At 34.2% G+C, this 42,286-nt stretch carries 37 protein-coding genes, 6 tRNA genes and 2 pseudogenes (1 of these 45 running past the window's edge); 9 read left to right on the forward strand and 36 right to left on the reverse strand.

The window, feature by feature from the left end; translation table 11 throughout:
• The 5 genes from IEW44_RS10600 to thrS all read right to left on the reverse strand — a co-directional run.
• Positions 1-798, reverse strand: the 5' portion of a protein-coding gene (locus tag IEW44_RS10600; RefSeq protein ID WP_188615025.1) for a ketoacyl-ACP synthase III. It extends 189 nt beyond the left edge of the window; only the first 798 of its 987 coding nucleotides appear in the window; the start codon lies at positions 796-798; its stop codon lies off the left edge, out of view.
• Between the two features lie 127 nt (positions 799-925).
• Positions 926-1,708, reverse strand: coding sequence for an MBL fold metallo-hydrolase (locus IEW44_RS10605; RefSeq protein WP_188615026.1), 783 nt, complete (start codon positions 1,706-1,708; stop codon positions 926-928).
• A gap of 57 nt (positions 1,709-1,765) precedes the next feature.
• Complete coding sequence (locus tag IEW44_RS10610; RefSeq protein ID WP_188615027.1) at positions 1,766-2,410, reverse strand: methyltransferase family protein; 645 nt, start codon at positions 2,408-2,410, stop codon at positions 1,766-1,768.
• A 4-nt stretch (positions 2,411-2,414) separates the two neighbouring features.
• Positions 2,415-3,218, reverse strand: a complete 804-nt coding sequence (locus IEW44_RS10615; RefSeq protein WP_188615028.1) for a MerR family transcriptional regulator — start codon at positions 3,216-3,218, stop codon at positions 2,415-2,417.
• Positions 3,219-3,523: 305 nt separating this feature from the next.
• Positions 3,524-5,446, reverse strand: coding sequence for a threonine--tRNA ligase (gene thrS, locus IEW44_RS10620; protein WP_188615029.1), 1,923 nt, complete (start codon positions 5,444-5,446; stop codon positions 3,524-3,526).
• A gap of 715 nt (positions 5,447-6,161) precedes the next feature.
• Here thrS and IEW44_RS10625 point away from each other — a divergent pair.
• From IEW44_RS10625 to IEW44_RS10635, 3 genes are all read left to right on the forward strand, one after another.
• Positions 6,162-6,500, forward strand: a complete 339-nt coding sequence (locus IEW44_RS10625) for a PadR family transcriptional regulator (protein WP_188615030.1) — start codon at positions 6,162-6,164, stop codon at positions 6,498-6,500.
• 3 nt (positions 6,501-6,503) lie between these two features.
• On the forward strand, positions 6,504-6,935 hold the full coding sequence (locus tag IEW44_RS10630; protein WP_188615031.1) for an HAAS signaling domain-containing protein: 432 nt from the start codon (positions 6,504-6,506) through the stop codon (positions 6,933-6,935).
• A gap of 483 nt (positions 6,936-7,418) precedes the next feature.
• A complete protein-coding gene (locus tag IEW44_RS10635) occupies positions 7,419-8,057 on the forward strand; it encodes a hypothetical protein (RefSeq protein ID WP_188615032.1) in 639 nt (212 codons plus the stop codon).
• 46 nt (positions 8,058-8,103) lie between these two features.
• Here the strand turns inward: IEW44_RS10635 and IEW44_RS10640 are convergent, their stop codons facing one another.
• Both IEW44_RS10640 and IEW44_RS10645 read right to left on the reverse strand, forming a co-directional pair.
• A complete protein-coding gene (locus IEW44_RS10640) occupies positions 8,104-8,295 on the reverse strand; it encodes a hypothetical protein (protein WP_188615033.1) in 192 nt (63 codons plus the stop codon).
• A 722-nt stretch (positions 8,296-9,017) separates the two neighbouring features.
• The gene (locus tag IEW44_RS10645; RefSeq protein WP_188615034.1) at positions 9,018-9,344 is read right to left on the reverse strand and encodes a hypothetical protein; all 327 of its coding nucleotides are present in this window, start codon (positions 9,342-9,344) and stop codon (positions 9,018-9,020) included.
• Positions 9,345-10,373: 1,029 nt separating this feature from the next.
• On the opposite strand from IEW44_RS10645, the gene IEW44_RS10650 reads away from it, so the two are divergent.
• Positions 10,374-10,826, forward strand: a complete 453-nt coding sequence (locus IEW44_RS10650; protein WP_188615035.1) for a hypothetical protein — start codon at positions 10,374-10,376, stop codon at positions 10,824-10,826.
• A 685-nt stretch (positions 10,827-11,511) separates the two neighbouring features.
• Positions 11,512-12,158, forward strand: a pseudogene (locus IEW44_RS10655) (DUF4352 domain-containing protein).
• 123 nt (positions 12,159-12,281) lie between these two features.
• Here the strand turns inward: IEW44_RS10655 and IEW44_RS10660 are convergent.
• Both IEW44_RS10660 and IEW44_RS10665 read right to left on the reverse strand, forming a co-directional pair.
• Positions 12,282-12,893 carry an SdpI family protein gene (locus tag IEW44_RS10660; RefSeq protein ID WP_188615037.1) on the reverse strand — a complete coding sequence of 204 codons (612 nt, stop codon included), beginning with the start codon at positions 12,891-12,893 and terminating at the stop codon, positions 12,282-12,284.
• Positions 12,894-12,906: 13 nt separating this feature from the next.
• Entirely contained in the window at positions 12,907-13,164 is a 258-nt protein-coding gene (locus tag IEW44_RS10665; RefSeq protein WP_188615038.1) for an autorepressor SdpR family transcription factor, read from the reverse strand.
• Between the two features lie 345 nt (positions 13,165-13,509).
• On the opposite strand from IEW44_RS10665, the gene IEW44_RS10670 reads away from it, so the two are divergent.
• Positions 13,510-14,169 carry an RNPP family C-terminal domain-containing protein gene (locus IEW44_RS10670; protein WP_268236368.1) on the forward strand — a complete coding sequence of 220 codons (660 nt, stop codon included), beginning with the start codon at positions 13,510-13,512 and terminating at the stop codon, positions 14,167-14,169.
• Positions 14,170-14,475: 306 nt separating this feature from the next.
• Here the strand turns inward: IEW44_RS10670 and IEW44_RS10675 are convergent, their stop codons facing one another.
• The 5 genes from IEW44_RS10675 to IEW44_RS10695 form a co-directional block, all read right to left on the reverse strand.
• Positions 14,476-14,877 carry a DCC1-like thiol-disulfide oxidoreductase family protein gene (locus IEW44_RS10675; RefSeq protein WP_188615040.1) on the reverse strand — a complete coding sequence of 134 codons (402 nt, stop codon included), beginning with the start codon at positions 14,875-14,877 and terminating at the stop codon, positions 14,476-14,478.
• 415 nt (positions 14,878-15,292) lie between these two features.
• Entirely contained in the window at positions 15,293-16,168 is an 876-nt protein-coding gene (locus tag IEW44_RS10680; RefSeq protein ID WP_188615041.1) for a hypothetical protein, read from the reverse strand.
• Positions 16,165-17,268: a DUF3696 domain-containing protein gene (locus tag IEW44_RS10685; protein ID WP_188615042.1), complete on the reverse strand. Its 1,104-nt coding sequence runs from the start codon at positions 17,266-17,268 to the stop codon at positions 16,165-16,167. The genes IEW44_RS10680 and IEW44_RS10685 overlap by 4 nt, the downstream gene beginning before the upstream one ends.
• On the reverse strand, positions 17,255-18,421 hold the full coding sequence (locus IEW44_RS10690; RefSeq protein ID WP_188615043.1) for a DUF262 domain-containing protein: 1,167 nt from the start codon (positions 18,419-18,421) through the stop codon (positions 17,255-17,257). Before IEW44_RS10690 ends, IEW44_RS10685 begins: the two co-directional genes overlap by 14 nt.
• Before the next feature lie 357 nt (positions 18,422-18,778).
• Positions 18,779-19,771, reverse strand: a complete 993-nt coding sequence (locus IEW44_RS10695) for a DGQHR domain-containing protein (protein WP_188615044.1) — start codon at positions 19,769-19,771, stop codon at positions 18,779-18,781.
• A gap of 134 nt (positions 19,772-19,905) precedes the next feature.
• Between IEW44_RS10695 and IEW44_RS10700 the strand changes: the two genes are divergently transcribed.
• Positions 19,906-20,253, forward strand: a complete 348-nt coding sequence (locus tag IEW44_RS10700; RefSeq protein WP_188615045.1) for a helix-turn-helix domain-containing protein — start codon at positions 19,906-19,908, stop codon at positions 20,251-20,253.
• Positions 20,254-20,293: 40 nt separating this feature from the next.
• On the opposite strand, the gene IEW44_RS10705 is transcribed toward IEW44_RS10700, so the two are convergent.
• The 5 genes from IEW44_RS10705 to IEW44_RS10720 all read right to left on the reverse strand — a co-directional run bounded on the left by IEW44_RS10705 (position 20,294) and on the right by IEW44_RS10720 (position 25,717).
• On the reverse strand, positions 20,294-21,478 hold the full coding sequence (locus IEW44_RS10705; protein ID WP_188615046.1) for a spr1629 family repressor/antitoxin: 1,185 nt from the start codon (positions 21,476-21,478) through the stop codon (positions 20,294-20,296).
• Between the two features lie 27 nt (positions 21,479-21,505).
• Positions 21,506-22,276, reverse strand: a complete 771-nt coding sequence (locus IEW44_RS10710; protein ID WP_188615047.1) for a spr1630 family ClpXP-sensitive toxin — start codon at positions 22,274-22,276, stop codon at positions 21,506-21,508.
• Positions 22,277-22,429: 153 nt separating this feature from the next.
• Positions 22,430-23,902: a Tn7-like element transposition protein TnsE gene (locus IEW44_RS10715; RefSeq protein WP_188615048.1), complete on the reverse strand. Its 1,473-nt coding sequence runs from the start codon at positions 23,900-23,902 to the stop codon at positions 22,430-22,432.
• Positions 23,877-24,452, reverse strand: a complete 576-nt coding sequence (locus IEW44_RS16135; RefSeq protein WP_268236369.1) for a TnsD family Tn7-like transposition protein — start codon at positions 24,450-24,452, stop codon at positions 23,877-23,879. Before IEW44_RS16135 ends, IEW44_RS10715 begins: the two co-directional genes overlap by 26 nt.
• A 38-nt stretch (positions 24,453-24,490) precedes the next feature.
• On the reverse strand, positions 24,491-25,717 hold the full coding sequence (locus IEW44_RS10720; protein WP_268236370.1) for a TnsD family Tn7-like transposition protein: 1,227 nt from the start codon (positions 25,715-25,717) through the stop codon (positions 24,491-24,493).
• Between the two features lie 98 nt (positions 25,718-25,815).
• Between IEW44_RS10720 and IEW44_RS10725 the strand changes: the two genes are divergently transcribed.
• Positions 25,816-26,181: a hypothetical protein gene (locus IEW44_RS10725; protein ID WP_188615049.1), complete on the forward strand. Its 366-nt coding sequence runs from the start codon at positions 25,816-25,818 to the stop codon at positions 26,179-26,181.
• A 460-nt stretch (positions 26,182-26,641) separates the two neighbouring features.
• Here IEW44_RS10725 and IEW44_RS10730 read toward each other — a convergent pair whose 3' ends face one another.
• The 17 genes and pseudogenes from IEW44_RS10730 to IEW44_RS10815 form a co-directional block, all read right to left on the reverse strand.
• Positions 26,642-27,823, reverse strand: coding sequence for an AAA family ATPase (locus IEW44_RS10730; RefSeq protein WP_444543217.1), 1,182 nt, complete (start codon positions 27,821-27,823; stop codon positions 26,642-26,644).
• The gene (locus IEW44_RS10735) at positions 27,816-29,972 is read right to left on the reverse strand and encodes a TnsB C-terminal domain-containing protein (protein ID WP_188615050.1); all 2,157 of its coding nucleotides are present in this window, start codon (positions 29,970-29,972) and stop codon (positions 27,816-27,818) included. Before IEW44_RS10735 ends, IEW44_RS10730 begins: the two co-directional genes overlap by 8 nt.
• Positions 29,969-30,807: pseudogene (locus IEW44_RS10740) on the reverse strand (TnsA endonuclease N-terminal domain-containing protein). Before IEW44_RS10740 ends, IEW44_RS10735 begins: the two are co-directional and overlap by 4 nt.
• 151 nt (positions 30,808-30,958) lie before the next feature.
• Entirely contained in the window at positions 30,959-32,749 is a 1,791-nt protein-coding gene (gene glmS, locus IEW44_RS10750; RefSeq protein WP_188615051.1) for a glutamine--fructose-6-phosphate transaminase (isomerizing), read from the reverse strand.
• Positions 32,750-33,071: 322 nt separating this feature from the next.
• Positions 33,072-33,596 (reverse strand): type 1 glutamine amidotransferase domain-containing protein, encoded by a 525-nt coding sequence (locus tag IEW44_RS10755; RefSeq protein WP_308421646.1) that lies wholly within the window; start codon positions 33,594-33,596, stop codon positions 33,072-33,074.
• A gap of 181 nt (positions 33,597-33,777) precedes the next feature.
• Positions 33,778-35,130 carry a phosphoglucosamine mutase gene (gene glmM, locus IEW44_RS10760; RefSeq protein WP_188615052.1) on the reverse strand — a complete coding sequence of 451 codons (1,353 nt, stop codon included), beginning with the start codon at positions 35,128-35,130 and terminating at the stop codon, positions 33,778-33,780.
• A 38-nt stretch (positions 35,131-35,168) separates the two neighbouring features.
• A complete protein-coding gene (locus IEW44_RS10765; RefSeq protein ID WP_188615053.1) occupies positions 35,169-36,257 on the reverse strand; it encodes a CdaR family protein in 1,089 nt (362 codons plus the stop codon).
• Complete coding sequence (gene cdaA, locus IEW44_RS10770; RefSeq protein WP_188615054.1) at positions 36,250-37,086, reverse strand: diadenylate cyclase CdaA; 837 nt, start codon at positions 37,084-37,086, stop codon at positions 36,250-36,252. The genes IEW44_RS10765 and cdaA overlap by 8 nt, the downstream gene beginning before the upstream one ends.
• 170 nt (positions 37,087-37,256) lie before the next feature.
• The gene (locus IEW44_RS10775; RefSeq protein WP_188615055.1) at positions 37,257-37,886 is read right to left on the reverse strand and encodes an anti-sigma factor family protein; all 630 of its coding nucleotides are present in this window, start codon (positions 37,884-37,886) and stop codon (positions 37,257-37,259) included.
• Between the two features lie 14 nt (positions 37,887-37,900).
• The gene (gene sigW, locus IEW44_RS10780) at positions 37,901-38,464 is read right to left on the reverse strand and encodes an RNA polymerase sigma factor SigW (RefSeq protein ID WP_188615056.1); all 564 of its coding nucleotides are present in this window, start codon (positions 38,462-38,464) and stop codon (positions 37,901-37,903) included.
• A 196-nt stretch (positions 38,465-38,660) separates the two neighbouring features.
• Complete coding sequence (rocF, locus tag IEW44_RS10785; protein WP_188615057.1) at positions 38,661-39,566, reverse strand: arginase; 906 nt, start codon at positions 39,564-39,566, stop codon at positions 38,661-38,663.
• 141 nt (positions 39,567-39,707) lie between these two features.
• A tRNA-Lys gene (locus IEW44_RS10790) sits at positions 39,708-39,783 on the reverse strand.
• A gap of 16 nt (positions 39,784-39,799) precedes the next feature.
• Positions 39,800-39,875 (reverse strand) — tRNA-Gln (locus tag IEW44_RS10795).
• A 15-nt stretch (positions 39,876-39,890) separates the two neighbouring features.
• A tRNA-Tyr gene (locus IEW44_RS10800) sits at positions 39,891-39,974 on the reverse strand.
• 17 nt (positions 39,975-39,991) lie between these two features.
• Positions 39,992-40,067: transfer RNA gene (locus IEW44_RS10805), tRNA-Val, on the reverse strand.
• Between the two features lie 26 nt (positions 40,068-40,093).
• A tRNA-Glu gene (locus IEW44_RS10810) sits at positions 40,094-40,168 on the reverse strand.
• A gap of 87 nt (positions 40,169-40,255) precedes the next feature.
• Positions 40,256-40,330: transfer RNA gene (locus IEW44_RS10815), tRNA-Asn, on the reverse strand.
• A 257-nt stretch (positions 40,331-40,587) separates the two neighbouring features.
• Here IEW44_RS10815 and mbcS point away from each other — a divergent pair.
• Positions 40,588-42,159, forward strand: coding sequence for an acyl-CoA synthetase MbcS (mbcS, locus tag IEW44_RS10820; protein WP_188615058.1), 1,572 nt, complete (start codon positions 40,588-40,590; stop codon positions 42,157-42,159).
• Positions 42,160-42,286: the final 127 nt, after the last annotated feature.

Raw genomic sequence — 42,286 nt, forward strand, 5'->3', positions numbered from 1 at the left:
CTTAATTAAATTAATATTCCTTTTTGACAATTGCGAGAAGCAATATGCCCCTATATCATTTGTTGTTAACTGATGCTTTGCTAACATTTTAGGGATCGAATCAATCGCGAATTTAACACTATCAATGCCATCAAAATTACCCCAATACATATAACTTGCATCTTCTTTTTCACGTACCGTTTTTGCTAATCCCTTTGGTGGGTAAACAATTTCTTCTGTGAAATTTGTATTGGATTGGTAGACAACATCTATTAGCTCACTATCTGAATGATCCTTCTCTAAAATCAATGCTACTGCTGCCTCGCCAAATGTTGGATACGTAACAGGGTTTTCAGGATTCATAATTAAACTATAAAAATCAGAACCTATCACCAAAGCCCTTTTGTTATTTGAAGTTACTAATGTGCGTGTTATTTGCTCTACTCCAATAAACATACCTATACAATTGGCATTTAAATCATAGCACAATGTATCTTCCTTTCCTGCAAGTGCTTCATGAATCATCAGTGCATTGGTAGGTGATAAACGTTCAGGTGTCATGCTAATAAATACAATCATATCTATATCTTCTACTGCTACTTGAGCTTTAGTGAGCACTTCACGTGCTGCCTCTATTGCCATTGTTAAACTATTCTCTTCTGTACCTTTAATTTGATAACGTACTTTCGAACCGATTTTTTCTAATAAGCCTACGATATCCTTATCTTGTTTTTCAAAATGTTGAATAAAATGCTCATTATCTAGTTGATGCGTAGGATGATAAATCGCTAACTCTTTCATACTTACCCCTTTTAACATATCTCCATTACCTCCACAATTACGTTATACTTTATATTTTTATTAACAAATAATGTTAACTATATCAATTTAACATAAAGTACCTTTATAATACAAAATATAACACAAAAGGAATGTTTTTTAATTGTTAAAACTGGATGCTAAAGCCTTCAAATGTATGAATACCCGTTCCAAACCTTATTAAATCCTGCTGACGCAAATAACGAGTGGCTCGTTTGACTTCTTCAAAGATGGCAGGTGTAATCCCCAATGTATGATGTGACCCATAAATCATGGTCACACCTGAGATTTGTGTAATGCGCTCTAAAGAATTCACTAAATCCACTGGGCTTGTTGTAGGGTAAAAGGCATAAATAGGTGTAGTATCATATAATAAATCTCCTGTAAATAAATAGCCTGTTTGCCTATCAAAAATTACGATATGCCCAGGTGAATGACCAGGTGTGTGATAAACTTGCAATGTGCGATTTCCTAATGCAATCTCATCCCCATCATGCAAGACACCTGTTGGTACACCCATAAACGGCGTATACGTAGTTGGATTAAATGTAGCGGGTACAGGTATTGTAATATCTCTAGCTGTATTCGCTCTAATTTGTTCAAGAGATAAACCCACAATACCTGTCTTAAGCCACTCTTCCTCATAAGCATGCACAAATATACGAGTATAAGCTCCGTGACTGCCAATATGATCGGAATGTACATGTGTAGTAATCACATCAATGGGCAGTGACGTTAATTGATCCGTAATACGTTTTAGATTATCAATCCCCAAACCTGTATCAATTAATGCAGCTTTATTTTGTCCGATTAATAAAAAGGAATGCACCTTCTCCCAATGACCTAACTCGCTGATTGCATATGTGTTACGGTCAATTTGGCTTACTGTAAACCATTCATCTTTTAACATAATAACGCCCCCTCTACCATAAACATACACTATTATCGTAGGAGAAGTTAAAAAGGCTTACCAAAGATAAGGAATAAGTTTTTTTGTTTTTTTACGATAGGCAGTAAATTGTGCACCATATTTATGTTGCAGGTAGGCATCCGACTTCGGAATATAACCATAAATAAAGACGAAGCATAAACTAATCGGAATAATAAGGGCATACCAATTATTCGCGAGTAAGGCTAAACCAAACACCCATAAACAATCCCCTAAATAATTAATGTGAATGGCATATTTAAATAAACCACCTGTATATAATTTCCCCTTATTAGCAGGATTATCTTTAAATGGCTTACGCAATAACTCAGAAGCGGTATTTAATACACTCCCACCTATAAATAATACCCAGCCTATTATAATTACAGTGGCATTCGGTATTTGACTACTCATCACAAATAAAATAGGAAAACCTAAGTAATAAATCCCAAACGCCGCACTGTTCATAATAGCTTCTTGCCAACTAATCCCTCTAGGCAGCCAAATAAACATCATCGCTGTTAAGCGTATTGTTGTAATAATTAATGCGATAAATAAGCCTATTGCTACAGCCGTTGGTTCACGCATTATAAATAATACATAATAAGCAATGATTAAATAAATAAGCTCTGCACCAAAGATTAAACACTTTTCTTTTATGGTTGATTGTTGTATACCATACATTGTTCTACACTCCTTTAATAGGAAAATAAACTTCAATCACATGTTGATGTTGAGGTGTTGTATAAGGGTCGGTTTGATAAATCTCAAAAGGTTTACCATTTACTTGGTACGCATTGGTCGCTATCCAAACACGTAACGTAGTATGGATGGCAGGCAAGTCTTCATAATCACCAATTAATGTAGCCATAGCACATAAACCTACATCAAATAATGTCGTTTGTTCAGTTTGTTCTTTTACAGGAATCGCTAATTCAACATCGCTATGTTCAGGCTGATACACCTCACTATGCAAGATCGCCATAGGTTTGGCGATGGGGGTTACTTGTTGAAATACTACCTGGCTAAATAACGCATTAAAATGAGTGAGAAAATCAGCCATATCTATTGATTTACGCTGTGTTATCAAATGGATTGGCAAAGGTGTCACTAAAGTTATGGCGATATCTTGCAAATAATGCATCATATTATTTGTTAACTCAAGTTGTTGTAAGTCACTTGTTAACTTAGTTAACAAAGTCTCGTATGCAGCAATAGCTTCTGTCATTTTGTCATACTGCGCTCTCAGTTGATGCTGTAAAAAATCAGTATCGGTCTGATTGACTAAGATGGCTTTAATTTCCTCAAGTGAAAACATATAACCTTTTAGTCTTGTAATATACAATGCGGTTTCTAGTTGCGTGACATTGTAATAACGATAACCATTAGTAGCATCAATATATGCTGGTTTGAGTAAATCAATCTCATCGTAATAACGCAATGTTTTTAATGTGAGATGTGCTATTTTAGAAAACTCACCAATCGACAACATATTCATCATCTCCTGTGCTGTGATACTTTCACTTTATGGTCTCCTGTAAGGGGAAGGTCAAGCCCTATTGTTTAATTCTTCCCTTATTCATTATGTAGTAATACCTCTGCTTTCTTTATGCCTCATCTATGACGACGTATCATCACTGCAATAGGCACTTGTATACGAACAGGCGAGAATCATAACGCCCATTTTAAAGTAAGCGCTCACTATACAATGGCACTCCTTCACAGTAAAAAAGATGAAGCGATTTTAACATCACTTCATCCTCTGTTTCCTACCATGCCACTAGCGTTAAATGACATTCATTGTAATGGCTTTAACTTATGTCGAATCTCCTGCTCTAATTTTTGAATAAAGACATCTACAGATACGGTCTCTAACGCTTCTTGTTGATGAGCACGTACTGTCACTGTACCTTCTTGCTGCTCCTCATCACCTAACACAAGAATATAAGGTACTTTCTGCATCTTGGCATCTCGTATTTTACGTCCCAACTTCTCATTACGCTGGTCAATTTCCGCTCGGATATTGGCTTGGCATAATGCTTCCTTCACTTGTGTAACATAGGGTAGATGCACATCTGAAACCCCAATAATCTTCACTTGTTGTGGGGCTAACCATAACGGGAACACCCCACCAAAATGTTCAATTAAAATGCCTAAGAAGCGGTCAATTGAGCCAAAGACAGCACGGTGAAGTACAACAGGGCGCACCTTTTCATTTTCTTCATTAATATAAGTTAAATCAAACTTCTCTGGCAGTTGAAAATCTAATTGTATTGTGGCACATTGATGACTACGCTTAATCGCATCTCGTATATGAATGTCGATTTTAGGGCCATAAAAAGCACCATCCCCGTAGTTCACTTTATACGCATATCCTAATTGATTTAACACATGCTCAAGCGCTTCTTCCGCTTGATCCCACAAAGCTAACTCTCCCATATATTCCTCAGGCCTTGTTGATAGCTCAATCTCATATTCAAAGCCAAATACTTGATAGACATGGTCAATAATTTGTAGGGCTAATGCAATTTCATCTTCAATTTGTGCAGGTGTCACAAAAATATGGGCATCGTCTTGGCAAAATGTGCGCACGCGCAATAATCCATTTAAAGCACCACTAAATTCATGACGATGCACTTGACCAAACTCTGCCATCCGAATTGGCAAGTCACGATAAGAATGTAAGCTATTTTTATAAATCAACATATGCCCTGGGCAGTTCATCGGCTTTAAGGCAAAGTTTTGCTGATCCACCTGTGTAAAATACATATTGTCCTTATAATGTTCCCAGTGGCCAGACTGCTCCCACAAGCGTTGATTCATAATACTTGGTGTACGCACTTCTTGATAATCATACTTCGCTTGTAACTCTCTTAAAAAAGACTCTAAGTTGTTACGGATGATTTGCCCATTGGCTAAATAAAATGGCATACCAGGTGCCTCTTCAGAGAACATAAATAATTGCAGTTCTTTACCTAGCTTGCGATGATTGCGCTTTTCAGCTTCTTCAAGAAAAACAAAGTAATCATCCATCTCCTCTTTTGTAGCAAAAGCTACACCATAAATGCGCTGTAACATATCATTATTACTATCGCCACGCCAATACGCCCCTGAAATTGTTGTTAACGTAAAATGCTTTACTTTATTGGTAGAGGGAACATGTGGCCCTCGACATAAATCCACAAACTCGCCTTGGGTATAAATCGTAACACGCTCATCAATTGGAATAGATGCTAGTAATTCTAACTTCAACTTGTCATGGGCGAAAATTTGTTGCGCCTCTTGTCGAGTTACTTCCTTTCTGTTCACTGTGTGATTTTCATTTACAATTCGCTTCATTTCACGTTCGATTTTCTTTAAGTCCTCTGGTACAAGTGTATGACGCATTGCAACATCATAATAAAAGCCATTTTCAATAACAGGGCCAACACCTAACTGCACATCTGGATATAATCGTTTAATCGCCTGCGCTAAGAGATGCGCTGCTGAGTGGCGTAATACCTGTAAACCTTCATCGGATGAAGCATCATAAAGTGCGATTTGTGCATGCTCTTGAATAGGTTGTGTCAAATCGGTTGTTGTTGTATTTACACTTCCTACAATTGATTTTTTAGCTAAACTCGGACTGATTGACTGTGCAATTTCGCTTAGTGTAATACCTTTAGCAAAGCTCTTTTGCTCACCATTCGGAAATTGAATGATTACATTTTGATTTGACATATTACCTCTCCTTTTCTTTTTTGGCAAATAAAAAAAGCACACACGCATCCGCAAAGGGACGAATATATGCTTGAACACCCGTGGTACCACCCAAATTTCTACTGCATAGAGCAGTAGCTTATCAGTACAGATAACGTCTGTATACGTCACTAATTTCTTAGTGCAGCTCCAAGGGAGTAAATCGCATTGTCCAAACAGGAAACTTTCAGCCGGTGATTTCCCTCTCTTTTGTTCTTCACTAAAACGATTCATATCCTTTTCATTGCTTTTACCATTCAAATTATTTTATTTATTTAAATTATTACTCAATTTATCTTATTATTCATTTTATGTCAACATCATTTTTCAAAACTACAAATGCAAAGCCTAGTAATGTGTGATGTAATGTTTACCCCATTATCCTTTCATGTCTATTAATCATCAGCCATTTTACTTTCTATTGTTATATTTTTATTTCTATATCAATCAATTCTGCCTAGCTCTTACATACTTTGAACTTAGCATCATTAGTTGATTATTGTAAACATCTAGTTTGGTCTAGTAACAACTACAATATGCGGTTTGCTTAGAGCATTTAACCTAACTTATCTATTGTTCCAACTCTCTATTCATTTTAAGTCAGCGATATCATTATCAAACAATTTAATTAACTACTATGAATAGTTGATATCTATGTTTCATTGCAACATAGGTATCTCTCATGTATGATATGTTTATGGATAATAATAACGAAAAATGGTTGAATCAACTAAAAAAAGGAATGTTAGAACTCAGTGTATTACTCATCTTAAAGAAAGGAGATTCTTATGGTTATGAAATTGTAAAAACGATGAATCAATTAGAGGCGTTTACAATTTCTCAAGCAGCCATCTACCCTGTGTTAAAAAGATTACTCACTGCACAATACATCACCTCTTACTGGGTGGAAGTCGAAAATAATCCTGCACGCAAATACTATAAAATCACAGAAGAAGGAATCTCACTATTAACACAGAGGATGGTAGATTATGAAAGTCTTTATACTGCTATTCAATTTTTAGATAAGGAGTTGTAAGTTATGAATAAAATAGATAACTACTTTCAAGACTTCGAACATTACCTTACCCCGTTACCTAAAACAGAAAAACAGAATATCGTGAATGAATTAAAAGATCATTTCTTATCAATGATTAACGATGAAATGCAGCAAGGATTAGCAGAAAACGTAGCCATTGAAAAAGTAATCGATGAATTTCCTCCCCCTAAAGAACATGCTAAACAATACATATCAATGCATACTGAACCGCTATATGATGTACAAGTTGATTTTGGCTTTCGGTACATGCTCGCCTTAGCGATTATGGGGTTGGCCGAAATGGCTTTACTCTTTGTTAAAGATGAGTTGCACTTTATATTAGCAGCCATTGGTTTTATTATGTTTATCGCAGGCAATAACTTAGTATTTCGTAAGTCGCATTGGAATCGAGACAATATTAAACAGCTTTACTGAGGTATTGCTGCTTCATGGATTTTGTTAGCTATGACATTCTTTTTCTTCTTCCGTAGAAACATTGTTGATCTAACATCCCTATGCTATCTTATTTTTGTTACCTTACTTATCACCATTCAATTTTTCATTTTATATCGTTTACTTAAAACGAAAAATTATAATATATAAAAAGCAAGTTTTGACTGTCATCAAAACTCGCTTTCAAGAGTAATAATTCTTTTATGGCGATGAGCTAACGTTAAATCATGAGTCACTGTAAGAATCGTAGTATTATACACTTGATTCATCTCAAGAGGAAATGTAATAGAATGCTGTTAGACAAATATATTTTCTCATTACACATGTACTTCCAGTAAGTTAATTGTTATATTTTCATTACAATTATTTAACATTTGATTTTTTTGTAAAAAACACTTGCTTTTTACTGACAAAAAATAGATTATATAATAATAACACCCAAATACAATTTAAGGAGACTAAAATATGAAAAAAATTTTTTTAACCTCTTTCTTTACTTTATTTATTGCTTTAACTTTAGCCTCAAATACTTCAGCTCAAGAAATCCCAGAATGGTTTATTGATATTCATCAGGATTCAATAAACAAACAAAATGAAAGTTACACAACAAAAACAATCGAGTCAAAACAATTAAAAAATCAAGAAGACTCTAATACATATTTATTTTTGCATAACAATGGTGAATCATTAGATCAGTCTAAAATAAATGATTTCATAGATGGAAATGTAAGTCTTGAAGAAACAGAGGATTTTAATGTTTTAGGCGTTAGTAAATATACAGAAAATAATGTAATACATACAGATTTTGTATTATCTAATTTAGATTCTGAGAAGTATGAAGACATTGTTGATTCAGCTTTGGCACAAGCTTATGAAACTTATGATTCCAACACACGGGTTAGTGCACTGAGAGCAACACCAAGAGATCATGTTGATTCACATACTTTTAGAATACATGATCGTAACACTTTAGCTGGGATATATACAAGTAATGTTGATTATTTATATAAAGGTGAAAAAGTACTAAATGGTAGAAATGTTTCAATTTGGGATGTGAAATACTTCAATCAATCCCTAAAAATAGTTATCAAACTAGAGAAATAATCACAAGATTTTCTGTAAAAGATTGGGCAAACCAAACATTAAGATCCTATGGTCCATTTTCATCTAGTAGTAATGCATCAGTTACAGTTGGTCTAAGTGGGTTCACACCAAATGTTTCATGGACATTTAATTTATATTCCTCATCAGTTAAAGACGACAGTAGTTTAAGTGAAAAATATGCAAGATGGATTTTTAAACTCCCATTAGGTACAAGTACTGCTAAGAATACTTTTGTCATGAAACCAGGAGCTCGTATTACAAACGCTGTAGGACAAGTGGGCTTCAAATCCACTCACAATATTGACTATTATAAAAATTTAAATAGTCAAAAAGTCTATAATACTGGTTCCCTTACTAGATATTTAAATGACCGTTAAAGTAAACAAACTCTAAAATAGGTAACTTATAAGTCACCTATTTTAAAATTAATTGCGAATCAAACAATCCTTTTTCTAAAAGAATTTTTAAAGCCGAGGAGGAAATATCGTGTCATATAATGCAATTCTTTTCGCATGTGTCGCAGGTGTATTATCATTCATTCTAATGGTTGCAATTAATTCAATAAATCCAATCTTACTAACTAACATATTGTTAGGAGCTATTGTTGGAACATTAATAGACCAAAAAAAACGCTAAACTATCAGGCTCGTTTATTGAAGGATCTTCAGTGACTGGAAATATATTAACATAACATTGAAAATGGTTGGTTAAAAGGCAAGAGCATATTGTAAAGTTGGCAAATTTGATTTCTCGATGAGATACTCTAGAAAAATTTGAAGGTATTATATATATGGCTAATTTGGATAGTAGTATATAATTATATGAACTTACCACACTTCATTCAAATTTTTATAATTCGGCAGTAGACCCAAGTGAGCAAAGAATGTAATCCACTTACTTTTTCTGCTTTAGAAAGAAATACTGCTAATAACTTTTTTCTATATCATATTTATTATAGATTTAGTATCCACCATAAATTATTACCTCTACAAAACCTTCTACATGTAAGGCATAATCATAATTGGCATCTAGATACTCATATATTTCTCTTGAGTCTTCAAGCTCTATTTGGTTAAAGTCTGTTGTGCTGTTGGGATCTAAATTTGCCATAAAAATATCTTCTTGGTTTATCGCTTCTATTTGTTGATAACCTTGATAAGTTGAAATAATCGAACGAGTTGTGGTAAATGTAAGAAAGTGAGCTAACAGAAGTAAAATCATTATTCCTAAAACAAAAAGCCATTTCCTTAAAAAGACTTGCGTAATGAAAAATCGAAAAATCCTCATTCTTCTTTCACCTGCCCAACACTGCATATTATGTATATTATGAAAATACCAAATAAGTAGAGGTTGCTTGTTACTTGTAATTCTAAATAAGAACTTAATAAAAGAGATAATAAAAAACTACATATCAAAATAGTTAGATGATGTAACACGTATCTCACTTTAATGCGGAACATGCTATCTCCTACAAGGAATCTACAGGATACCTCTGTCTTTTTACGGACTAAAAATTGATAATGAAATAGAATTATCATAAAGGTGAGACCAATATTGATAAAAAGTTGAAAATCTAAAAGACTTGCGATAAACGAGGCTAACATAAAAGAATCTTTTAATGCTAAATGGCTTACATAGATTAATATTAGATTTACACTGAAACAAATAAAGTACATAATAGCTATTTCTAAGACATCTATCCTTCTGAACAACGAATATTTCATATGTGCCTCCTTATGCGAATCCTCACTATTTTCCATTATATGCTTTTAATGAATAGTAATTACATAGATAGACGCCAAAGAAATAAAAGAGTTCATTCATTTTTTACTAACTTTCAATTCAAAGAACGACGTTTATCTTAATACTATCTATATGAAGTGTGATAATAATTAGATCACTACATTATTTTTAAACAACTTTATTATTCAAACATAGTTATTACGTTTTTTTTCCTTTTTTATCTTAAGTTTTTAAATTTGTTTAAAACCTATTTTCAAGTTTATTTGGATTTTATGATAGAATAACACTCAAATAAAGAGGTAATTAGAGTACTGAGTTACATTGAATATAAGAAAGATAATAAATAATTAATGGACGTAATCTATACTCTAAAACATTAGTTAGTAATGTAATTCAGATTAATTCTTCATCAAATACTGGTGGTAATTGAGTGTCAGCGGATAAACATTTTAATACAGAAAAAAACGTATTCGCTTATCACTCAATAGAATTGGCAATGGCAAAATGATTTTACGAGAGAAGTCCATAGTATTTTTACATAATATAATCTATCTAAAGAATGAGGTTTTAAAATTGAGGAATTTTTATTTAAATAGAATAATTAATTTAAATACAGTGGAAGCATATTTTTTGAGAGAGGGATACTTAATTTCACCTGAATATTGTATGATACTGATTGATTATAAACGTCCTAGTACGATTGAGGATTTCCCTCATCTGAAAAATATTAATGGTATTCCAGAAGATGAATTCGGGGATGATAATTTTATAAAAGCGGTTGTTGTTTCCTCGAAGGAAGTTACTCAAGAAACTTATGATCAATTATGCACAGTAGCTGGCGGATTTTTAGAGGATAAAGAAGAATGTCGATGGAGTTTTGTTATTGAAATTGATGCCGATTTTAAACAAAAAAATAATTTGAATGATATTTTCTCATTACTTCAAAAAATATTAAAAAAACATCAATATCCTTTAAATATTGAAAATATTCCTGAAGAAAAATTCAATTTCTTGTCCCAAGAATAAATGATGTGTTTTGAGATAGTAGCCTTTTCTACACACTCTTATTTCCGTAAATTTTTTAGAAGAGTTAAATAGTAAGCTTTTTAGATTTGCCTTTGGAAAAAATGCGCGAGCTGCGGAAATGATTTTTTTTCGCAACTGGCGCTTTTTTCTCTCTTCTCTACAACACACCCCATTAAAGCCTATTCAAAATGAAAATAGAAACATGACTGTACATAATAAAGTTTTATTAGCTGAATTGGATCAGATTGAAAGTAGAATATGCAAAAGATCTATAAAAACAGATCTAATTATAATGGTAAAAAATACCTTTTCGTTATTTTCCAATTAAATCAAAGTTAATTTTTGATATACAACAAAATCTGATTGGAGCCATTTTTAATTATAAATGCCTTAGTTTTGAAACTGCAAATAAAAATCAGATTAAAAGTAGAGGTAGTGTTCGCTAACTACCTTTCTTCTTTATTAGCATTTAAGGAATTGATATGTGCAAATGATGTATATATTGGTCATCTTTTTGCGTCCAGCGATTAGTAAAGGTTTTGCAAGTACCTTTTTATAACTAATAATAATTACTTTTATTTGTTAGGATTGTAAAAAAAATTATCAATTTGAAATTTTACTAGATTTTCACTATGATATAAACTAATATTAGTAAGAAATGTATAATTAATGGGAGGTTTTATTAGTGTCTGCTTTAGTAAAGTGTAAAGTATGTAGTAAAGAAATTGCAAAAGGGGTAAAGATCAGAGAAATTGGTTTATGCAACATAAGATATTAACATTTTTAGGAGCTATTATTATTTTAGTTATTTTAGGTAATGTCGTTGGTGGAGATAAAGTTGATAAAAAGGAAGTTAATTCTAGTAGTGATAAATCTTTAACTTCTAGCGATAATAAAAACAAAGATGAATCAACAGAGGAATCTTATCAAATTGGTGATACAGTTAATACTAAAAATATGGAAATTACAGTTTCTAAATTTGAGGAGTTAGAACAAATAGGTGATCCTGATTTCTTAGGTAAAATAGCTCCAGAGGGTGCTACTTTAGTAGCTATTCAATATACCATGAAAAATGTATCAGATGATCCAATTGGTGTGTTTAGTTATCCTTCAATTAATCTAGTAGATGAAAAAGGTACGAAGTATAAGGACGACATTGAAGCTAGTAGTGCATATGCTACCGAAACAAAAGTTGATAACTCTAAAGTGTTGTCCGATTTGAATCCTGGTATTACTGTTACTGGTGTAGATGTATATGAGGTCTCAAAAGAAAAATTTAGTGAAGGTGAATGGTATATTAAAATTGGTGATTCAAAAGTAAAGATTAAATAACAAGCTCTGTTAAATGAATTAATATAACAAGATACGAGATATTATTCTCGTGTCTTTTTCTTTTGATTTTTAATTGTAAGGTATGAATTTATGAGTAAAAGTATCTTTTGATAGTTTAGAAATTTAAGTAGTTTGTTGTTTTGAAACAATGTAAGAATAGATAATAGAAATCACAGCAGTGATACCAATACTCGTTAATACAATAACCTCTAAGGATTGGGGGGAAATAAATGCAAATGACAGTATTAATAGACCGGCTAACATTAATAACTTAGCTGCAAAACGATTTGATTTGCGCCAAACACCTTCATCCTTTAATGTCCAAGGGAGACGCAATCCATAAGCTAAATTTATTTTGGTCTTTTGCATGAAATTAGCTAATACTATTGTCACCAAACCTACCAAAGCTCCAATAACTACATTGAAATCATAGTTAACATTTGTACTGTTTGAAATTATAATCACTTGTAAAATTAGTAGCATTATACTTGAAAAGTTAGTCATGTGTTTAACTGTTTTGTTTGAGTCAGCTGATTGAGATTTTCTTAGAAATATAAATGTAGAGGTAATCACTATTAATATGAACAATGGCAAAATCCAAATTAATAAATCAGGTTTAATTATGCCATTAACAATAGTTAAATTTGATGGAATACTTAAATCCAATTTAAATTGAGAAATAATGGCTAATACTATTGAAATAAAGAATATACCTAACGAACTAAATAACTTCATAATGTAGTCCTCCCTATTTTTTAAATTTAAATAACCAAATTAGTAAATTTTGAATAACTGTAGAATTAATTGTGAAGTAAACGTATTGTCCCTTTTTCTCTGAAATTACAAGATTAGCATTAAGAAGTATGCCTAAATGATGTGAAATACTAGGCTTACTGATTGTAAAATGTTTTGCTATTTCACCAGCATTTAAAGTTTGTTTTTGTAAGAGCATAAGAATTTCACGGCGCGTTGGATCAGAGAGCGCTTTAAATAAATCATTATTCAATAACTATCACCTCCTGTTAGATAATTCGATAATTATCTAATTAGTAAAGAAAAAATATTTTTATCATTGGATTATTCCCTATAATTAACTATAATACCAAATAAAGAGGTGTTGATTATGTCAGTGATTCTAGGTGAAGAAATAGTAAATATTAGAAAAATGAAGAAACTTACATAAAAGAAACTCTGCTCAGGGATTTGTTCACAAGGTACGATAAGTTTAATTGAAAAAGGGGAAGTTGTTCCTGGAATAGAGATACTTACTGCATTAGCATTACTTTTAAACGTCCCTGTTACTCATTTCATTAATTTGATCCAATCCGAAACAATCTATTTAAAGTACGATTTGATTAGTGAAATTGAATCGCTAATGGAAGAGCAAAAATATGAAAAAATCTATAAAATCGCGCAAACAAAAATCAAAAATCAAGAGCTTTCAGGATGGTATTTTTATTATTTTAAATGGCTTTATTATTTAAGTGGTTATTATACTAAAAAATATTCCGCAGAGGTTGTATTAAAAGAAATGAAAACCCTATATACAACTGCCAGCGAATTTGAGTTAAATAAAGATTATCTATCAGATCGTATCGTTAATACTATTGCGATTTTATATGCATTTGAAAAGGACTACAAAAAAGCGTTATTTTACTTTAATAAAATTGATTTGAAGTTTAAAAACAGAGTAGAAGTTTTTGAGTTTAATAAAATACAGCTACGAATTTTATATAATAAAGTTAAAACTCTATTTGATATGAGAGAGATTGAACAAACAATTGCTACATGTAATTTAGGTGTAGAGCAGTCAATTAAAACTGAAAATATGTCTCTCATTGGAAACTTCTATTATTATTTAGGTAAAGCCCATGAAGAATTCCTATCTTCTAAAGAGGAAATATCACTTTACTATAAACGAGCATTACATTTCTTCGAAGTATTAAATAAAGACTTGTATATCGAGATTTTAAAAAATAAACAACAAAAGTATTTAGTTGAGGACTGTTGAAAAACAGTCCTTTTTAATGTTCATAAGGCAAAGTAAATAGTGTATCAAATGATCCTCCAATAGTTAAAGACAAACCGAAAATAGCTCCGTAAATTAAAAACTTTTTCATTGTTTTCATCTTCTTTGATATTAAATGGCACTAGTAAAACAATGCCTACCCTTAGTTACTAGAATATAGATTTCTACCTCCTATTTGTTTAAATATTAAGATCTTAATATTTAGTTGCCCTTGAAAGTATTCCCAAAAAATAAAATAGTGCTAATAATTATTCATGAAGGCAGGACAGATTGGATTCCATACTACGACTAATTTTTATTGCTGTAATTAATTGTGCACTGGTCATCAGCACATTGACCAACGGGAACAATTTTACGGCGTTTGGCTACAAAATTATAAACGATTGTAGCAAGTCCAACTTTATTTAAAGCAATTAGAACTGGTGTTGTAAGCGTAAGCATTGGGATTCTCTTATTCATTTCAGTGAATGTTTCAACCCCTTTATAATATTCGCTTGCATCAACAGGTTTTGAATAAGTCTCTTTTTCTAATTGCTCTATAGAGTAAGGCAAAGTATTCAGCACATGTTCATTTCTAAATGAATCAAAGATAAGCAATTGTTGTTTATCCATGGCACACCATTTCTCCATAGTTTTAGTACATAAAGGACAATATGAGTCGTAAAAAACAATTAATGGTTTCTTTTTCAAAATAATCTCCTCCTTTGTTGAAAAATATATAAACATAAAAGTAAAAAATACAAGTTAAAGTAGGAGGTAAATTTTTATGAAAAATAAGATTCTACTCGGAAGCTTAATCGTTGTATGGAGTACGTTTTTTTACAACGATTGTTTCAGCATTACCCTATACACCTCATATTTTCAGAAAAATAAAACAATCTCTTATGGATATTTTACCCACAGAGGTTGTTTTTATCGAACTTTGTTTAAAATGATCAATCTTTTTTATAAATCTACATAAATCTGTTGGGTTGGAATAAAGATTGATTAAAAGTATGCTACAAACGTTGGTTTTATAATAGAAGAAACCCACACATTTTGAACAAAGATTGATCAAAATGTGTGGGTTTAAATTTATAGTTTTATAATAAAGATTGATTAAACATTACTTTTTATCATAAGGGTGATCGCCTATATGTCCTATTAAAATAGGTGGACGGCCATTAACTCTTTCGTCGTTCCATTCAAAATAAATTCTATCATCGGAATTTGTCTGATATAGCTTCGTATGAGGTGAACATTCAACCTTTCTAACTTCTCCATCAACATCTACAAATTCAAATGATAAAAATTTTGTTACTCTTTTTGCATCACCTTCAGGGGAACACTCTAAACCTTTGCTTTTTGCCTTAAAAACTTGCAATGCTGCTTTATGTCCTCTTTGTTTATATATAGAATAACACTCCATAGCGTAATCATTTAAAGCTGATAAATGTTTTATTAATTCATCTGCATGTTTAGTAATAGGATTAAAATGCTTTATTGACTTAAATACATTCCTTGATAAAAACAGATTAGGAAATGTTTTCGATATACCTTTTACAAAATCCTCTGCATTACTACTTTTCATTAAAATTTGTTTTCTTATATGTAAACAAGAATCACTCGAATCTATAGGGGTGATATGCTTATTAAATTTGAGCGGCTTTTCTAATAAGATTATTCCGCCTACATCATCAGAATTCCCGCTATTATACAAATTTTCATACAATTCCTCATTTAGAATCAACTCTTTTTCTAAATACAATCTTAAAAGCTGCTTTTCTGTGGTTTCTTCATCAGATGAATAAAGCCATGACACAAAATCTGAACCATTAAAAACTTGATTATAAACTTCTAACGAATAAAAAATATTTTCATCTTCATATTGAATTATTTCATCACAAATAATAAAAAATTCCGTTAATTTTTCACTAATCTCAATTTCTGAAATTTGGCTTCCTCTAACACTTTCATTTAATAGAAGATAGTCTATTCTCAAGACCTTTTACCTCTCTTTATTTTTAATAATTCAAATAGATCTTGTTTGTCTTGATCAAAAAATCCTTTTGGCCACTCCGACAATTCTCCGTTATTTTTAATATCAATATGAGTATTCATAGTATTCTCTGCTTCCTGAGAAAAGAAATGAATTACTCCTTTATTCGCATTATTATTTTTTGATAATTGTAATCTAATTCCATTAATAATATGTTCACTATGTGTTTCAAGAATTACTTGAACACCATTCATACTTACTAGAGCTAAAAACTGCCCTAACCTTGATTGTCCAAAAGGATGTAAATGTGCTTCAGGATTCTCCACTATTAAGATACCATCTTGTTTTATAGTAGCTAATAAAGCTGCTGTTATTATCGGTAAGGTATATGTAATCCCAAAACCCGTCGCAGTTTGCGGAATAAACTGCGGAAGATTTTCATGACCATACTGCACTGAAACCATATCCACATCTTTAATCTCAGTGTAAGTAAATTTAAATCCGGGAAAAATAAGTTTCATCCATGCTTCTACCTGAGTAGAAAAACGTTCTAAACCCTCTGGATTAAACATGCTTTCATCAACTCTAAGATTCAAAATATCAGCGCGACTAATTACATGATTTGTATATTCGCCTTTATAACCTGTTTTCAAATTTTGTTGCGGGTCAAAACTTTGTCCTTTCGACGGGCCAACTCTTTCAGCTCCTAAATAATAGAAATTAATAGAATTGAATAACTCTATATTTTTAGAGTCTTCTTCATTCAAAGATAAAGTAAACGGCTTATCAAATATATTTACCAAATAATTCATTACTATTTCTTCTGTTATAGTTTTAAATTCAAATTCTATATGTTCATCTTCTGAAGAAAAATTTAGTAAATGTTCAGATCTTCCAAGTTGTAAATTATAAGAACCATTAATTTCAATTTCATTACGAGCATTGGAAAACTGTTCAGCTGTTGTTTTTGCTAATAGCATGGACTGTATTAAACTAGATTTACCTACTCCGTTACTCCCAGCAAAGACATTAATATTTCTCAATTCAACATTAATATCCTTTAAGCTTTTAAAGTTCTTTATAATTAAATTAGTAAATTTCATCAAATATTTCCTCCACTAATAATCTAACTTGATAGAAATTGTATTGCACATTCCTTGCTACATTAGTACCTACTGTAAGGCAACTTGAAAACTGTTCATCTTTGGTTACTAAATCTGATAATTTCTCTAATGCAATTTTCAAAATCTCTTGTTTATCTTCAATATCATCTATTTCATACTGTGATAAAATAACACTTAGGGATGTAAATAAGGATTTATTCACTAACTTCTTCTTTTTGTACCCATTTTCACGATCAAATTTATCATATTTTCTAAAGCTGTATTTTCCAAATAATTTATAAACATTACTCATTGCAAAAATAAACTCTTGTTCCATTTCATCTAACTCTTGTATGCTCATTTTATTAACTTGTTCAAAAGCTTTATCAATAAATAATTCTAAATCACTTTTATAATATTTTAACTCATGACTATCAAAGTCATACGCTAAATAGAATGCAATAAACCTTAAGACTAACTCTTGGGCAGACATTCTAATATCATTTACTCCATTATCTGTTGCCAATAAAAACTCTTTTGAATTCGCTAATCGCTTCAAAAACTTTCTTACATGTGGTTTTGCTATTGAATTTCTTATTTCTTGAGAATTCAAAGGTACTCCACCTGTATTAATTCTTCGAAACAAATCATACTTTACCTGTGAAGGGGTTCTAGCATCAATTACATTAACTGAGAATTGCGTCATATAAATTCTAGTTTTATACTTATTATCCAACTCACTAAAAGTTTTACCTCCACAGACTTCTTGCAAGTATTGCAAGTTTTTCAGTCTGAATTTATCGTCAAGAAAATCATTAATTGTGTTCAACCGTTGTAACCCATCTATTACATTTAATAGCGAATCTTCGTCTTCATAAAAATAAAAAGCAGGTATGGGTATTCTTAACATTAGAGATTCTATCAATAAAGATTTTCTTTTAGCTTCTTTCCAAACTTTATTCCTTTGAAAGTCTGGGCTTAGGTTCAAATATTTTGTATCAATTAATTCTTTCATATATTTTAAAGAAAGCATTCTTTGTTCAATTCTTATTTTTTCAGCATCAAATGGTGTCTCATCTGATTCAAATTCATCTTGCTCTTCAACTTCCGTTCCATCTCCATCAGATTCAAAGAGTTCCAAATGTTCATTCATAAAAATTCTCCTTATCATCGTTTATTTTAATATTCATTATAACCTCTAGATTTCCAAAAAACTTTTTCATAGAAATTTGTACAAATGTTCTATAAAATCTCTATCCCCATAAGCGTTTGGCTATAACTTAGTTGTTATGAATATTCTAAACCTATGAGAAAATAAGTAGTTATAAATTCATTAAATGAGATGCATTATATATAATATTCACATGATTTCTATTAATTAATATTACGCTTATTAAAAGATGATTAAAACCTAAATTATATTTCCATTCAATAAATTAACCATATTAATTTAAATTGTATCACTCCGAAATAAAAAAGGGATAATTTACAAAAAACATTTTAAATTATTCTACCCCAAACAAAACCTTATATCATTCGCTAATATTTTTGTCGCCGCAACCCCTTTAACAAACTTCAAATCTCCACTAGCCGACCAATCAATCTCTCCCAAATTCAATAGCTTATTAGCAATCTTAACTGAATCCGGTTGCTGTGACTTCACTAAATAATTTTCATTAATCAAATCGTTTCCCACAATTGCTAACGCATTCAAACAAGTAATATGGGTTAAACGATAAGTTTTATAATCATCCCATTCATCAGGTAGTAGCTCCTTAATTAAATTAAAATAAAACATTGTTATATTTAAAATCTTTTCTTTTGGAAGCTTAGCTAAATCAGATTTCTTCGTCAGCAAATTAACAATTTGATAAAGATTTTGCAGCGTTATATGTTTCTCTTTTGTACGTTTTCCTATTAGCGTTCCCTTACTGAAGAACGGGCTTTCTGGTTTTAAAATTAGGTTTGTTGCTACCCAACTCAAATCATCATTATTTCGATTTAAATAACGGCTTAACGATGTACCAATACCTTTTGCTTTCGTATTAATTACATCAAATAGTTTAATTTCCTCATCTTCATCTAGGTAATGAAATGCTAAGAAAGGTACGCTTAGCGTGCTATCCGTCTCCTCAATGTACTCCTTAATACCGCCTAAGCGATGCTGCCCATCCATTAGTGTTGCTTTTTTACGACAAATTAATCGACCATAATTTGGACGCTGACGATTATAAGCTTGAAACTCCCAATTACCTGCTGCATTTAAAAGAATAGGGGTATATAAAGAATCTTCGCCTTGTGATAAATATTCTGCGAAATCTGTGCATCGCTTTTTATTGATTGGACGTTGATATCCTTTTCCTGATGGATCATTAAATAATTTTGAATACGAAAAATTCACTGCAACTTGTGATGATACAGAACCTTGATACGTAACTCTACCTCGCATTTTTGATTGCACTATATTTTCTAAAACTATATTTGTACTTAAATGACTACTCATTTAACACTTCACTCCTTGAAATTGAACTTCGAAGTACATAATAGTACTTATAAGTACTAAAATCAATTAAAATGTACTTTTATGATTCTTCAGGAGTTTTTGCACCTCACATAGTCTTAAAGTGAGGTGATTGTATGGAGCAGTTAGTTAATATTGTAGGGGCAAATATCAAAGAAATTCGTAAACAAAAGAAAATGACTCAAGAAGAGCTAGCAGAAAAATGTGGTTTGCAAACATCTTATTTAGCAGGGGTAGAACGTGGAGATAGAAATATCACGCTTCAAACATTGGAAAAAATTACAGCAGGTTTAGATATTAACGCAAAAGATCTTTTCGAATTAGATTCTCCAATGAAAGAACTATCTATTGAGACTGAGCAGCTTATACATATGTTCGCTGAGCAATTAAAATTAAAATCTGATATTGAAGTAAAATTAATCATCGAATTAGCAAACAAGATATTCAATACTTATTCAAAATAAAAGAAGACTGCATTCAGATTTGAACAACAGTCTTCTTAAGTTATTTTACAATTTTTAAATCATCAATTGAGAAACTCCTGAAGTCGTCATTTAAATATTTTTCAAAAAACTCTTCTTCAATCCCTGTAATAACCGTCAAGAAACTAACATCGTATTTTAGTTCCTCGCATAACTGTCCCAAACTTATTATTTTTCTATCAAAAAGTAATTGAAGAATACTTCTTATTTTCATAGGCTTCTCAAGAGGAATTATCGAGTCAAGTGGTTCTTCTTTTCTATAACCTTTTTTGTTAATAGACATATAAAAATATCTAAATTGTTGATGTGTAATTAATTCCAAGTTTCTAGCTCTCATAGCCATAGCTTGTAACGAAACTACCCACTTTTCTTTTAATTCTTTATATGCATCAGGATTTGATACCTTACTGATTTTCGAAACATCCTCAGTAAATGCTTTTATCGGCAATAAGAACTCAGAAGCAAACAAATGCGCCTCATCTTCTTTTATTTTATATGATGGTTTATCGAGCATATTGAATTCTGTTTTATAATGTAATAATAAATGACCTAATTCATGTGCTAAATCAAAATTCCGCCTTGCTGCTGATTTTTTTATATTACCTAATACAATGTACGGAATATTATCTTCTGACCATAAGCTATATGCATCAATCGTTTCTCCAATTGACTTTTCAAAAATAAATACACCAGATTTCTCTAAATGAAATAAGAGATTTTTATTATTATCATCCGATAAATGTATATGCTTTCTAGCCAATTGTGCTACATAGCGAATTTGTAATTCCCGCTCAACATCTTGATTAGAATTTAAATACTCTAATACCTGCTTACGTAAGATTAATATTTCGTTTTCAGGATATTTTATCTTTTTACCTATTTTCTTAATAAATGCATCTAAAAATTTCACATGCATCAGTTCACCTTGAGTCTTCATTGCTGTATTTATTGACTCTGAGCGATAAGCTATTCTTTCGATGCGAATATTCTCTGGTTGATCGTTCTCTAATAAATCTTCTCTAAAAAAATAAGCTGATTTAACTTTGAATAAAGCTTTCATCTTATTTACTACTTCTAATTTAGGAGACACATAACCATTTTCATATTGCCAAACAGCTTGTTCAGTAATACCCAATTTTCCAGCTAATTGCGCACGGCTTAGCTCATTTAAAATTCGGATATTCGTTAAGCTTTTACCAATAAACAAATTAGTAGCTCCTTTCTTTATTATATTTTAACTTTCTCCCGTTGCATCATCCACATCATCTTCGACAATTTCAATATCATATAAACTTGCATCCGGCATTTCAGTTGAATTTTGTAATATTGCCTTTGTTTGTTCTTCCATTTCAATTATATGAGATGTTTTAGTATTAATATATGCCGATAAATCTTCGACTAAATAAGCTTTATTATCGGATGGATTAGGCATCCATAAATTAATCCCACTAATTAAAAATTCATCATCAATTTCATAAGTAACAATATAAAACTTATCGTACTCTTTAGCTATTTCTGATACTTCCTTGGCTGTTAAAGAGTCAAACGGTAGCTCATCAAATAATACTAGTTGGCGTGAATGACCAGCTAAAGCTTTATTCGTTTTATTAGGAAACTCTACCTCCTCATTAATACTGATGAACTCCTCCATATAAGCAGATTTCTTACTCTTAGGACGTCCATACGTATCTTTACCTCTATCAACAGCGTTTGGATCAAAATAACGTGCATTTTTAATTAAAAATAGTGTTTTAATATCGTCCACACTAAATTGTAAGTACTGCCATGTAACGCCAGCTTTAGAAAGCTTACTTTCTACCCCTAATTTTTCACATTGAACTGCCACATGATGATCAATATGATTTCCTTTTACCCACGCGTAAGCACCATGAACTCTCAGATTTCGAGCAGCTTCTTTTCTTACACGTAGATAATCCTTATACCCCTCTATAATCCCATCAACAATGCTTTCATTTAGTTCTCCTGACAAACGAAATTTTTTCATCAACAAACCAAGCCCCTTTGCATTTTATGGATAAAACCACAACAAAAAATGATTTTCTTTAATTATAATTAAAGTTTGAGTGTATTAAAAGGATTATTTATTAAATGTTCAGTATTTTATTGAATACCGATGTTTTATAGTTACTCGTATGTTTTACTTTAAAATTGCTAGGCTCTTTTCCCATTTCGCTAAACCTTCTTTTAACCAACTTCCCGAACTGAATATAATGTATTTTAATAAAGGCTCAATATACCATTTAACGTTCGAACCATCTATTGGTGTAATAATTAAAGTAGACACACTACGCCCAGCTCGTTCAACTTCCAACATCGCAACTTCTTTTCCATTCCTTAGTTTTACATATCCCACTATATACTTCCTAGGTGTAATACCATCATCTACAAACGCAAATGAACGGCCTCCTATGTCAGTTAACTCACCAATATATGCTTCCACACTATCTACAAAATAAGCTCTTGATAATTCATTTAACACTTCTTTAAAATCCGCTAATTCACCATTTACATATGTATTATTTAACGATTTAACTTCTAAGCCTCTTAATATATTTGTCCCACCAATATCCCCCATTGAACGACTATTATTATCGCCCTTGACTGTCTTTTTAGTATTATCATCAATTCCATCACGTTGCTTTGTTGAAGTCGTTTTTTGTCGAGTAATTACTAAGGTATCTACGTATTCGTGAGTTAAAGTATCCGTTATTACCTCATCAAACTCATTTGTACGCCGATCAACTGTTGTATCAGCTTCGTAATCTCCGGATGCAGAAAGGGGGAGAACTATACGTTTTCTTGGTTCGTTCGATTTTTCATGATGAACTAGGCTCGGATGAGTAATATCTAAATTAGAAACCTGTAATTCTTTATCTAGCATCGCGTTGATATATAGAACTGTATATCCTGTTGCAGTTTTTTTCACACGTAACTTCAGTTTAATTGGCGTTTCAAATGGCCATTCAAACTTAATAGTGTTATTAAAGTGAAAATTACTAGCCATATTTTCATATACTTTACGAGCGTTCTTATTCATTAACAACCATACTAAATGATGTAAATACTCATTCTTTAAATACTTAGCATTGTATAAAGATGTGAAGCGTAATCGCAATAAATCCGACTCATATTCCTCTGTGAAATATAGTGGGAAAGAGTTCATTTCAAATAAGCAATTCAAAAGGAATGCATTCGGTGCAATGACTCCTCTTAGCACTTCAATTAATGGTAAGTAGAATCTCTCACCGTTGTATTTGATTACAAAGGTTTGCGATATTTCCGTATAATTTGTTCCACGGATTGAATAATTTTGTTCAAAATAGCCGACGTGATTTGAATTTATTGTAATGATAATTTCTTCAGTTTGGTTAGGTGCGATAGGTTTCGTAATAATGCCATCTACGTAATAATGCTGAATTCTTAAAGAAGCCAATACGTTCCAATCAACTATTAACTTTTCAGTTGTATAATACCCATTAACTTTCCCATTAAAATAAACTGGCAGCACCATCTTTTTTTCGTATCTAAAAGGTGCACCGATCCATTCTAATTTCACGCGTGCTCTTATATCAAACGGCCAATTTTTAAGCCTTATATCTTTGTTGTTCATTGATTTTACCTTCCTGCAAATATCTCTCTAGTATTGGCCTAATCTGTTTAAAATCCTTTGACTTTATTCCGGCTAGCCTTTGAACACGCCATAATTTCACATCGTTTAATTCGTGTTTCAAATTATCAATGATTTTATAACATCTACGAATTTGAAATTGCTCTACACCTTCCGTAATTTGCTCAAGTAAACACTTTGTAATAGGCAGCTGTTCTAAATGCCGTTCAATATTAGCTAATATCCTTAAACGTTTCCCTATAAGAGTTTTTGTAATTCGAACAGGCTGTTCAGAAGCCCATAATTGCTCATATAACGTTTTTATTGCATTTGAATATTGTTTATCTCTTTTAACCCAATCGATCGTCTTAACCTCGTTATAACGCTTTTGAAGAGCTGGTAATACGCTAAACAACCATTCTTTATCGTGACGATATAAAAACATATATTCTTTTTGATAAGTTTTGCGTAATTGCATTCTCGTGAATTGCGGATGCTTTTGTATTATTATTATAAATTCATTTTTATACGCATCTAGTTTTGATGCTGTCATTAGAGCTTGTTTTTGATGCTGTTTATTTAATGGCTGTTTTAAATATTTTTTACGGTTTTAGAATCTACTCCTAACTCTCTTGCAATCGCTCTTATACTTATATCTTCACATGAAAGTTCGACTAACTTTTGATGCCATACATAACCAAACTCTTTTATTCGACCTATTTTGAATATATCTGTCGATTGTTTTCTTAAATAAACAAAACCACACGAGCAAGTAAACGTGCCAATCAAGTTTTTAGTTTTAAAATCCCTCGTAACCTCTACATTTTTGATAATGAGTTGCCTGTAATGTGGTGCAGCTTTATTCAAACAGGGAAATGGACCAGAACTAAATGCACCTTGATCTGTTGAAGTAGTTAACAAACTCTCTACATCTTGCTGTAAAAAATGCAATAGAAATAAATGACGAAGGGGATGCACATGACGCTCGGAATTACGCAGTAACACTTTCAACCAATTATATTCATATGTCTCATTTAATTCACTTTCATAACGCTGTAAAAAACCACTTGGAAAATAGGCATTGAATGCTTGATATAAATCTTTTTGTCGTACACGATTTGAAGCAGTTATTAAATTACGTGATCTTAATAACGCTCGATATTGGGAGCTTATAGTTTCTCTCGAAAGAGCATGTAAGGGTAATTGCAATAGTTGATATGCCTGCTTTGCTATTGATACGGCTACATCCTTATATGGCTCCATTTCGTAAATAGAGGATAAGTTCATGTGCTTTAACTCAAATCGGACATATTGTATTCGACTATCTACGGTAACTGGATATTTACGTAATAGCAATTCATGATGCGCGCAATAATTAATGCCTTGAAGCTGATGCTCTCTATGAATATAAGGTTCCCCATATTGTGCATCATCTGCTTTAGCACATTCGACACAATAATATAAACCATCCTTCTTACAAATACTTCCTGCAACAATACCGAGCCTAGTATACAAAGCCTGTCCATCATCTAATACATCCTGTAAAATCTCCTGCTGCCGAGCTTTTGATAAAAACGAAGCATAGTAAGGATAAATTGTGTGATTGGCTAAAAGAGATTCTACCGAGTAATGCGGTCCTAGCTTTTCCGCCAGAACAGAAAAATAGCTACCAATTTCCACACTCGGTATCACACAACGACTGTCAAACATCTCTTCCAATGTATCTTTACAATCAAGATTTCCACTATAAAAGTGGTAACGCGCAATGGCTGAATACAACAATTCATTTGAATATGGGTTTGTGAAGAAAGGTAACATATATATTCCTCCAGTCGCTTAATAATTTCTATTGACAGAAAATTATATAAAATATATAATTTTATATAATAAATATAATTTTAAAGGAGCAAAATCTTATGACAAATAAAACAAATCAGATTATTAGCTTAAATGTGAACGATATAGCCCCAGCAACCAATAAAAACATAGGCGATATGACTCTAAACGAAATTTTTGCGAACGATGACATTTCAATCAAAAAAACAAAAAAATCACTTAAATTTATTAAAGATACAGATGAACACACTATCGTCTTTTCTTTAAAGAAAAAAGAAGGTTTACAAAGTATGCATCAACATGTTTTTGAGAAGACTAAAGATAAAGATTCTTTAAAAACTCTAGCAAAATCACTTTATAAAGAAGGTAATACTCAAGAAGACATCGCTGACATCTTAGGAATTCATCAATCTCAAGTGTCACTTTTATTAAGAGATAAATATTAAATTTACCTTGAGGCTATTTAGATTTGATAAATAGCCTCAAATTTATTCTCAACCTATTGACTATTGCAAATTACATCCTTAGCTAGAAACATTTGCTTCTGTATATTGAACACGTCCTTTAACTACAAATGCCCCTATAGGAATGCCTACTAAAATACGCTAGTCAGTAACTCCTCCTTTATAACCTGAAAGTTCCCCATTTACCTATGCTAAAATAGATTCATATTGTAAATCGGTTAAAATAACTTTTAAGCGCAGCAAAATCGTTTCTAAATTCACTTCATTTTTGACAAAATCCTTTAATAACTGACTCTTTGCTAATCCTATCTCCCCTAAAAAAGCTCTCTTACAACTCGTTTTATATGTTTGTATTTTTTAAAAGAATCATACGGATGATTTTTTTCTTTTAGTGCCTGTTTTCTTAAATCAAGTAGCGGTAAAACTTTATTTGTAGGACCACTTACTTTACTTTCTTCCTGTTATTCATTTCAATTAAGTTCGAAATTAATTGAGTTTTTATTTGATTGTTATCTGTATTAGTCGGTGAGCCTTCAACGATTTTTTTAGTGGCCTTTATAACTTCATCCATAGATAATGAATCAAATATACCTAGAGCAGCTATTTCTACACTCAAACTCTCAATCATTTCTCGTTTTTTATGCTCTACTGTATTCTTTCGCTCCTGCATCGCAGCCTTAACCCTACCTTCATACTGAGTATTCCGCTTATGATTCATCATCAACTCATCTAAATTAATCATAATATCCTCGTACTTATACATCGCAGCAAAGTCATTGTTACGAATGGCATTTAACATTGGCTGAATAATCTTCATGTCTTTTTTAGCTGTCTGCCTCAGCACATTTGATGTAATAATTTCATCTTCATTATTTTCATCAAATAGTGCACGTTCCTGAGCCAGTATAAAGAGGTTTACGGCTACAGATGTGATGCCTTGGCATTCTTCGTAAAACGTCTTTTTAACGTCTTCTGTAAGCGGAGAGCGTATTTTTAAGCATTGTAATTCCCATAGTGTTTCTAAAAAGAACTCCCATTCTTCACTATGCTCGTCCATACGGTCCCAAATAATTGCACCATCACTTGCCGCACGTCTTGCTTGGCGAAAGTTACCTTTAAATAATTGCTGTGCCTTTGATGTGCCAATTAAAACGGTTGGAATGCCAACAGTGTTTGAAAGTGTTACAAAGAAGTTCAGCATTTCTTCTTGATCATTTTTTGCATGTAGTAAATGCTGGATTTCATCAATATATTTGTGCGCCTGTTCCTCGTCTTCTCGTAAATGGTGTAATGCTCGGATTCGTTCAAGGAATGATTTATCTAACGGGTTACGTGCTAAATAGCCTCTACGAATTAACGTTGATAAACGACGCTCAACTTCAAAATGAATTGGTAACGGCTGAATGAAGTTTTTTACTCGCTTTAGTACGTGATAGCGAATATTAGTTTCACTTTGCTTATCTTGCTCGCTAATACGTGGTGTTACCATAAAGCGGTCCAATACATCATCTTCACTAAAAATAGGCGGGAGCGCTTCGATGAATGGGTTCTGAGCATATTCTGTCAGCTGTTGTAGCTTGTAATTTGCTTCCTCTACATCGCCTTTTAATACGACATTATTCATCTTTTCCAAACTGCTCATCTCGCTTCCGTTTTAATTTCTCCATTAGGCGTGAAGGTGCTTTATTTTCTGGATGCTGTTCTATTTTTGTACGTGATGCTAAATCAATAATTTCAGCAGGTTGCTCCTCGACAATAGGGGATAAATCAAACTTTTCCTCTTCACGATTAGCAGCTTTCTCAATCGCCTTATTATCTCGGATGGCGGAAAGCTTTTCTTTTTTGCTTGTCGGCTGATGCTGTGCCTGTTTCTTCTTTTTCTCTGCTGCCCTAATAATTTGGTCCATCATCGTATCTGCATTAATCGATAGCTGTATTTGTTTGGCACGTTCTTCTTCTTCTAACTCATTTCGTAATTGTTGCTGGAACACAACCTCTTCTAGAAAATCAAGTCTATATTGTTGACTCGGCTCTAGCAAAATACAAGTTTCGTAATCCATACCATTATCATTCGGTATATAAATTTTATCTAAATGGCGTGGATCATATACGATATCGATGCTTTTATTTTTCAGCTTTGCATACCACTGCTCTTCAATAGCTCGTTTCGAACCATATAATAAATTTTTGAACTTAATGCCTGCTCGCGAAATTGTTGCTCTACTACGTGGCAATACATTTAAACGTAAAATATCTCGGTCCACTGTTCGTAAGCGTCCTTTACGATTTTGAATGCCCCAGTTCCATAAATTAATCGGTGTTGGCACAATACCATCTGCAATCATTTCTTTTTCCATTGGATATTTATCAATAATTTTATGATTGTGCTGTAAAACTAGCGTAATGACGAGTGCTGTAAACTCCTTTAAATTTAACGTAGCATTTAAGCGATAATCTCGATCTCCACGCTCTCTGTATTCCTTTTGAATAGCGCCAGGTGCTTTTTGTTTTACCTTACCGTTAATTGTACGGAATTTACGCTCTACAATACCTTTCAAATCTCCTCGGTACGCTGTAGTATTTTCGATTTTGATATTTAAATTATTTAGAAGTCCTTCTACGGAATACCCCTCAAATTCACCTCGGTCGGCAATAATAATTTCAGGTAAATGATAGGTTGGCCATTGTTCCTTTGTAATATCGATGCCATACTGCTTACAGAATTCAACCTTATCAGCGACCATATTATCTAAAGCCATCATTGCTCCAAGCCATGAAGGTCCTTCTAAACCTACGTAAATACCTGTAATAATACGTGAGTAAACATCCACAATAGCGTAAATAACAGGTCTACCAATAATTCGATTTACATCAAAAGAACTCACTAAGTAAATGTCCGCTATAGTTGCATCAACTTGAAAACGTGTACCAGGTCCATTCGTTTCCACTTTAGAATTACTTAATATCGGACGATGTTTTAGCTCATATTCTTTTGCACTTTTACGAAATTCAATATCTTTCTTCGGATCTTCTAATTTCTTGAACCAATAATAGAACTGGTGGTATGACGGAATACGATTAGATTCCCAAATACGATAATGCATTTCGCCATTTTCCTTATAACGGTCCGAATAAAAATCCATTAAAATAAAACTGTACACGTCCTTTAAGGAATAGTTATTTTCTTTACGGTAGTATTTGTTTATTGCATGCTCAAATTGTGTTTTAATTTCATCGGTAATGTTTATCCCACTTCGATATTCACCATTAATAGTAACTCTACGTGGTCGACCTACTTTTTCATCGTTCAATTTTTTTGTTTTGCCTCGACCACCTGAGTTTGCATAATCAGGAAGCATCGCATTTTTATTCATCCCACGCTGCCAATAACGACTGAGTAATTTTTTTACCTTTGTTGGAGTAACGTTCAATCTTTCAGCTATCTCTTTAATCTTCATTTCCCTGCCATTCTTCTGAAGCAAATTATGCATTTCTTCTAAACAGTACGTTTGAATGATTTCCCAATCATCGTTTCGCTTTTGAAATTGAACTTCAGTTAATTCATCTTCTACAACTGCACGTGCAAAAGGATCAGTGATAATAAGCCATTCATTTTGTTCTATATCTGTTATCAATGATGAATAGAGTTCTTTTTTAGGCATAGATGTATTAGCATCAATATTTACGATATACACATAAGATTCTTTAATTTCAATAATACGAATACGTGTTGAATCTTTTACAGATTGAAGTACTTGGTTGATATAAATCATCCATATTTCACCTTCTTCAATTTACTTTCATTAATTGACTGAATGACAATCGGTTGCTCTACATTTAATGGCTCTAACATATCAATACGGAGCGTTTTAGTTGCGAGTAAATGATAAAACAGTGTCATACCACTACCTAAAGGCATATGCGTATCCTTATCAAACTCATTCGTAATAGCTCTGATACTTTCGTTATTCGTTAAAAGACGTTGTAATAGTACCGTATCTAAATCTTCAATATACTCAGCACTTAGGCTTTGAAAAGCATCATAATGCTCAAGGCTATAATAATCATGAATGTAGCTAATGTTTCGTGCCATTTCTTTCGGGATTTCTAGCTCTGTTACAATGCCCCAATCAATCTGTCTTCTTTCCCAATACACACGCTCAATCTCAAACTTTTCAAGAACGCGCTCTTTTAATAGGTCATCTTTCATCTTGATTGTCCTAGCTACTTCAAACACGCCTTGTCCTTTATCTATCGTTAATAAAAAATCCGTTGTCATCACAATAGGTTCGCCAGTTTTAGGATCAGTAGAATGTTTTATACCTAACTCATCTGCAATGACTATTGTTTCTTCCAACGGCAATAAAGGAAACTGTTCTCGAATATCAATAACAGCATCTGAATATTCAGTTAGGTAAAAGTAGTTTCGTTCCAAATCGGATAAAAACTCATGTTGCCTACTCGTCTTTATCCCTTTTAACCGAGTAGAACGACCTAATGAAGATACATCCTGAATTTTAACCACGGCTTATAATCCATACCAATACCAGAGCCTCGGCCTTCTTTTATCCATTTTTCAACTTTAGATGTTCTAGTTCTTTTTGACATAAAAACACCCCTTTAGACCACTATAATCTAAAGGGGTAAAACGGTGCAACTTTTTTACAAACGGTATAACTTTATTCAAAACGGTACATCTTTTTTATAAACGGTACGACTTTATTTTAAATCTACAAAATCAACACATCAAGTATTTCTATTATTCTACCGTCACGCTTTTTGCTAAGTTACGTGGTTTGTCTACGTCGCAGCGACGGTGTAGGGCTGCGTAATAGCTAATGAGCTGTAGTGGCACAACAGCTACTAATGGTGTGAGTAACTCATGCACTTGTGGTAGGACAAGGTGGTCACCCTCTTCTGCGACGCCTTCCATTGCGATAATGCAAGCATGTGCGCCACGTGCCGCTACTTCTTTCACATTGCCACGAATGTTTAAAGCTACCGCTTCTTGCGTCACAAGCGCAAATACAGGTGTGCCCTCTTCAATTAAAGCGATGGTGCCATGTTTTAATTCGCCACCTGCAAAGCCCTCTGCTTGAATGTACGAAATCTCTTTGAGTTTTAATGCTCCTTCCATTGCCACATAGTAATCCATATTACGCCCAATAAAGAAGGCATTACGGGCAATTGGTAAGTAAGCTAATGCAATTTCTTCAATAGCTGCTTTGGCATCCACCATCACTTGAATAGCATTTGCGGCAATCGCTAATTCTTGCTTTACATCCATTACTTTATCCTCTGCAATGGCATAGGCAGCTATTGCTAACACAGCGATTTGTGCTACATAAGCTTTTGTTGAAGCGACAGCGATTTCTGGACCTGCATGTAATAATAGCGTATGGTCAGCCTCACGTGATAATGTTGAACCTTGTACATTAGTAATGGTCAGTGACGGGTAACCAAGCTCCTTTATTTTGACAAGCACTTGGCGGCTATCTGCTGTTTCACCTGATTGGGTAATGAAAATAAATAATGGTTTTTGTGATAATAATGGCATATTATAACCGAACTCACTCGAAATATGCACTTCGACTGGTTTTTGTGCCATCTTCTCAAAATATTGTTTGCCTACTAAGCCTGCATGATAGCTTGTGCCTGCTGCAATAATGTAGAGGCGATCAGCTTGTTGCAGTGCCTGTTTTATTTCAGGCGCAATGGTTAGGTCACCTAATTCACTCTCATAGGCTTTACTAATTTTACGAATAACACTTGGCTGCTCATCCATCTCTTTTAACATATAATGTGGGTAAGCTCCTTTTTCAATGTCACTCATATCTAATGCTACGGTATATGGCTCACGTGTTAGCACTGTGCCTTCTAATGTCGTAATCGTCACTTGCTCTTTTGTAACAATCACTACTTCTTTGTCGTGTAACTCAATATAACGGTCTGTCACTTGTAGCATAGCCATTGCATCAGAGGCAACCACATTAAACCCTTCACCAACACCTACTAATAGCGGACTTTTATTTTTGGCTACATAGATTGTTGTTGTATCATTAGCATCTAGTAAAGCGATGGCATAAGAGCCATGTAGCAAGCCTAATGTTTTGCGAAACGCTTGCTCTGTTGTTAAGCCCTCTGTAACAAATAAATCAATGAGTTGTACGATAACCTCTGTATCTGTATCAGACTGCATCTCAATCCCTTTTAAATACGTATTTTGTAAGAGATGGTAGTTCTCGATTACACCATTGTGCACAAGTGTAAAACGACCTGTTGCGCTTTGGTGGGGATGCGCATTTAAGCGATTAGGTACACCATGTGTTGCCCAGCGCGTATGCCCTATACCAATCGTTGTTTCTACATGCCAATCAATGGCACCACGCAAATCTGCAATGCGACCTTTTTCTTTAAAAAGCGTCACACCATCATTGTTGTGCACCGCAATACCAGCCGAATCATAACCGCGGTATTCTAGTTTTTCTAACCCTTTCACTAAAATATCTTTTGCGTCATTTAATCCTGCATATCCTACAATCCCACACATAAAAATCCCTCTATTCTTTTATTTTATGCAGACAACACTGACCTGTCCGAGCAATTGCTTGCTTGTTTTACAGTGTGTTAACGATTTGCATGACCGAGAGGCATCCGCCGACTGTTCGATTAACCTCTTCCTCGTCTGCTAAGTGATTGTAATTTACTTAGCACTGGCGCTATTATTGTTTTCTTGTAGGCTGTACCCAACCCTCCTTACCATTTTTGACTAGCATATCATACAAAAAAATACGCCTATACGTCAATAATTAAATTACGAATCCATAAAAAAACTTGTGGATAGTAATAATCCACAAGCTTAACAGACATTGTTAATGACCGAGGACTAGCATTTTTACCATTTCACGATTAAATGCGGGTAAATCATCTGGTGTACGGCTTGTTACGAGTTGATTTTGACATACGACCACTTCTTGATCATGGAAGTTGGCTCTCGCATTCTCTAAATCGACTTGTATGGATTTATAACCTGTAACATCCCGTCCCTCTAATGTGCGTGCTGTAATCAATAATTGTGGTCCATGACATATCGCAAAAACAGGTTTTTTAGCATCCATAAATGCTTTAGCAAAGGCTACCATACGGTCATCCGCACGTAAAATGTCTGGTGAAAAACCACCAGGGATAAATAAAGCATCGAAGTCATCAGGTGAAACATCCGCAATACTGTGCTGTACGTCTACCTTAGCTCCGTGTTTGCCTTCTACACTTGCCCCCATGCCACCTTCAAAACCTACTGTCACGACTTCATGATTTGCATCTAGTAGTGCCTTCTCCGGACTTGTGTACTCAACATCTTCAAATAAGTCTGCGATTACTGTTGCTACTCTTGCCATAATTTTAGCACTCCTTTATTTTGTGATTCTTTATCCATCTTCCCCTGTCGACAGTAAAATAAACGTTAAAAGCTTTTTAACCCTATATCGCGTCTTTTGCGCTACTCTAAAAAATAACGATAAAATAAGAAAAGTGGTAAAGGGGAATGTTATTCTCCTTTACCACTTAAGCGGCCTTAATCTACTCTTGTAAGCCCATTTCTGCACGTACTACATCTGCAATTTCATGTACATAGGTTTCGCAGTCTGTTTGTGTCGCTGCTTCCACCATTACACGTACTAATGGCTCTGTACCAGAAGCACGCACTAACACACGTCCATTACCTGCCATACGCTCTTCTACAGCAGCAATCACTGTTGCTACTTTCTCGTTTTGTGTAACAGCATGTTTATCTGTTACGCGTACATTCACTAATTCTTGCGGATAAATCTTCATCTCAGCCGCTAATTCTGATAGTTTTTTGTTTGTTTCTTTCATAATCGCTACTAACTGAATCCCTGTTAATAAGCCATCACCTGTTGTATTGAAATCTAAAAATACAATATGCCCTGATTGCTCGCCACCAAAATTATAGTCATGTGCGCGCATTTCTTCCACTACATAGCGGTCACCGACACCTGTTTGTACACTATGCATACCATTATTTTCGAGTGCTTTATAAAAGCCCATATTACTCATAACGGTTGATACAACCGTTGATTTTTTCAATATACCTTTATCGTTTAAATATTTCCCAACAATATACATGATTTGGTCACCATCGACAATGTTACCATCTTCGTCAACCGCAATAATACGGTCACCGTCGCCATCAAATGCTAAACCTACATCTGCACCACGATCTTTTACAAAAGCTGCTAATTTTTTAGGGTGTGTAGAGCCAACACCTTCATTAATATTTAAACCATCTGGTGAAGCACCCATTGTCGAAATATCCGCTTCTAAATCTGCAAATAAATGCGCCGCCAAACCTGATGTTGCACCATGTGCACAATCAAGTGCGACATGGATGCCTTCAAACTCTACATCTACCGTTTGTTTTAAGTAGTGTAAATATTTTTGTCCACCTTCAAAATAATCTGTAACAGAGCCTAAATCTCCGCCTACTGGGCGTGGCAATGTGTCAGTTGTTGCATCTAATAATTGTTCAATTTCTTGTTCTTGTTCATCTGATAATTTAAAGCCATCCGGCCCGAAAAATTTAATACCATTATCAGCTACAGGGTTGTGTGAGGCAGAAATCATAATACCTGCTTCTGCATTCATAATGCGTGTTAAGTAGGCGACACCTGGTGTACTAATAACGCCTAAACGCATTACTTCAACACCTATGGATAACAGACCAGCTACAAGTGCACCTTCTAGCATCTCACCAGAGATACGTGTATCGCGACCAATAATTACTTTTGCGCGACTTGTTGCATTTTTCGTTAACGTATAACCACCTGCACGCCCTAGCTTAAATGCTAATTCAGGCGTTAGTTCCGTGTTTGCTACGCCACGTACGCCGTCTGTTCCAAAATATTTACCCATTCGTTTTCTCTCCTTCAATACCAATTTATACAGGATATTTACTCTTTTGTTTCTGTACTTTCTGGTTGTTCCGTTGTTTCTTTGGCATCCTCTTCTTCTACAGGTTTTTCTTCTTTATTATCCTGTTGTGCCTCGTTCTCTACATTAGGCGTTTCATTAGGTTTAGGATCTATTGGTGTTTCGATGGCTGTTTGACGCACTTCTACTTTTACCTTAATCGTATCCTCACTTAATTTCTTTACGCCCTCTGGCTTAGGTATAGTAATAGTGTATGTTTTACTCTCGGTTACTTTGCCTAAATCTAATGGCACATCAATACTCTCCATAACATCAACAATTGATTTGGAGCCATATACGGTAACACTTTGTTGTTCTGCGCTTACATTTACTACTTCTAAACCTGCTTTTACATTACCTGTTTGTGAGATTTTAATTGGAATTTCTTGACTATATTCACCAACATCAACATCCACTTTTACTTTCTCTGGTTTTACAGTCACATCTAATTTATTTAAATCTCGATCTAGCACGCGTACGCTTGCTTCTTGCGAGAATGCACCCTTGATTGTACTATCACCATCAATTGTGGCTTTGACATAACTAATACTATCAATCACACTTTTAGCACCTGTGACATAAACCGTTGCAGGGTTTACCTTCATATCTTTTAATACATAACCATCTGCAATATTACCTCGGTTCATTTCAGGGTCTACGCGAAATTCTTTTGTTACTTTCTCTTCAATCTCAATATCTATGCTACGCGGTTCAATCGCAACATCAATCTTATCTGAAATATTTTCGTATTGTAATTTCACTTTATGCTTACCAAGTACGAGTTGATTTAAATCCACAAAAACTTTAAAATCTTTTGTTGCACGTAATGGCAAAACAAGTTGTAACGGCCCACTCACCCGAACATCTACGGTTTGCGGTACGCCTGTTACAATTAAATTATCTGTATCGTAATACACCTCTACAGGTACATCGCGAATAATATCTTCTTGCTCATTAACGGCTATGCGTTTTGTTGTATCTAAATCTGAACGAACTGAGAAGAATAATAAAATCGCTAGACCTAGTGCTGTAATACGTAACACCCATGGGCTATCCATCATTTTATCCATTTTTCTTCCCCCTCCACGTCCATTTTGAGGTGGTCACTTCTTCAGCTTTAGGACCGAACCATTGCAAACGCAGTAGCTCTGTAAATTGATCTAACGACAAATCACGATTTAAATTGCCGTTACTTGCCACACTAATACTCCCTGTCTCCTCTGATACGACAATAGTAATCGCATCTGTCACTTCACTTAAACCAAGTGCAGCTCTATGCCTTGTGCCCAGTTCTTTCGAGATAAATGGATTTTCGGAAAGAGGCAAATAACAAGCTGCTGCCATAATCTTTTGGCGCTGAATAATGACAGCACCATCATGTAGTGGTGTATTAGGTATGAAAATATTAATAAGTAACTCGGATGTAATATCTGCATCTGTTTGTATGCCTGTTTCAATATATTCATTTAAACCTGTGTCTTTTTCAATCGAAATTAAAGCTCCTATACGGCGCTTTGCCATATAACTCACAGATTTCTTCATTGCTTCAATTAAACGTGTTTGTTCTTCTTCTAGTTGGCTCGTTGAACGTTGAAATAATCGTCCTCTACCTAATTGCTCTAATGCGCGGCGAATCTCTGGCTGGAAGATAATAATAATGGCTAAAAATCCGAACTCAATAACTTGTTTTAGCATCCATTCTAATGTTTCTAAGCCAAAGAACCATGTGCCGATGCGAGCGAGTATGATTACAAAAATACCTTTTAATAGTTGGACAGCTTTTGTACCTTGAATTAATGTAAGTACTTTGTAAATGACATACCACACTAGCATAATATCAATAATGTTTACTAAAATACTTAGTGGCGCTAAGTCTGTAAACTGTTCAAAAAATTGCATGTGGCATCCCCCACTTTTCTTGCGAATACATACATCAACAGTATAGCATATTACGCCTAAACTCCGCTTTTCAAAGCCTATAGTCACCAATAAAATTTATTAAACTTTTAACAACAGCCATAAAAATAGAGCTATTGAGTTTTTCCCTCTACTCAACAGCTCTTAAACGTTTAATTTTCTTGCTCAGCTTTACCATTCATCGCAAAAACATCATTCGTCACTTTTTTTATTTTATACCAAAGCCAGTCAAAGGCTTCATTTATCTCTTCAATTTGACCAGTTACCATCGCTGTAGATGCCATATACTTACCATTGATGACCGTAATATTGCCATCAACTTCTCCCTCAACAACAATATCGCCATTCCTTACCACGATATCTCCTTTTACAACTTCACCTTTTGGTACAATCACAGTTTGACCGTCTACCACTAAGTTAGGTTGCTTTGTTACTGAGAATTGCTGATCATCTTTAAAACTGCTAAATAATGTTGCACTCATCAATAAACAAAAGACAGCGGCAGCAATCAATAGTGGATGTTGTCTTAACCATTTTTGCACACCCATGCGATGCTTCTGTTTAGGTAATTTAGCCATTACAGACGCTTCAAAATGCAGAGGTGCTGCTACATGCGTTGCGCTCTTTACAAACGCAATAGTGTCACTTAACTCATGCATATGTTGCTGGCAGTCGCTACAACGTTGCAAGTGCTTTTTTAACTCCTGCTCATGTTCACGACTAATATCGCCATCTAAATAATCATGCATATATTCAACAATATGCTCTGGACAATTACCCATGATGCCCCCTCCTCCTACAGATTCTTCAACTGCTTGCGCAATGCCTCACGCCCGCGATGAAGTCTCGTTTTGACAGTACCAACTGGCATATCAACAATTTCGCTAATTTCCTGCAGTGATAGCTCTTCAATGTATTTTAAAACAATAATCGTTCGGTATTTGTCTGATAAACGACTGATTTCATATTGAATTCGTTCCTGCAGCTCCATCTCTTCTACTTGTTGGACGGGCAACGGCTCACTCGCAGCAATTTGTGAGTACATATTTAAGCCTTCTGTTCCGGCTACCTCAGCATCTAGGTAATAATCAGGCTTTTTTTTGCGAATTCGATCAATACATAGATTTGTCGCAATGCGGTAGATCCAAGTGGAAAATTTTCTATTTTGATCAAAAGTATGCAAATTGGTATATGCACGTACAAATGCTTCCTGTGTGATATCTTCCGCCTCTTGCTTATTGCCAAGCATTCGATAACATACTTGATACAGCCTACCTTGATAGAGACTCACGATATCGGCGAATGCGCTTTGATCGCCTTTGAGCACTTGTCGTATTCGTTTGTTCAATAACGCATCCATTCCGTGTCTTCCTCTCTAACTTAGCACTGTCTTCTATATTATACGGTTGATGGACAGGAAAGTTTCATTTTCTCTTATTATAACAAAATTTTTTCACCTCTGTCGGCATAACTGTTATAACGTCTTATGAACAAAAAAAGCCCTAAAATAAAATAAATCAGCGAATATATTTCCGCTGATTTTATAGTGCATCATCTTATACAAGTGTCTCTCCGAATAATGAACCAATCAACTCTACTGCTACATTAGCTGTTTGATTCTTTTCATCTAAAATAGGGTTTACCTCTACAAACTCTGCTGATGTTACCATACCAGACTCTTGTAACATCTCCATTGCAAGATGGCTTTCTCGGTAGGTGATACCGCCTGGTACAGGTGTACCAACACCTGGTGTATATAGTGGATCTAATCCATCTAAGTCTAATGATAAATGTAAACCATCCACATTGCGGTCTTTTAAGTACTGAATAGCATCTTCCATAACATGTGTCATACCAAGACGATCAATCTCATGCATCGTATAGACTTTGATGCCTTGCTCTTTAATTAACTCGCGTTCCCCTGGGTCAACAGAGCGTGCCCCAATAATGATAACGTTCTCTGGCTTTACTTTAGGTACGTAGTTACGAATGTTAATCAGGCGCTCATGCCCAAGCCCTACACTCACTGCTAATGGCATACCATGGATATTACCTGACGGTGTTGTTTCGTCTGTATTTAAATCTGCATGTGCATCATACCAAATTACGCCCAGATTTTCATAATGGTCACCTAAACCAGCAAGTGTACCAATAGCAATACTATGGTCGCCACCTAGAACAAGCGGAAATTTTTTATCTTCTAATACGCCATGTACACGATTAGCTAATGTTGTACTAACGTCTACAATCTCTTCTAAATTACGCAACTTCTCATTTGCATCATTCTCTTTGTGATCTTGACTAACATGAATGTCACCTAAGTCTTGTACAGTGTGACCAATCGCCTCTAAGCGTTGTACAACACCTGCGTAGCGAATGGCACTAGGCCCCATATCTACGCCTCTTCGTGTTTGACCGTAATCTGACGGAACGCCAATAATAGAAACATTTAAATTATTCATGTTCTTATACCCCCTTTGATGTATGTTTACATTGTAAACGCTAACACCCTGTCGGTTCAACCTAACATTTTAATGTATAAATATTCATTTATAACATAAAAAAAACTACATACAATATGTAGATAACATGTTTTATAAAACTGGTGAGCCATGCAGGATTCGAACCTGCGACCCTCTGATTAAAAGTCAGATGCTCTACCAACTGAGCTAATGGCTCTAGAAAATAAAAAAAATGGCTGGGGTACTAGGATTCGAACCTAGGGAATGACGGAATCAAAATCCGCTGCCTTACCGCTTGGCTATACCCCAATCATTTTATAAAACTGGTGGAGAGGGACGGATTCGAACCGCCGAACCCTAAGGAGCGGATTTACAGTCCGCCGCGTTTAGCCACTTCGCTACCTCTCCAAAATGCTAGTTATTAATGGTGGAGAATGACGGGCTCGAACCGCCGACCCTCTGCTTGTAAGGCAGATGCTCTCCCAGCTGAGCTAATTCTCCATTAGCACATAGCATTTTTATAAAAATGGTGACCCCTACGGGATTCGAACCCGTGTTACCGCCGTGAAAGGGCGGTGTCTTAACCGCTTGACCAAGGGGCCTTGTTATACTTCTCAAACAAGACAAGATTTATTATATACAATATTGTTTGTTTAAGCAATACTTTTTTTGATTTTTTCAAAAAAAAATGGCTCCGAAGGTAGGGCTCGAACCTACGACCGATCGGTTAACAGCCGATTGCTCTACCACTGAGCTACTTCGGAACAACATTATCTCAAGCACAAATACTATTATAACAAGTTTAATATTATATGCAAGTTCTTTTTATCAAAAAAATTAATGTTTTTCATTATTTCATGTAATTGACTTAATCACCTTACGTAATGCTTCATACTTCTACTTTAATGCCTTTTTATCTTGACTTGCTTTTTCTGACACTGTTACAATTAGTACTAATTGAATATGTTTGAATTTTCTTTATTTTTAGCATTTTCAATAGTTCACTAAGGGGGTAATGTTTATGGCAGTAAATTTAATTGCACCAGATCAGTACAATATTACGCAAGAAGTAGAGCAATTTGGTCATTTAGATGATCGCGAAGCAATACGTTGGCTAAATGCGGAGGGGGACCGCCAAATCGTCTCGTATAAACAGCTCGTTGAAAAGATGAACCAATATGCACACACATTAACAAATGCCGGGTTAAAGACTGGAGACCGCGTTTTAGTCATTATTCCACGTCTACCAGAAGCTTATTATATCTTTTTAGGTTGTTTAAAAGCTGGTCTTGTACCAATTTCATGCTCTGAGATGTTACGTGCTAAAGACTTAGAATACCGCATGCAGCACGCTGGAGCTAGCGGCATTATTTCTTATCACTTATTTACTGAAGAGGTTGATAAAATCTCTGATGATGTAGAAGCAATGAAGATTAAATTAGTGATTGGAAATGCACATGGTAGCTGGCTTTCTTTAAATGAGCAAGCACTCAGTCAGTCTACACAATTTACTGCTGCTAATACTCATCGTGATGATATGGCTTTCTTATCTTATACTTCAGGCACTACAGGCAATCCAAAAGGTGTTGTGCACTCTCATGGTTGGGGCTATGCTCACGTGCGTACAGCAGCTACTAAATGGCTTGGTGTGCATGAAGGCGATTTAGTTTGGGCAACTGCTGCACCTGGTTGGCAAAAATGGGTTTGGAGTCCCTTCTTATCAACTATTATGCTGGGTGCAACCGCTTTTGTTTATCATGGTGGCTTTGATGCTAAAACCTACTTACAACTCTTACAAGACGAGAAGGTTAACGTGTTATGTTGCACACCAACAGAGTATCGTATTATGGCGAAACTTGATAATTTAGACGATTATAATTTAACAGCATTGCGAAGCGCAGTATCTGCAGGAGAGCCACTTAACCGTCCTGTTATCGAAACCTTCCATAAGCACTTTAATTTAAAAGTACGTGATGGCTATGGTCAAACTGAAAATACATTACTCGTTGGTACATTAGAAGATACCGAGTTACGTCCTGGTTCAATGGGTAAACCAACACCTGGTAATCGTGTATGTATTATTGATCCTGAAGGCAATGAAACTCGCGTAGGAGAAGTAGGAGACATCGCTGTACATCGTTCAACACCTGCATTATTTAAAGAATACTATAGAGAATTAGAACGTACTCAAGCGGCATTTAGAGGTGATTGGTACATTACTGGCGACCAAGCTTACCGTGATGAAGAAGGCTATTTCTGGTTTGAAGGACGTGGCGATGACATCATCATTTCTTCGGGTTATACAATTGGACCATTTGAAGTAGAAGACGCCTTAAACAAACATGCTGCTGTGCAAGAATGCGCGGTTGTTGCTGCGCCAGACGAAATTCGTGGCAATATTGTAAAAGCATTTATTGTCTTAAGAGAATCTCATAAAGATCAAGGCAATGAGTTATTAGTGAAAGAATTACAAGAGCATGTCAAAGAAATGACAGCACCTTATAAATACCCACGTAGCATTGTCTTTTTAGATGAGTTACCTAAAACTACTTCAGGTAAAATTCGCCGTGTCGAATTACGAGCGCAACACTAATTTAATCATATATATCAAATCAAAAACCCCTGTTACGATTTTCGTAACAGGGGTTTTAATAAGTGCCTAGCAACGTTCTACTCTCGCAGGACCTACGTCCAACTACCATCGACGCTAAAGAGCTTAA

The sequence above is a fragment of the Lysinibacillus alkalisoli genome, assembly GCF_014643595.1.
GTDB classification, from domain to species: domain Bacteria; phylum Bacillota; class Bacilli; order Bacillales_A; family Planococcaceae; genus Metalysinibacillus; species Metalysinibacillus alkalisoli.

Excerpts from the sequence above, each read along its gene's own strand:
- IEW44_RS10735 (WP_188615050.1), bottom strand. The coding sequence starts at position 29,972 with ATGATTTATATCAACCAAGTACTTCAATCTGTAAAAGATTCAACACGT.
- IEW44_RS10730 (WP_444543217.1), bottom strand. The coding sequence starts at position 27,823 with ATGAATAATGTCGTATTAAAAGGCGATGTAGAGGAAGCAAATTACAAG.
- IEW44_RS10615 (WP_188615028.1), bottom strand. The coding sequence starts at position 3,218 with ATGTTGTCGATTGGTGAGTTTTCTAAAATAGCACATCTCACATTAAAA.
- IEW44_RS10660 (WP_188615037.1), bottom strand. The coding sequence starts at position 12,893 with ATGAAGTTATTTAGTTCGTTAGGTATATTCTTTATTTCAATAGTATTA.
- IEW44_RS10635 (WP_188615032.1), top strand. The coding sequence starts at position 7,419 with ATGAAAAAAATTTTTTTAACCTCTTTCTTTACTTTATTTATTGCTTTA.
- IEW44_RS10645 (WP_188615034.1), bottom strand. The coding sequence starts at position 9,344 with ATGAGGATTTTTCGATTTTTCATTACGCAAGTCTTTTTAAGGAAATGG.
- IEW44_RS10755 (WP_308421646.1), bottom strand. The coding sequence starts at position 33,596 with ATGGCAAGAGTAGCAACAGTAATCGCAGACTTATTTGAAGATGTTGAG.
- sigW (WP_188615056.1), bottom strand. The coding sequence starts at position 38,464 with ATGGATGCGTTATTGAACAAACGAATACGACAAGTGCTCAAAGGCGAT.
- IEW44_RS10765 (WP_188615053.1), bottom strand. The coding sequence starts at position 36,257 with ATGGATAAAATGATGGATAGCCCATGGGTGTTACGTATTACAGCACTA.
- rocF (WP_188615057.1), bottom strand. The coding sequence starts at position 39,566 with ATGAATAATTTAAATGTTTCTATTATTGGCGTTCCGTCAGATTACGGT.
- mbcS (WP_188615058.1), top strand. The coding sequence starts at position 40,588 with ATGGCAGTAAATTTAATTGCACCAGATCAGTACAATATTACGCAAGAA.
- IEW44_RS10715 (WP_188615048.1), bottom strand. The coding sequence starts at position 23,902 with ATGAACAACAAAGATATAAGGCTTAAAAATTGGCCGTTTGATATAAGA.
- IEW44_RS10640 (WP_188615033.1), bottom strand. The coding sequence starts at position 8,295 with ATGACAAAAGTATTCTTAGCAGTACTTGTACCTAATGGGAGTTTAAAA.
- IEW44_RS10685 (WP_188615042.1), bottom strand. The coding sequence starts at position 17,268 with ATGAAATTTACTAATTTAATTATAAAGAACTTTAAAAGCTTAAAGGAT.
- IEW44_RS10625 (WP_188615030.1), top strand. The coding sequence starts at position 6,162 with ATGGATAATAATAACGAAAAATGGTTGAATCAACTAAAAAAAGGAATG.
- IEW44_RS10695 (WP_188615044.1), bottom strand. The coding sequence starts at position 19,771 with ATGAGTAGTCATTTAAGTACAAATATAGTTTTAGAAAATATAGTGCAA.
- IEW44_RS10700 (WP_188615045.1), top strand. The coding sequence starts at position 19,906 with ATGGAGCAGTTAGTTAATATTGTAGGGGCAAATATCAAAGAAATTCGT.
- IEW44_RS10605 (WP_188615026.1), bottom strand. The coding sequence starts at position 1,708 with ATGTTAAAAGATGAATGGTTTACAGTAAGCCAAATTGACCGTAACACA.
- IEW44_RS10610 (WP_188615027.1), bottom strand. The coding sequence starts at position 2,410 with ATGTATGGTATACAACAATCAACCATAAAAGAAAAGTGTTTAATCTTT.
- IEW44_RS10630 (WP_188615031.1), top strand. The coding sequence starts at position 6,504 with ATGAATAAAATAGATAACTACTTTCAAGACTTCGAACATTACCTTACC.
- glmS (WP_188615051.1), bottom strand. The coding sequence starts at position 32,749 with ATGTGTGGGATTGTAGGATATGCAGGATTAAATGACGCAAAAGATATT.
- IEW44_RS10710 (WP_188615047.1), bottom strand. The coding sequence starts at position 22,276 with ATGAAAAAATTTCGTTTGTCAGGAGAACTAAATGAAAGCATTGTTGAT.
- IEW44_RS10725 (WP_188615049.1), top strand. The coding sequence starts at position 25,816 with ATGACAAATAAAACAAATCAGATTATTAGCTTAAATGTGAACGATATA.
- IEW44_RS10720 (WP_268236370.1), bottom strand. The coding sequence starts at position 25,717 with ATGTTACCTTTCTTCACAAACCCATATTCAAATGAATTGTTGTATTCA.
- cdaA (WP_188615054.1), bottom strand. The coding sequence starts at position 37,086 with ATGCAATTTTTTGAACAGTTTACAGACTTAGCGCCACTAAGTATTTTA.
- IEW44_RS16135 (WP_268236369.1), bottom strand. The coding sequence starts at position 24,452 with ATGACAGCATCAAAACTAGATGCGTATAAAAATGAATTTATAATAATA.
- thrS (WP_188615029.1), bottom strand. The coding sequence starts at position 5,446 with ATGTCAAATCAAAATGTAATCATTCAATTTCCGAATGGTGAGCAAAAG.
- IEW44_RS10690 (WP_188615043.1), bottom strand. The coding sequence starts at position 18,421 with ATGAATGAACATTTGGAACTCTTTGAATCTGATGGAGATGGAACGGAA.
- IEW44_RS10775 (WP_188615055.1), bottom strand. The coding sequence starts at position 37,886 with ATGGGTAATTGTCCAGAGCATATTGTTGAATATATGCATGATTATTTA.
- glmM (WP_188615052.1), bottom strand. The coding sequence starts at position 35,130 with ATGGGTAAATATTTTGGAACAGACGGCGTACGTGGCGTAGCAAACACG.